We start from the raw sequence: 57,671 nt of genomic DNA, 5'->3' as shown, positions 1-57,671 counted from the left end.
GTAATACTCCACGACGACCACGATGGATCCGACGGAAATCTCCTCATCGGGAAGGGTCGGGTGTGCGTAGAACGCCTCGACGCCGCCGCGGACCGACACCATGACTTCCCCGACCAGGCCGGGGCCAATCTTTCCTGTGACCCTGCCCTGCTTGCCGACCACCGAATCTCCCCATCGCCCCACCCAACGAAAACGAATATTACCCTCTTTGGTACTACTCCACCACCTTCATCAGGGCGGCATAGGCGTTGTCGGTTTGATTGCTCAATTCCCTTCTACTGAGCTTTGACCCGACAACGAGCAGGTTCATCACGACGTTACCCTTCTGCAACGCCACCGATCCGATCTGGAGATCGAGCCCCGCGCCGTCCGCCGAGGTCAGGAAGGCGCGGAGCCGGTCGCCACGACTCGGGAGGGCGACCTCCCTCGTGTGATACGTCGTCGAGGCCCCGTCGACCGTCACCGTGTACACCTCGCATTCCGGCCGGAGCGCCCTCGGGAAGCGCCTGACGGCCTCCCTCCCCCGGAGCTTGATGAGCGCGTGCGTCACCGAGCGCTGCGGCGACGAGAAGGCCACGACCGCCGCCGGCGCGTCCCGTACGGCGGGAGCCCGCACATCCAACTGCCCCACCGCGGCACAGCCCGGCTTGTCCATGGTGGCCTTGGCCATCGCCTCGGCTCCGCGCCGTGTCGCGGTGAGATTGCCGTAGGCGCCGGTTTCCGGGCCGTATGCCTTGTTCATCCCGTCCACCGTGGACAGCAGGCCGGACCCGAGCCTGGTGGCCGCCTGGGTGACGGCGGGAGTGACGGGGTGGAGGCTCTCGGACACGCCGGCGGTGGTCTGGGTCGGGGCGGGGGTCGAGGCGGGGGTGGATTGCGGGGTTTGCGACTGGTTCCCGGCCTGGGGGGCCGCAGGGGTGTCGGAGGAGGAGCATGACGTGGCGGCGACGAGGAGCATGGACATGGCGGCGATGGTCTTATATGCGGGCTTATATGCGTTGATTGGCATGGGTTACCTTTCCCGGCTGGATGTGGCGCCGTTTTCTTGTTTTCTCGAAGGCACGGTAAGGCCTGGGGAGAGAACCGGGAGAGGGGAGAGGGAAAATGCTCCACATGGATGCGTGGGTTGTCATGATATTTGGCGGTATCTGGTAATCGCGACTATCGGTGGATTGAGGGGAGGCGTTTTTAGGGGCACGGAAGAGTTTTGCGGCCAATTTGGGGATGGCTGTGTTTTTGGGCGGGGTTGGGGAGATGTGGGGTGGGCGGGGGAACTCGGGCCATGTAGACGGCGGAGGCCGCCGGGAGATGGGGGTGGGGCCGGGGGAAGGAAGGACGCGAAGCGGGAGGGCCCAAAACGGGAGGCCCGAACGGGGCCAAATTGGGCCAAATGGGGCCCAATGGGGAAGGCGGGAGGGTGTACGGGGCGAAGGTTGGGCTGGTGGCGGCCTGGAGGACAGTAGAGGACGGTCGAGGACGGTCGAGAACACCTGGGCGGCAGAGCGGTGCCCCGGGGGAGGCGGACAGGTGTGGCCGGGCGGCCGGGAGGAGTGAACACGAGCCCGTCCGAGGGGGCGGCGGACGACGACGGGATGGGGACGGGGCTGGCCAGAGGCTCAGGCGGCCGAAATGACGGCTGTGCCGTACAGGGTGGCGCGCGGGAGTGGACCGCACGGCGGCGCGCGGCGGGGGCGACGGGATGGGGCGGGATGGGGATGAGCACTTCACCGGGATTACGGCTGGCCGCAACAGGCGGGTAGCACCCGAACCGAGTTCCAGATGTGACCTGCAAACATCCCGACAAGGCTTGTCAAGCGGGTCGTCTCCCCCACAGGAAACACATTGTCCCAGCTCAGGGGTATAACCGTGCGCGATCCGGCCCTATACGCGGACCGTTCCGGCCGGCCGAGATCGGGTCACGGGGAGCTGCCACACGATCCCGGACAGTACTCGAAGGATCACAAGAAATCCCGACAATTTGGACGTAATCCCACTACGGCGCTACTTGACCAATGCGCTAGAACCTTAATTGATGCTAGTCTCCTGTGCGATCTTCCGGAGGTGCATTTACACGCATATGTGAGATGCGACGTGATCCTCCACGCACTCATAGGTTGGGACGAGTGGGCATGGGTTCTCGAGACCGGTCGATTCGGTTCAAGATCTTCTTACTGCTGCTCCTGCCCCTTCTCTCGCTGAGCGCCCTGTGGGGATTCGTCCTGAATCTCACGGTGGGGGATGGAGAGGCGCTCTCCCGCTCCGACACGCTTCACACCACGATCGGCGTGGCGTCCTCGAACCTCGTCCACGAACTCCAGGCCGAACGCACCCAGTCCGCCATCGAGATCAGCTCCCGTGAGCTCACCACCGGACTCGGCGCACAGCGCGAACGCACCGACCAGGCCGTCAAATCCTTCCTCGAAGTGACGCTGGCCCCGGAGACCACCGAGGTCATGAACACCCAGACGAGGACCGCGCTCCAGGCCGTCGAGGACGACCTCAGGCGCCTCGACGACATTCGCGACAGCATGGATGACGGCAAGAGCAGCAGGCTCGACATGCTCGTCGATTACAACCGGATCCACGACGCGCTTTTCCGGCTCACCGACCAACTCGTCGTCGTCCCCGATCTCGCGATCTTCCAGCAGGTCGGCGCGCTGCAGTCGATGAACAACGCCCGAGAGATCATTTCCAGGGAGAAAGCCCTCATCTCCGGCGTCCTTGTCGATCAACAAATGCTGCCGACCGAGCATGACGCCTTCACCGAGTACGTCTCCACGCGCACTTTCCTCCACGCACGAGGAATGTCCGGACTGGATGGAGAACTAGGAAGGCCATACCAGGACACCCTGAACTCTCCAACTTTCAAGGAATTCATAGAGTTGGAGCAGAAGATCTCCGCCATCTCGGGCACGGGCGCCCTGCCCAGTGACTCCGAGCTGTGGCCCGCGACGATCGACAACGTCCTGCGCACCCTCGACGAACTCTCCACCTCCTCCGCCGAGGTCATCAGCCACCGCTCGGACGACGTCGCGGGCGGCATCGTCACCCGCATCACCCTCGCCGGCGGACTCGGTTTCCTCGCCGTCGTCGCCTCGATCCTGATCTCCGTACGCTTCGGCCGCCGCCTCGCCCGCGAACTCGCCGGACTCCAGAAGTCCGCCGTCGAACTCGCCGACGTCAGGCTTCCCGCGCTCGTCGAACGGCTCCGCAGCGGCGAGGAGGTCGACATCGAAACCGAGGCGCCGCCGATCACAGCCGGAGGCTCCTCGGAGATCGCCGACGTCGCCGCCGCGTTCAGCTCCGTCCAGCGCACCGCCGTAGAGGCCGCTGTCGGCCAGGCGAACCTGCGGCGCGGCATCGGCCAGGTCTTCCTCAACCTCGCCCGCCGCAAGCAGGCCCTGCTCCACCGGCAGCTCGGGCTGCTGGACGGCATGCAGCGCCGTACGCACACCCCCGACGGCCTTGAGGACCTCTTCCGCCTCGACCACCTGACCACCCGCATGCGCCGCAACGCGGAGGGCCTGATCATCCTGTCCGGCGCCGCCCCCGGCCGGGCGTGGCGCCAACCGGTGCCCGTGATCGACGTGCTGCGCGCCGCCCTCGCCGAGGTCGAGGACTACACCCGGATCAACATCGCGCCGATGCCCCGCATCGCCTTCGACGGCGCCGTCGTGGCCGACACGATCCACCTGATCGCCGAACTCATCGAGAACGCCACGATCTACTCCCCGCCGAAGAGCCCCGTCGATGTACGCGGCGACACCGTCGCCAACGGCTTCGCCATCGAAGTCGAGGACCGGGGGCTCGGCCTCGCCCTGGAGGCGTACGAGGCGATCAACGCGCGCCTCGCCGACCCCCCCGAGTTCGACCTCGCCGACAGCGACCGGCTCGGCCTGTTCGTCGTCGGCAGACTGGCCGCGCGCCACGGCATCCGGGTGATGCTGCGGTCCTCGCCGTACGGTGGCACCGTCGCGATCGTGCTCATCCCCCGCCCACTCGTCACCGACGTCGCCGAACCCGAACCCGAAGACGAGCCCGAGGTCACCGAACTCACCGCCCGCCGGCGCCCCGCCCTCGCCGGCGCGAGCTCCCCGTCGGGCCCAGGCAAGATCGCTCTTCCCGGTGCGGACTCCCCCCGCGAGGCCACCCCCAAGACGTCCAGACGCGGCGGAGCCTCCCTCGCCATCGTCAACGGCGACCGCGCCGCCCCGAACGGCACCCACGCCGGATTGCCCCGCCGCGTACGGCAGGCCAACCTGGCCCCACAACTTCGCCAGTCCACCGAAACCCACGCACCATCGGCGGGAACGACAGGACCGGTAGAAACGTCGGGAGAACCCACCCCTGAGCGTTCCCCCGATGAAGTCCGCGCCCTGTTCTCCGCCTTCCAACAGGGAGCGCGGCGCGGACGCGAAGCCGCAGACTACGCACACAACACCACAAGGGAGAAGGGGGAGGAATGACCGGGCACTCGTCGACGAACACCGGCGAACTCAACTGGCTGCTGGACGACCTCGCCACCCGGGTGGGGGCGGTACGGCAGGCGGTGATCCTTTCCACGGATGGGCTGGCCGTCGGGTTCTCCAAAGGTCTCAGCCGTGAAGACGCCGAACACCTGTCGGCCGTCGCCGCCGGGTTCCAAAGCCTCGCCAGGGGCGCGGGACGCCACTTCAACGGGGGTGAAGTCCGCCAGACCATCGTTGAAATGGAGTCCGCTTTCCTGTTCGTCACCGCGGCGGGCCAAGGCACCTGCCTTGCCGTACTCGCCGACTCGGACGCCGACGTAGGCCACATCGCCTACGAAATGGCCATGCTCGTGAAGCGCGTCGGACAGCACATATCCACCAATCCGCGGACGTCTCCGTGACCTTCGAGTGGCTCGACGAGGACGCCGGACCGGTGGTCCGGCCGTACGCGGTCACACGCGGACGCACCAGGTCCTCAGCCGACGACCTTGACCTCATCGCCATGGTCAGCACCATCCGGGTCGAGCCACACGCCGGGACCTCCCTCGGCCCCGAACAGGAGCGCATCCTGCGCCTGGCGAGAACCACGACCTCCGTCGCCGACCTCGCCGCCTCCCTGGCCCTCCCAGTAGGCGTAGTGCGCGTCCTCCTCGGCGACCTCCGAGATCACGGACTCATCCGAGTGGCCCCGCCGGCCGCGGCGGGGCCACGCCCAAGCGAGCGCATTCTCAAGGAAGTGATCAATGGACTTCGGGCTCTCTGACGAACCCGTAGCGCTCAAGATCCTCATAGCTGGGGGTTTCGGCGTCGGGAAGACCACACTGGTCGGCGCTATCAGTGAGATCCGGCCCCTGCGCACCGAGGAGGTCTTGTCCGACCGAAGCATCGGCATCGACGACGTCGACGGCGTCGAAGGCAAGACCACCACCACGGTCGCCATGGACTTCGGCCGCATCACCATCCGCGACGGCCTCGTCGTCTACCTCTTCGGCACCCCAGGCCAGGAACGCTTCTGGTTCATGTGGGACGAACTCTCCTACGGCGCCCTCGGCGCCGTCGTCCTCGCCGACACCCGTCGGCTCACCGACTGCTTCCCCTCCATCGACTACTTCGAACAGCGCGGCACCCCCTTCGTCGTCGCCGTCAACTGCTTCGAAGGCGCCGACCAATACGACGCCGACGACGTCCGCATAGCCCTCGACCTCGACCCCGGAGTCCCCGTCCTCCTCTGCGACGTACGGCAGCGCGCCTCCGCCAAATCCGTCCTCGTCATGCTCGTCGAGCACGCCCTCCGCCAACTCACCGCCAGCCGCTGACCCCCAAGACCGGCCCAAAAGCCGGTCCTGGGGACCCACCCGCCCAACGTTCAGCCTTGCCCCAAGGGGGCTAGTGGGCTGGTATCCTAAACCCGGTCGTAGCAACCGCTCCCGACCATGCCGCCTTAGCTCAGTCGGCCAGAGCACTTCACTCGTAATGAAGGGGTCAAGGGTTCGATTCCCTTAGGCGGCTCCAGGTCAGACGCCGTTTCTCCTATCCGGAGAGACGGCGTCTCTCGTTTTTGGGAGAGAATTGGGAGACGATCATGGGTGCTAGGCCCTCCCGGTAGGGCTTCAGCGCCGAGTCGAGAACGCGCACCGGGGACCGGCGCGTAGGTAGCGCTTGTTTATAAATGCTTGTTCATTTATGATTGAGGAATGACGACCTTCCATGCTTTCCTCGGTTGCAGTCTCGACGGTTTCATCGCAGGACCGGCGGGTGAGCTGGACTGGCTGACGGTGTTCGAGAACACCGGATATGACGCGTTCTTCGAATCAGTCGATGCGATGGCGATGGGGCGCTCGTCCTACGACACGATGCGCGACATGGCTCCCGACTACTACCGAGGAATGCCGATCCACGTTCTCTCTGCCACGTTGCCGGCCGGTGTCCAGCCGAACATGGGCGACTCGGCCGTGACGGTTCACCCGGACATTCCCTCTCTTCGAGCGGCGCTGACCAAGGCAGGAGTGAAGCGGGCGTACGCCGACGGCGGACGTACCGTTCAGTCGCTGCTCGCTGCCGGCCTGCTCTCCGACATCACGGTGACCCGCGTTCCCGTGCTCATCGGCTCGGGAATCCCCCTTTTCGGCCTCCTGCCCAACCCCGTGCAGGCGGAGCTAGTCGCGTCGATCACGACGAGCCAAGGAGCCGTTCAGTCCGTCTACCGCCTCCCGACCGAGTCCTGATCGCCAGCCGACCCCGACCCCGGAGGCCCCCATCCGATGCCTCGAACCAAGACCGTCAGCGACGAGACTATTCTGGCGAGCGTTATCAGGCTCGTTCAGCGCATCGGACCAGCCAAGCTGACCCTCGCTTCCGCAGCCGCCGAGGTCGGACTGTCCGCATCGACCCTGGTGCAGCGTTTCGGCTCCAAACGGGCGTTGCTGCTCGCTGCAGATCAGTGGGCGGTCGAGCGATGGGTCGGCGGCATGGACAGCATCCCGCCGGGCGGCTCGGCCCTTGACCGGCTGATCGCCGGGCTCGTGTACACGGTGGACCCAGCGACATCCGGCGAAGAGATGGCCAACTCCGTCTCCCTGCTCCAGATATCGCTGGCCGACCCTGAGTTCCATGAGTCCACCCGCGATGGCTCCGTCCGACTCCGAGCGAAGATCGCCGAACGCCTCGATGAGGCAGTAGCGAGCCACGAGCTTGCACCCCACGCGAACATCACGGCCCTAGCGGAGCTGATCGAGGTCACCTATCACGGCGCGATGATCCGCTGGGCCATTCACCGGGACGGGGCCTTGATCGACTCTATGAAAGCACGGTTCGATCAACTGCTCCGGCCGTACCTGCTCTAGCCTCATGCGGTCGTTCTCGTTACGTGGAAGATGCGAGCAACAGCGATGAACCCTGTTCAGTGCGCTGTGGCTAGCACTTCGTCAAGTCGGCGTGTTCGCGAGTCTGCTTGCCGAGAAGTGCGTCAACGCACCACCCGCCATCAATCCAGTTGGGGACACTCTCGGCGGCGAGTCGCTGTAGATCGCGAGGGCTACGTCGGCGTTCACGTGCGCAGCGTAGTGGGCCACGCCAACCTGGGCTTGGACCCTGGGAGACTTCGAGGGCCGCGCTAGACCCCGCGCTGTCACCCGCCGGAATCTGCTGGGCACCTGCATCAGCGGAAGGCTGCGGCGTTGCGCTTGGCCCAGTCGGCGAAGGTGCCGGGGGCGCGACCGAGGATCTTCTCGACATCGGGGCTGACGGTCTGCTCTCGCACGGTTGGAGTGCCGAGAATATCGAGGGTGGTGTCGGCCACCGGGGCAGGCATGAAGGTGAGCATCTGGGCGCGGGCCTCCTCTCGAGTCTGGTCGATGAAGGTGACATGCTCGCCGATGGCCTCGCCGATGGCGGCGGCGCGCTGGCGTGGCGTGATGAGCGCGGGGCCGGTCAGTTCGTAGATTGCTTTCGCGTGGCCCGGCTGAGTCAGGGTGGCGGCGGCCACGGCGGCGATGTCGTCAGGATCGATGACGGGGAGTCCGACTTCGCCGAAGGGCGCGGCGGTCGTGCGGGTCGCCTTGATGGGGGACGCCCAGGCGTAGGCGTTGGAGGCGAAGCCGCCGGGCCGCAAGATGGTCCACTCGACGTCGGAATCCATGACGGCCTGTTCGAAGGCGGCGAAGGCCTGGCCGTGTGACAAGGAGTCCGGGCGGGTGGCCACCGCTTGGGAGGAGAGCAGGACGATCTTGCCCGCGCCTGAGAAGGAGGCGACGACCTGGGCGGGGTCGCCGGTCATCATCAGGTCTCCGCCGACCAGCAGGAAGACCGCGTCAACCTCGGAGGGTACGCCGACGGACGGCTGCGAGAGGTCGGCGGCGACCGTGCGAACACCGAGGGGCACGTCGGCCTGGGTGATGCGGCGGGAGACGGCGGTCACCTCGCGGCCCTGCTCGACGAGGATACGGACCAGCGCGCGGCCGACATTCCCGGTGGCGCCTGTGACAACGATCATTAGAGCCTTCTCCACACTGTTAGTTGGTTGACTGACTCAGAAGGACCCTAGCACGGGGTGAGGTCCTATAGTTAGTGAGGTGACTGACTTGAAAGAGTCCGCCAGGGGCAGAGCGGCCGGCGCCAAGCGGCAGCGGCTCATGAGGGCCGCCGCCGACGTCGTGTACCGACAGGGCGCCGAGCGCACCACCATCGCCGACATAGCGCGCGTAGCCGATGTTCCCGTAGGCAACGTGTACTACTACTTCAAGACCAAGGACGAGCTCGTCACCGCCGCGCTATCCGAGCACGCGCGGCAACTGGACCTGCTTACCAGCGGCCTGGACCGGCTCCCCGACCCCCGTGAGCGCCTCAAGGGTTTGATCAATGCCTGGGTAAGCCAGCGTGACCTCGCCGCCCGGTACGGCTGCCCGACCGGCACACTCGCTGTTGAGCTGGATAAGCGCGACGAGGGTGGCCTGGACGTCGAGGCGGGCAGGGTCATCCGGTTGCTGCTCGCCTGGGTGGAGCGGCAGTTCCACGAACTGGACCAGCCGGAACCCGACGGCCTGGCCCTGACGCTGGTAAGTGCCTACCAGGGCATGTCCCTGCTGGCCAACGCCCTGCGGGACCCGGGCGTCATGGATCGAGAGGGCGCCCGTCTGCTCGCCTGGCTCGACTCCTTGAAAGCCACCTGAGGCCGGCGCGCCGTACCTCAAAGGCGTGCGACGTGCTTCAACCCCCACGACAACTGCCGCCTCCGGCAGATCACGCCCACGGGCCGCTCGACCGGCGTCGCGTTCTGTTGCCGAGGTTGTTCAGGGAGTCGGCGAGTCGGGGTGGCGCGCGGCCGGCTCGCGGTGGATGTCGTCCGCTTCTTGGGCGGCACGTAGAGCTTCGGCTTTGAGGCCCTTCTCCGCCAGGAAGACGCCGAGGTTGTTCAGGGACATGGCGAGATCGAGGCGGTAGCGGTCGGGGTAGCGCTCGGCCAGCCCCCGGCGGATGTCGACGGCCTCCCGGGCGGCATCCAAGGCTTCGGCCAGAAGGCCCGCCTCCGACAGATGGTTGCCGAGGTTGTTCAGAGAGCTGGCGAGGCCGGGGCGGTAGCGGTCGGGGTAGCACTCGGCCAACCCCCGGCGGATGTCGACGGCCTCCCGGGTGACATTGAGGGCTTCGGCCAGGAGACCCGTCTCCGACAAGCGGATGCCGAGGTTGTTCAGGGACATAGCGAGATCGGGACGGTAGCGGTCCGGGTAGTGCCCGGCCAACTCCCGGTAGATGTCGACGGCCTCCCGGGTGACGTTCAGGGCTTCGGCCAGAAGGCCCATCTCCGACAGGAAGACGCCGAGGTTGTTCAGGGACATGGCGAGATCGGGACGGTAGCGGTCGGGGTAGCACGCGGCCAACTCCCGGCGGATGTCGACGGCCTCCCGGGTGACATTCAGGGCTTCGGTCAGAAGGCCCGTTGCCCGCAAATGGTTGCCAAGGTTGCTCAGGGAGTTGGCGAGGCCGGGGCGGTAGCGGTCGGGGTAGCGCCCGGCCAACTCCCGGCGGATGTCCACGGCTTCCAGGGCGGCGCGAACGGCTTCGGCCGGGCGGCCCGTCTCCCACAAATGGTTGCCGAGGTTGTCCAGGGAGTCGGCGAGGCCGGGGTGGAAGTGGTCAGGGTAGTGCCCGGCCAACTCCCGGCGGATGTCGACGGCCTCTTGGGCGGCACGCAAAGCTTCGACTAGGAGGCCCAAGCCCGACAAGCGGTTGCCGAGGTTGTCCAGGGAGTCGGCGAGATCGGGGCGGTAGCGGTCGGGGTAGTGCCCGGCCAACTCCCGGTAGATGTCGACCGCTTCTTGAGTGGCACGCAGGGCTTCGGCCGGGCGGCCTAAGCGCGAAACATGTTGGCCGAACGCGGTCAGCCAGCGGGCCCGCTCCCCGTCATCGCCATCCGGGACGCTGATGAGCAGCCGCTTCGCCAACAGCGCTTGTGCCTCGGCCAAGACCGCAGAAGGGAAGGGGAGCGCCTCATACAGAGCCACCAAGGTCTCCCGTGGCGCGACGAGCCCGCCTACCTCACCGGCCACCCGCGGAAGCAGCCGCTGCAAGATTTCCCCCGCCTCGTCCAACTCGTGGGCCGCCCGCGCCAGCATCACCAGCGCCCGCCGCCCCTGATGGGCGTCCAGCCCTTCAAGACAGGCCTCCAGAAGCTCCGGAGAGCCGCTGAACTGGCGCGTAACGTGCAGCTCTGCCAGCCTGTCCGGCCGCAGCCGCCCTAACCATTCCCGGTCGTCAGCCGTACCGGGGGGATACAACTCCCGGAGCCAGTCGGCCACCGCCACCGACGCCGTCCCGTCGGGAACCCTCCCCACCACCTCGGCCGCCTGAGCCCGGCTCCGGGCCCCCAGCAGTGTCCCCGCCGCCACCGTCTGCTCCAGCGCCGCCGTACTCAGCCCGTCGGTACCCGAGGTGAACCCGCGCGCCTGGGCGGTTCGCAACCAGAACCGCCGCTCATGCCCCAGCAGCTCCTCCAGCACATCCTCCGCCCCCACCCGAGCCGGACCCGCACCGCTTCCGTGCGGCATGGAGCGCAGCACCGCCACCAGCGCCACCGCATGCAGGTCCAGCACCCGGTGAGGCCCTCGGCCCAGCTCCACTTCCATCCCCTCCGGCACCTCCGCCCCCAACGCCCGCGCGAAATGCGGGACCGCCCGCATCACCACCTCTTGATCGGAAAGACCGCCGGCGACCTGCTCGGCCAGCTCCATGCCCTCACCGGCCTGGGACACCATCCGGCGTACCCTCGCCGACTGCCCGCCGAGCTGACGCCACCACTCCCCGGCACTGCGCGCCAGTAGCAGGACCCGCAGTCGGCTCCCCTCGTCGGCCGCCGCCTCGTTCAGCAGCCCGGCAAGCCCGGTCCGCGTCTCCGCATAGTCGACGACCACCAGTAGCCGCCCGCCGCTCACCTCCCGCAACCGTGACAGCGCGTCGGCCTCGGCCTCGTCGGCGATCTCCAGATAGCCCCATGAGCGGTCCAGCCGCTCGTACAGCTCCGCCGCCAGCCTCGACTTGCCGACTCCGCCGGGCCCCACCAGCAGCCGCAACCGTCCCGCGTCCGGGTCTGAGCACCAGGCCAGCAGCTCGGCCAGCTCCCTCTCCCGCCCGGTGAACGGCACCACCGCTTCGGAGTGGCGCAAAAGCAGTGCCGGCGCGCTGTCCGGGCCCAGCTCCGCGGCCCGCGCGGCGGTGGCGTGTGCAATCCGCCGGGTTCGCCACCGCTCCAGCAGCGACGGCGCGAACGATGTGCCCACTGCTCCCAGAAAGGCACCGGCCACCGGCCACCACGTCTTACCGTCGGCCGCTGCCGCGATAGCCGCCGCCACGCCCGCACCGGCCAGCGCGCCCAGAAACCGAAGCGCCCACCACCACATGCCCACACAACGTGTATAGATCACATCAGCCGACCGGACGCGCCCGGTTATCCAATCGCAAATCACCTGGCATAGGTCTAGGTGCCCGTCAGCCAGTCCGGAGGGTTCCGTCCACGGACGTGGTGCACGAGTTTTCGCTGGTGACAAGCGTGGCGCGCCGAAGGCGGCTGCTCGTCGCGCCGCCCTTAGCCGCCGCCGGGGCTGCGAGGGCGTCGCCGTCGGGACGGACATCTGATCGCCAGCCCGGGAAACCGTCCGACGGTTCGCGCGTCCGATCGAATGAGCTTGATGGCCGATGCCCACCCCACTGCCAGACCGCCACCTGGCTCAACTCAGCCGGGCACATCCATGCGCTGCGTGCCGATCACCGACAGCAGCCGCAACGCCTCCTCCGACGGTGAGCCGGGATCGGCCGTGTAGATCACGACCCGCTGGTCCCTGTCGGTGATGTCGAGCACGTCGCAGTTGACGGTGATAGGGCCGACCAACGGGTGGTTGATGGTCTTGCGCAGGGTCGGCTCAGTGTGTACGTCGTGGGAGGCCCACAGTTGGGCGAACTCCTCGCTGCCGGAGAGGAGTTCGGCCACCAGCCCGACCACTTCGGGATCGTCGGGGTAGCGGGCGGCTGCGGCGCGCAGGTGATGGGCCGCGGTGCGGGCGAACGCATCCGCGTCCGGCAGGCCGTACAGCCGCCGCTCCAGCGGGTGTGGTGGGAGGAAGACGCGGCGCACGAGGTTGCGCTCATGCCGCAACAGGGCGGAGAAATCCTCCAGCAGGGCAGCCGCCAGATCATTCCAAGCGATCACCTCGTACGTTGCGGACATGACGATCGCCGCGGCCTGCGGCAGCCGGTGCAGCAGGTCGAGGATGCTCTGGCGCACCTCTATGGAGGGCCCGGCGGGCGGTCCGGGCGGGGCGCCGGCGAGGTGGTGGAGGTGGTCGCGTTCGGCATCCGACAGGCGTAGGGCGCGGGCCAGCCCGGCCAGTACCTCGCGCGACGGGCGCGGGGCGCGGGCCTGCTCCAGCCGCGTGTAGTACTCGGTCGAGATGAACGCCAGTTGGGCCACTTCCTCACGGCGCAACCCGGGGGTGCGGCGGCGTGGCCCGGCGGGCAGCCCAACGTCGGCCGGGGTGATCCGCTCGCGCCTGCTGCGCAGGAAGTCGGCCAGTTCTCGCCTGTCCATGATCTCCATTGTGAGGGTGCTGCTGCCCCTATCCAGATACCGCCGGTGCCTGGATACGCTCGGTGGCCGGACGCAGGATCGCTGCCATGGACAACACACCGACTACCGACGAATCCACCTCCAGCGCCCTGGGCCTGCTGGCCGGCAAGGTCGCCTTCATCACCGGTGCAGGACGCGGTATCGGCGCCGCCGCCGCGCGACTGTTCGCCCGGGAGGGCGCCCACGTGCTGCTCGCGGCCAGAACGGAGGACCAGCTGAGGGCAGTGACCGAGGAGGTCCGAGCAGCGGGCGGCACCGCGGACTACGTGGTGTGCGACCTGGCCGACGCGACCAGCGTGCGCGCCGCCGTCGACCGCACCGTGGACCTGTACGGCCGGCTCGACGTCGCCTTCAACAACGCCGCGGCGAACGTGCCGCCCGGACCGATGGACCAAGTCCGGGAGACCGACTTCGACCACATCTACGCTGTGACCCTGAAGGGCACGTGGCTGGCCATGGTCGCCGAGGTCGCCGCCATCCGGGCCACCGCCGGGACCGGGGCCATCGTCAACAACTCCAGTGTCGGAAGCCTGACGGGCAACCCCGAATTGCCCGCCTACGGCGCGATGAAGCGGGCCGTCAACAGCCTCACCGAGTCAGCCGCCGTCACCTACGGCCCGGAAGGCATCCGCGTCAACGCCATTGCACCCGGCACCACGCTCACCGAAATGATCCGCGCGTGGGACGACGCCACCCCCGGCGTAGTCGAGCGCCTCAACGCACGGACCCCGCTGCGACGCGCCGCCGACCCCGACGAGATCGCTCAGGCCGCTGCCTGGCTCCTCAGCGACCGCTCCTCCTACGTGACCGGCACGGTCCTCCGGGTCGACGGCGGCATGCAGGCGTGAGCCGAGGACACCCGTTCCCGGGGCAGAGGTCAGAGCCTTTGAAGGCGGCGTCCTGCCGTGAGCGACTCGCGGCAGGACGTCCGATCCCAAGAGGTCAGGTTTCTTACTTCTGGGCCCTCACCGGGGCGCAGTAGGGGCAGGCGGGTGCGGGGTCGATGCAGACTTTGACGCCGTCGCTGTTGTTGGTGGGGTCGAGGTCGAGTTCGCTGCCGGTGGCGGTCGCGGTGTTGGTGGTTTCGGCGACCGAGGTGGCCTTGGCCTTGACGGTCAGGGTTGCCGTGGCTCCGGCGGGGAGTGAGCCCACTGTCCAGGTGTCGCCGGTGTAGGTGCCTGTGGAGGGCGTGGCCGACACGAGGGTGAGGCCGGCGGGGAGGGTGTCCTCGACGACGACGCCGGTGGCGTCGTTGGGCCCGGCGTTGCGGACGGACACGTGGTAGGTGACTGTCCCGCCGACGGTGACCCGTGTGTGTTCGGCGGATTTGACCACGCTCAGGTCCACGGCCGGGTTGACCTCGGTGGCGATGTCGCCGCTGGTGGAGGTCAAGGGCTCGGGCTCGGGGCCGAGCCGGTTCTCGTAGTTGACCGTGCCCTGGTTGGTGACCGTACGGCCTGCGGCGGCCCGGCCGACCTTGACCTGGAACTGCACGGTGGTGCCGTCGGCGAGGGCGTCGCTGTTGGGCACGCGGCCCCCGGCGCTGGCGGTGGCCCCGTTGCCCAGGGTGAAGGTGACCTTTCCGGTGGCGGGGTCGAACTGGGCCTGGTCGTCACCGCCCTGGTCGGTCTTGGCTCCGGCGTTCGGGCCGCTGACGACCTGGAGGGAGCCGGGCACGAATGTGGTCCCCGCCGGGATGGCGTCGGTCAGCCGTACGTTCTCAGCCGCGTCGCCGCCCTTGTTGACGGCCGTCAGCCGGTAGGTGATCACATCGCCGACGTTCACGGGGCCCGGCGGACTCGCGGCCTTGCTCAGGACGACGCAGGGCGCGGTGCCGAAGAAGACATCGTCGAGGAAGTTGCCGATGCCGGGGTTCCCGCCCGCCGCGGAGATGGAGCGGAAGGCGAACCGGGTCGTCGTCTGCCCCTCGGGCACGGTGTAGGTGCCCGTGTAGGTGCCCCACCTGGCGGCGCCGTCGGACATGGTGCCCTGCTGCACCGGGCTCCCTGGAGCGCCGATGTCGAGGGCCATGGTGTCGGTGCCGAGACGGCCCCGGTGGGACAGCCGCCAGTACAGCTTCTGCCCTGGGGTGGTCGCGTGGTCCTGGTAGAGGGTGGCGACCTCGGAGGCGTTCAGTTCGGCGAACTGGTTGCCTTCGATGGACGGAACGCCCATCCGCGGACTCCAGAGTTCGATCAGGTGACTGGGGGCAGTCGTCCGCCAGCCCGGCACCCCGTTCGGGCGGTTCTGTGAGGCGTCGGGGTAGAAACCCCACGGCACACCCGTCACGACGGGGGTCTCGAAGCCGCCGTTGATCAACGCCACTCGCCCCGGGCAATCGGCAGGATTCGGTGCGGTCTGCGCGACCATACGGGTCAGGTCGGCCTGTGCCCGTCCTGGCGCGGTGCCGGCCACCGCCGCGTCGGACAGGGCCGCTGGCAAGGCCGCTGTCGCCAGAGCGATGACCGGGTAACACATCCGGAGGACGCGTTTCATATTGCTGTTTCCTCTCGTCGGGCGGAATCAGACTCCGTCCGCCAGCGCCGTAGGAGCGGCACTGGCACCGCACGGAGACTCGCCCGAAGAGATCATCGAGAGGGAGGCGACACGGCCCACCCTGCCAACTATTGGCGCGATCTTGCTCTCTGCGGAATGTCGGCAGTGACGACATCGGACGTGCTGGGTGTGGATTTCAGCTTTTAGCCGTAGGGTCACCGCGGGGGCACCATGGCGGCGGTGCGGATTCGGCTGACCTGGGTTTCCAGCGCCGCGACGTCGAAAGGTACGGCGAATGCCGCCACTTCGGCGCCGAGCGCGTGGAGCATTTCGACGCCGTCCCAGCTAGCGGCGAACTCCTCGTCGATCGGCTGCACCAGGTCGCCGAGTGCGTCTTCGGCTTTGTGCCGCATGACGAGGATGCGCCATTGGCCGAGGAAGCGGCGGAATTCGCTCAGCCGTTCTCCGGCTTCGGCGAAGCCGGAGACGACATCACGCATAGCCTGGCTGACCTGTTGGGCTTTCGCCGACATTTCCAGCACGTTTTCGTGTACGGCGTCGCACAGCAAGGGCACCTCGTCCAGAGAGGTGGCCGGTGCTATGCCGTCGACGACTTCGGCGGCGAAGGCGGCGACCATGTCGTTGTGCAGGCCGGCGAGGGCGATACGGAATCGCAGGTCTGTGACGTCGGCGCGGAGGGCGGCGAGTGCGGGCGCGAGGCGTTCGAGGGCGAGGACGGCGGTATGGGTGGGTGTGGCCATGACGCGGGCGACGTTGTGCAGGACGGGTGCGTTGTCGGCGACCATTTCGGAGGCGGTTTGGGCGGCGTCCACGGCGCGGTCGAGGCGTCGGGCGACCGCGAGCACTCGGCTGGACGACCAGGTGAGCCGTTCGCAGAGCGTGCGGTAGCCGTCCAGTCGTTCCACGAGGCCGGCGAGTCGTGTCTCCAGGGATCCGGCTCCGGCCAGCACTTCGGCGATGGGGCCTTGCGCCCAGGGGCGGCCGTAGGTCGCGGAGGCCAGGAGGCCTCGGGCGGCGACCTCGGTGGTGAGTGCGGTGGTGAGGAAGGCGTCGTGTGAGTCGAACCCAATCTCGCTCAGCAGGCTTTCGAGGCGTTCCTTGCCGATGAGCGCCACCTCGCGCCTGTTCGCGCCGTGGCGTTGAGCGGCGTCGCGTTCGGCGGAGGCCACACGTTCGTATGCCTGTTTGACGGCTTCGAACAGTTCGCCGCGCGGGGCCATACGCACCGACAGGAAGCCTTCAGCCAGCGGGGTCATGGTGGCGAAAACCCAGTAGCGGCTTCCGTCTTTGGCGAGGTTCTGCACGTAGGCGCCTGCGGGACGCCCGCTGAGCAGGCGGTCCCACATGAGCCGGAAGACACCGGCGGGCATGTCGGGGTGGCGGACGATGTTGTGGGGGGCGCCTGTGAGCTCGTGCAGGGAGAAGCGAGAGGTCCGGACGAAGACGGAATTTCCCGTACGGATTAGTCCGTGTCTGTCGGTGGTGGAGAAGAAAAGCTCGTGCGCGCCGATGGCCTGTTCCACTCCCGTGGGCACAATCAATTCGCCGACACTCATCTTCAACCTCCCGAACTGCCGAGAAACCACTCGGCGGGCGCACCAGCAATTGGTGCCGCTGCCTGTAGTAGACCTCCAGTCCGGGGTGTGCGCAATCGCAAGTCGCGCAGTGTGATGTTCGCCATCGCCATCGCGGCCGGGCCTGCGGGGCATAATGGCGCTCGCCCGGTAGCTTTAGGGACCTTGGCCTCTGGCCGACGACGCGGGAATACGATAGCCGCGCGGGAAACGGTAAAAGGAAACCCGAAAAATGGACCAAGAACTACTTCAGGAAAAACTGTCCGACGCCAGGGTGGCGAGGCTGGCCACGGTGGCGGCGAGCGGCGTGCCCCACATCGTGCCCATCACTTTCGTCGCGGCGGGCGACTCGGTCGTCACCGCGGTGGACCACAAGCCCAAGAAGACGTACGGCCTGCGCCGGCTCCACAACATCCAGGAGAACCCCAACGTGTCACTCCTGGTCGACCACTACGCCGACGACTGGACGCAGCTGTGGTGGATCCGGGGAGACGGCCACGCTGAGGTCCGCGACGGCGCAGGACGGGAGCCCGCCCTACGCCGACTCGCCGAGAAGTACCCGCAATACAGGGAGCGGGCGCCCCAAGGCCCGCTCATCTTCATCACCGTGAGCCACTGGACCCACTGGTCTTATTCGTGATGGTGAGCCTGGCGTCGAGCGGCGCCGGAAGCTCCACCTGGGCGGCTCACTCCCAGCGCCAGCCGAAAACGACCTGCCCCTTTTCGGTCGCGGCGCCGACGCTGCTGTAGGTGGCGACGGCCGCGGCGTTGTCCTCGCCTGTCGCGGTCCACATGCCGTGGCAGCCGCGCGAGTGGCCGAGGGCGCCGAGCGCCGAGACCAGGGCCTTGGCGATGCCCCGCTTCTGGAAGGGCTCTTCGACGCCGAGTTCGTAGACGAACATCTCGGTGCCCTTGTCGGGGTGCGTCATCTCGACGCCGGTGACCATGCCCACAGGTTGATCGTCCACGTAGGCTATGAGCAGATGGTGGCGCTCGTCGTCGAGGAACCGCTGGGTGGCTTCGGCCAGGGGCGTGGAGTCGAAGAGGTGACCTGCGGCGACGACGTCGTCCAGGTCTGTGATACGGCGGATCTTCATGCCTGGAAGTATGGCATCGAGACGCGATAGACGAATCGTTAATCATCAGATGGGCGGCGCCGCGCGTCGCGACGCGCGGCGAAGCGTGAATGGGAGTCGCTCACCATGCCGGAGCAGGGCAAGAATATTCCTCGGACTTCTATGAGGGAGGAAGAGATCGAGGCGGCCCACATCGAAGGACCACCCCGGATCGACGGGAATGTATTCATCGCGGATTACGATTTAGAATGGCCGGCTCATTACGAGCGGGAAGCCGCACGTGTGCGCTCCGCTCTGGGAATCGATGTGCTGCGGCTCGAACACGTCGGCTCGACGTCGGTGCCGGGTCTCCCGGCCAAACCTGTGATCGACATGCTGTTGGTCCTCCGGGATTCGGCCGACGAGCCGGCGTATGTTCCATCCATGGAGCGGGCGGGCTTCGTTCTCGCGATCCGCGAGCCTGACTGGTACGAGCATCGGGTTTTCCGCCGGCCGGGCGCCGATCCCGCCGTGACGCTGCATGTGCTGTCGGCGGGGTGCCCGGAGATCGAGCGGATGCTGGGGTTTCGGGACCACCTGCGCCGCCACGAGGCCGACCGCGACCTGTATGCGCGGGTGAAGCGAGACCTGGCCGGCCGCGAGTGGAAGTATCTGCAGAACTACGCCGACGCCAAGACCGAGGTGGTCGAAGAGATTCTTAGGCGGGCGTTGGGCGGTCAGGCACTGTAGACCGTTGAATTCTGGGGCCTCGCAGCCTGTCCCCAGGCCCGGCGCAGGGTTTCGATCTCTTCGGGAGTGCTTTCCCGGGCGATGTAGGGGATGTCCAGCACGTGGCGTGTCCGCGCCTCCCCCATGCGTTCACGCACGACCGATGCGTCTTTGAGGATCTGCCCGTACAGCGCTTCTCCGTCCATGCAGAAGACGTCGATGACCACGGGGTGGCCGTCGTGGCGTTGCCGTACGTTGTTCTCGTTGAGGTCGATGCCGTCCCACCATGGGGTGTGGGTGCGGTATTCCCCGTCGATCGCCTGGGCGGCACGGCGGACGGCGTCGAGTTCTTCCGGGGCGCCGTCTTCGGCGTTCCATTGCCGGGCGAGTTCGGCAGCCTGGGGTTCTTTTGCGGGTGCGAGGTGGTCGAGCACGGCGATGGTGGCTCCGCCGTCGAGGACCGCGCTGTAGGCGACGTCCGGGAGGTAGGGGTTTCCGGGGCAGCGCCGGCAGAGTTCCAGGAACGCCTCGTAGGCGGGGTCGAACGGGCAGACCCGCGCCGCCAGTCGCCCGTCCGGGGAGCGTACGGCGACGGCCCAGTCTCCGATACCGCAGGGAATCCAGCCGAGGCGAACGAGGTCGGCGAGCGCTTCACGATGGTTAAGACGCTGCCACGGCCGGTTGGCGAATTGAGCCAGGTCTGGAATGATCTGCCTGTCAGATTTTTCCATGGGAGCCATTTCGGTGTGATCCTGTGACGTCCGCGCAGCCTATTCACCCCAGCCGCTTTCTCTCAACAGATTTTCGCGCTTCAGAGCGGTAGGCCCCCGGTGCCCTTTCCCCGCGTCGCCTTCTGGTGGAACCTTGCCAAATGCCGGGCGTTGCCCGCCGCGCCTCCGGCCGTACTCGCTCTCCTGCTGCTCTTAGCGGGGGATGCCACGAGAAGTCTAGATCCGCCTGTGCCGTTACTCTCCCCGGGCAGCGACGCCGCGACCAAGGCATCCCCTTGCAACCCCTCGCCACCCCACCCGTCTCTCCGTCTCCCGGACATATCGGCGACCCGCCGGGTTGAGGCGGCGTGGATACGGCTTGAGCGGTGGTTGGCGAGCAATGCACCGAGGACATATAGCGACTTGGCCCCTCCGGCCGCGCCGCGGGAGCTTGCCCGGTTCGAGCGGTCCATGGGTCTGCGTCTGCCCGATGATCTTAAGGCGTCGCTGATGCGGCACAACGGCGTCATCCAAGGAAGCGGATCCCTGTTCGGCATGATGTATGCGCCGATGTCCGCCCAGGAGATCTACGACGCCTGGCACGCCCTCTGCGAGAACGGCGAGGCCGAGGCAGGCTACCCGGACGCCAACGACACCGACATCGCCCCCGAAGCCTACTGGTGGCACCCCAGTGTCATCCCTTTCGCCCAGGACACAGGCGGTGACCACCTCGTCCTCGACCGGGAAGGCCACGTGGGCGAGTTCTTCAATGACGAGGGCCTCATCTTCGCCGACAACGCCGGACACTCGTCCTATGTATCGCTCCTCGAACGTGTGGCGAAATCCCTGGAAAGCGGCAGGCCATTGAACTTGTGGAGACCTATCGTGACTCCGAACGGCGTCCTGGAATGGGCGTATTAACGCGCATCAAGTATTAACGCGTATTGACCGCTCAGCCGACCTTCGGGCACACCGTACCCGGCGCCGGTGGTTTGAGGGAGATGAGGTAACGGTCAACGGCGTCATCCACACACGACGACCCCGTGTAGTAAGCGGTATGCCCGTCGCCGTCATAGCTGAGCAGTACGCCAGAGGACAGCTGCTTCGCGAGGGACTGCGCCCAGGAGTACGGCGTGGCGGGATCGCGGTAGGTTCCGATGACCAGGATGGGCGGAGCGCCTTTGGCGCTGAGATGGGCGATGCGCTTATCGGCCGGCACAGGCCAGAACGCGCACGGCAGCGACCCCCACATCACCTGAGGACCGAAGTGGGGAGCCGCTTTCGCGGCTTCCCCGGCAGCCTTGGTGAATGCCGACAAGGACGTGGGATAGGGGCTGTCGACGCAGTTGACCGCCATGTTGGACTCGGTCTGGTTGGAGTATGTCCCGTCGCGACGCCGGTCGACCAGCACATCGGCCATGCGCAGCAGCGTCGTGCCGTCACCGCGCAGCGCGTCGGAGAGGGCCTGCCGCAGCGTGGGCCATGAGCGGCGGTCGTACAGCGGCGTGAGGATGCCGAGGGTGACCCACGGCTCGGTGATGTGGCGGCCGTCGCCGCTGCTGTTGCGCAGCGGCGTGGTGTCCGTACGGCGCAGCAGCTCGGTGAGCTCTTTCATGGCCTCGTCGACGGTGCGCCCCCGGAACGGGCAGTCGGCATGCCCCAGGCAGTCCTGCAAAAACGCGCGATAGGCGGTTTCGAACCCCTTGGCCTGCGTCAGGTTGACGTCCATGGACGACAGCGACGGATCAACCGCGCCGTCAAGCACCAGGGCGCGCACCTTCGTGGGGAACAGATCCGCGTAAACCGCGCCGATCATCGTGCCATACGACTTGCCCAGATAGGTCAGCCCCTTGTCCCCCAGGGCCTCCCGAAGCCGATCCATGTCCCGGGCGACGTTGACGGTGCCCACGTACGGCAGAAGCCTGGCCGACTCGCTCTCACAGCCCGCCGCGAACCGCTTCGCCCCCTCCTCATACGCCTTGACCTCCTCCGGTTTGTCAGGCGTGTTGTCCAGGGACAGATAGGCGTCGAGTTCGCGCGGCGACAGACACCGCACCGGAGCCGACTCGCCCACCCCTCGCGGGTCGAAGCCCACGACATCGAACCGCTGACGAACCTCGTCGCTCAGGACGGAGCGGGCCGCCCGCGCATATTGCACCCCGGAACCGCCCGGACCGCCGGGGTTGACGACGATCGATCCGATGCGGTTGGGTCCCGATGCCGGCAGGCGGATCACGGCGATCTGGATCTTCTCGCCGTTCGGCTTGCCGTAGTCGATCGGCACCTGAAGCTTGGCGCACTCGAACTCGCCCCCGCAGGGGCGCCACGCGAGCTTCTGCGCGGAGGGCGGCTCGGCCGCCGGGCTCGTCGTTGTCCTGCCTACTCCCTGCGTGCAGCCCGTACCGCTCACGAAAAGGCCCGCCGCGGCCAGCGCGGCGAGAGCCGGGCGAACGAATCTCATCACGTCTCGCCCGCCCCGGCACTGGGGGACCCGTTGGTCCCGCCGCTCGACGTGGCGGTGCCGTACGCCGCGTCGTGTGCCTTGCGAGGCGCGCAGACGGAGGCCTTGGAGCAGGCGCACCGGCGCCCGCCGTCGTTGAGGCGCACGATGACCGAGTCGGACGGCACGTTGTGGCCGACCACGGTGCCCGCGCCTTCGGGTGTGTCGACCGCGACCCCGACTCGCGGGGTTGAGGCGCGAAACTCCTGATACAGGGGGTGCTCGAACTTGAGACAGCACATCAGCCGCCCGCAGGCGCCGGCGATGCGCAGGGGGTTGACGGGAAGGTCCTGATCTTTGGCCATGCGGACGGAGACGGGCTCGAAGTCCTTGAGGAAGGTGGCGCAGCACAGATCGCGACCGCATGGGCCGATACCGCCTTGGAGGCGAGCTTCGTCACGGGGCCCGATCTGCCGGAGTTCGACCCGGGCACGAAGATTGCGGGCCAGGTCGCGGACGAGAGCCCGGAAGTCGACCCGGTGCGGGGCCGAGAAGTAGACGGTGTAGATGTTGTCCTTGTCGAGGTAGTCGACTCCGACGACCTTCATCGGCAGGGTGTGGCGTTTGATGAGCCGCTTGGACACGCTGCGGGCCTCGGCCCGCCGCCTCCGGTTGCCCTCGTCGCGCTGAAGGTGCTCGTCCTTCGCCGGTCCGGCGCATACGGGAAGGCCGTCGATATCCTCACTCACCCATTGGGGCGCCCACACGCATTCAGCAACCTCTGGCCCCGAATCCGTGGGAACCAGGACTTTGTCCCCCACCTTCGGCGTGTGCCCACCCGGATCGAGGTAGTAAAGCCGCCCGTACCTAGTGAAGCTCACCGCCATGATCATGCCCATGGGCTCGTGCTCGCCTCCTCGGGGCCGTCCGTGGCCTACCCGACTCAAGCCACCATACGCGGATGAGGGCGAGGATCGGCAGAGGCGCACGATCACTCCGGGAAACCCCGATGTGATCATGCGCCCAAGCAGCCGCCAAGCGTCGACAACCCGCCGCGGGGAGCGGTCAGTGAAGCCGCGGCAGGAGCACGGTCACCACGTGATGGGTGACCTCGACGTCCCCGGTGCGGTGCCGGTCTCGTCAGGCCGCCGAAATTCATGGCCGCCGCAGGGACAGCGTCATCGCCTCCACGGCCATTTGCGGGTTGACGTTGGCCGCGAGCCGCTCGCGGCACAGCATGATCGCGTCGACGCGGCGGAGGGTGCCCTCCGGGGTGGACGCCCGGGCGAGCGCCGTGAGGTCGTGGTGCAGGTCGGCGTTGGCCAGTTCGACCCGCGCCCCGAGCTGCACGGCCAGCACGTCGCGGTAGAACGCCACGAGGTCGAGCAGCGCGCTGTCGATGACGTCGCGCTTGAGGCGGGTCGCCCGCGACTTCTGACGCTCCTCAAGCTCCTTGAGCGCCCCCGCGCCACCGCGCACGAGCCCCTTGTTGAGCCCCTTGCCGCTGGACCCCTCGCCGTAGATCTTGCGCAGTTCGGTGGTCTCGGCCTCGTTGAGCACGGAGGAGACCGCGGCGGCCTCCTCCTCCGCCGTCTTGACGAGTTTCTCCGCGGCGGCGACGCAGTCTCCGACGCCGGTCAGCGTGCGGGGGATCGACAGGACGGCTTCGCGGCGGCGCCGTACGTCGTTGTCGAGGGCGAGCCTGCGGGCCCGCTCGATGTGGCCGCCCGAGGCTCTGGCGGCGAACTCGGCGAGGTCGGGGGCGATGCCGTCTCTGGTGGCCAGGACGTGGGCGACGGCGGCCGTCGTCGGGGTGCGCAGGGTCACGACGCGGCAGCGCGACCTGATGGTGATCATCATGTCGTCGGGGGCCGGGGAGCAGAGCAGCCAGACGGTGCGCGGCGGCGGCTCCTCGATGGCCTTGAGCAGCGCGTTGGAGGCGCCCTCCGTGGCGCGGTCGGCGTCTTCGAAGAGCACGACGCGCCAGCGCCCGAGCGTCGGCGCCCCCGCGGCGCGGAGGATGAGCCGGCGGGTGTCCTTGACCCCGTAGGAGAGGCCCTGCGGGCGGACGGTCTCCAGGTCGGGGTGCGAGCCGATCAGCACCTGGTGGCACAGGTCGCAGTGCCCGCACCCGCCGTCGGGGCACAGGAGCGCCGCGGCGAAGGCGCGGGCCGCCTCCTCCCTGCCGGACCCGGGCGGCCCGGTGAACAGCCAGGCGTGGGTCATGCCGGCCCCGCGCCCGCCGGTCAGCACCTCGGCCGCGGCGGAGGCGGCGCGGGAGAGCACGGCGACCGCCTGCTCCTGACCCACCAAATCGTCGAAGAGACCCACCTTCAGAAGGGTAGGCCCTCTCCCCGAGATCCTTTGCCGAATGCCGGACGACCAGTCCCGGATGGGGGACGACCAGTCGCGGATGGGGGACGACTAGTCGCGGATGGCGGGCATGGTGCCGGTGGAGTCCTCGGACTCCTGCGGGACGGGGTCGGGCAGGATCTCCCTCACGTGGTCCTGGATGATCCGGGAGACCTCCTCTTGGGGCAGGGTGCCGTCGACGACGAGGTAGCGGTCGGGGGCCGCGGCGGCGAGCGCGCGGAATTCCCGGCGCACGCGCTCGTGGAACTCCAGCGGCTCGGCCTCGATGCGGTCGGCGGGCGAGGCGAAGCGGGTGAGCCCGATCGACGGCGGCACATCGATGAGCACGGTCAGGTCGGGCAGGAGGCCGCCGGTCGCCCACTCGTTGAGCTTGGCCACCTCCGAGGAGTCGAGCGCGCGGCCGGCCCCCTGGTAGGCGAGCGAGGAGTCGATGTAGCGGTCGGTCACGACCAGGGCACCGCGCTGGAGGGCGGGGCGGATGACCTTCTCGACGTGCTCGGCGCGGTCCGCGGAGTAGAGCAGCGCCTCCGATCTCGCGGAGAGCCCCTGGTGGGCGGCGTCGAGCAGGATGGCGCGCAGGCGCATGCCGACCTTGGTGGAGCCGGGTTCGCGGGTCTGCACCACGTCGAAGCCCTGGTCGCGCAGCCAGATGGCGAGCAGCCTCGATTGGGTGGTCTTGCCGGAGCCCTCCCCGCCTTCGAAGGCGATGAAAAGCCCGCCCGTGTCGTCGTCTTCACTGTGAGCCACCGGTTTCCTCCCCCGAAGAGCCTCGAACAGGTCGGTGGCCAGCGGCGCGCCCCCTCGGCCCTCCACGTGCCGCAGGGACACGATGCCCAGCACGACCGACAGGAGCCCGCAGACCAGCAGCACCAGGTTGGCCCCGTCGAAACGGTAGACCACGTCCGGCGCGATCCGGACGACGTGGTGGCCGAACAGCCCGGCGAGCGGGGCTGCCACCAGCACCGCGACGATCAGCGCGGCACGCGCCCCCGCCTGGAGGAACGACAGCGTACGGCCCCGGCCGAGGTCGCCCGCCTGCGCGTCGACCGCCGAAAGGCCGACGCTCCAGGCGATGCCCGCGCACGCGGCGAGGGCACCGGTCAGCAGCACCACGACGACCAGGTTGTGGATCAGCGCGGCGGCGGCCAGGAGGACGCCCACGGAGATGATCGACAGGCCGAACAGGCGCCCTCGCGACAGCTCGCGCAGCGTGCGCGGGCCGAGGGACAGGCCGAAGGCCATGCCGAGGAAGACCGCTCCGAGCAGCGTGCCGTAGGCCGCGTCGCCCCCGCCGAGGGCCCCGGGCCCGATGTGCGTCCGTGCCACGGAGACCACCGCGCCCACGGCGGCGACGGCGCCCAGCATGCCGACGATCAGGCCGCGGACCGGGCGGTCCGCCGCGAGGTGCCGCCACCCTGCGGTGATCTGCCGGAGGATCGACGGCACGGGGACGGCGGAGGCCTGCCCCGGCGGGATCTTGAGCGTGAGCAGGCAGGCGGCCGAGGCCAGGTAGATCGCCGCGTTGACCAGGAGGGCGACATCCGTGGGCCGCGCGGTGAACCCGGGTGAGAGGCTGCGCCCGAGATCGGTGGCGACCGCCACGACGACGAAGAGGGCGGCGGCGACGGGGGCGGTGCCGTACGCGGCGAGGAGGTTGAGGCTCCTCGCGGAGGTCAGGCGCTCCTTCGGCACGAGGCTCGCGACCGCCGAGTCTTTGGCCGGCGCCCAGAGCAGGGCGGCGAGTTCGAGGAGGACGACCGCGATGATCGTCCAGAGGTAGGTGCCGACCAGGGGGACGGACAGGACGAGCGCGAACATCGCGAGATTCGCGCCGGCCATCGTCAGCCGCCGGTCGAACCGGCCGGCGAGGGCCGCCGCAGGCGGGCCGAGCAGGACGGCGGGCAGCAGCTTCGCGAGGAGGACGCCCCCGACCGCCAGCGCCTGCGCCCGATAGCCGGACCCCGCGGTGAGGGTGCCCGCGACGGCGGTGAGCGCGACGAGGCTCAGCCAGTCGCCGAGACCGTGGATCGACATGGCCGTCCACAGCCTGCGGAATGGGCCGCTTGTCAGCGCGTGCGGAGGCTTTCGCCGCGCGGCGGACCGGCCAGGGGTGGTCATAATGTCAGCGTATCCAGGGGATTTGTCAGGCTTGAGGGAATGCGGAATGCGGACCGGGCAGCGTGCGCCCGATGCTCGACGCCTGAGGGTAGTGCCTTCGGGCAGTGCTTCGCAGGGCACATTCGCGTAATGCGTCCGCTTTGTGACGCATAGATTCCACAAGTCCAACGGGCTGCCGTCATGCCGCAGGGGCACGAGGGCGGCGAGGACGACCGTGAGCGCGGTCAGCCACCGGCGGATGCGCCCCGGCCGGGTGGTGGCCCTGACCAGGCGGTGCCACAGGTACAGGTGGGCCGCCACGGCGACGATCAACCCGTGACGAAGAACCCGGAGATCACTGAGTACCTCTTTCCCCGATACCCGCCCATGGTACGGAAGGCGGCATAAGTACCGAGGAAAGAGGCACCCTCCGACATCAGGCTGAATTCTTGCCGTATATCTGCTGCCAGGGCCGTACCGCCTCAAAAGCGGCACTGGCCGCGATGACGTCGCCGTCGTTGCGGCGCCGTCCGATGATCTGCATGCCGACGGGCAGCCCCTCGCGGGTCAAGCCCGCCGGAATGGACGCCGCCGGATGCCCGGTCAGGTTGATCAGATAGGTGAGGCACCAGCCGAACACCGGGCTGACCTTCTCCCCCTTGATCTCAGTCACCCCCCTGGTCAGTCCGTCGGTGGCGTTGGGGACGGCCGCGGTGGCCGCGGTCGGAGTGATGAGAAGGTCGTAGGTGCTGAACACCGACTGGATGGTGTCGAAGATCTGTGTGCGCATGCGCTGCTCGCGGGCCAGATCCAGCGCGGAGACACGGTATCCGGCCGCGATCAGCTCGTGGAGCTCCGGGGGGATCTGCTCCGGGTGGTCAGCGACGAGGTCGACGCCCTGGGCCTTGAAATTCTCCACGACCTCCGCGTTCCGCGTCGAGATCAGACGCGAGAACATGTCGGTCAGCTCGGTGTGACTGTAGGTGAAGTCGATGTCGACTTCTTCGACCGTCGCTCCCGCCTCTTCAAACGCGCGTACGGCTTCCGCCACCCGCTCGGCGACCTGGTCGTCGACGGGATAGGCGCCGAAATCGGGACTGTAGGCGATCCGCCATCCTCGGATGGACCGTTCCATGTCGGCGAGGAAATCGGTGGGCTGGTCGATGCTCATCGGATCGCGAGGGTCATAGCCTGACAGGACCTGAAGGCCCAGGGCCGCGTCCCGCACGCTCCGCGTCATCATGCCTTCGTGCAGGAACGGGTTGAACCCGCCGAACCCGTTGGGCCGAATGACGGTGGGCACCCGCCCGGCCGACGACTTGAACCCGTAAATCCCGCACCAGGCGGCCGGAATGCGGATCGAGCCGCCGGCGTCGCTCCCCTCGGCGAAGGGAACCAGGCCGTCCGCGACCGCGGCGGCGCTCCCGCCGGAGGAGCCACCCGCGTTCCTGGTGAGATCGAACGGATTCCTCGTCGGCCCGAATAGAGGATTGTCCGTGGTCGCCCGCATGCCCATCACCGGGCTGTTGGTCTTGCCCAGGATGATCGCGCCGGCCCGCTCCATCCGCTCGACCCACAGGCACGAAAAGTTGGCTACGAAGCGCGCGAAGGCGGGGATGCCGCCGTAGGTGGACACCCATCCCGGTTTGAAGTCGTAGAGGTCTTTCATGGCCGTCGGCACACCATGCAGAGGACCGACCTCCACACCCTTCATCACCGCGTCCTCGGCCTCCCGGGCGACGCGGCGCGCGTCGTCGTATCCCTTGAAGGTGAATGCGTTGAGCTCGGGATCGCGCCGCTCGATCAGATCAATGCACGCCTCGACCAGCTCGACGGGCGAGATCTTACGGTGCCGCACCAGCTCGGCCATCTGCGCTGCCGACATGAATGCGATTTCAGGACTGGTGTGATTCATTGCCGCTCCACAAGAGATGAGAAGGCACCGCGGCCGTGCACGACCCGGCCGCCGATGACCGTCGCCTGAACTTCGATGTCTTTGATGTCGTCCTCGGCGCACGTCACCGGGTCGTCGGAGAGAACGACGAGATCGGCGAGCTTCCCGGTTTCGATCGAGCCGAGTTCGTTCTCCATGAACAGCGCGTGCGCGCCGTTGTTGGTGAAGATGCGGATGGCCTCTTCCCGGGAGATCCGCTGATCGGGCCCGAGGACCTCCCCGGTCAGGCCGACCTTTCTCGCCAGTGACTGCCAGAGCGTGAACATCGCCTCGTGAGGCCCCCAGTCCGTGCTCTGCGCGACGGGCACCCCTTCGTCCAGCCACCAGCGCAGCGGAACGGCGTTGTCGGCGTAATCCGGCCCCATACGGTCGAGGAAGACCTCCGCCCCTTTCCCCCAGATGAAATTCGTGGTGGTCGTGGGAACGACGCCCAGCCGCCCGCACTCGGCGATCTGCGCCCGGGTGGCGAACTCGGCGTGTTCGAGCACCCAGCGCCGGTCTTTGAGGGCGAACTCCTTATCGATCTCGGACAGGGTGTCGAGAACGATCTGGACGGCTCCTCTGCCGCCGACGCAGGTGTGGAGGCGAAGCCCGTGGCGGGCCGCCAGCCGCGCGATCGAGAGGTAGATCTCCGGCGGCACCACAGGCCCCGGCATCACCATGCCTCCGTAGGGCCCGGGGTAAGGATTGTCCGCCACGCCTCTGCCGTGCCAGTGCGGGCCGTCGATGCCTATGCACACTCCGGCGATATGCAGCCGGTCATTGCCGAACCCTCCTCCCGCCGCGAAGGAGATGGTGCGCAGCATGTCCTCGATCTCGCCGAGTGGGCGCCGCCAGTCCACGGTGAACGCGAAGAAGACGCGCAGCGGGAGATCCAGTTCGGCGTACGCCCGCATCTCCTCCGGCAGGGTCAGATGATTTTCCAGCAGAGTCGTGGTGCCGCCCGCGAGGAAATCCGGGGCCATCTTCCTGATGCCCTCGCGGATGTATTCGTAGGTGTGCTTAGGGGCGAAGGCGGTGAGCCGCTCGAAGAATATGGACGGGTTGTACGCCGGTTGCATGTTGCGGAGTTCGCCGGTCGGGTCTCCGGTGACCGGATCGCGGACGACCTCGATCCCGTCCAGCCAATAGCAGTCCTCGGTGATACGCACCCGGTTGGCCCCGCCGCGCGGAATCTCACCGTCCGGGAGCCCGGCGAGCCGCAGCGCGAGACTGTTGAACAGCGCGCTGTTGGGCACCCGGTGCGTCGGAGCGGTGACGTAGACCGGATGCTCGGGGGCCGCCCTGTCGAGCTCCCACCGATTGGGGAAGCGGCCCTCCGCCAGCCCCTTCGGCATGTCGAAGAAGTACGGCGGATCGCCTATCGGCGTGGTGAGAATGGGCGTGCCTGGCGGTGTGGCCGCCGCCGCGGCGCGGATGGCGGCGCAGATGTCCTCCACCGATCGCGCCCCGGCGAGGTCGACGTAATGCTTTTCCCTGCCGAACATGCCAAGGTGCCCGTGGGTGTCGATAAAGCCGGGCAGCACCGTCGCGCCGGCCAGATCGAGCACGCGGGTTCGCGGCCCCGCCAGGGCCATCGCCTCGGCTTGCGTGCCGACGGCGCTGAAGCGGCCGTGGGTGACGGCGACGGCCTGTGCCGTACGGAACGCGGGGTCGGCCGTGATGACGTTGGCGTTGACCACGACCATGTCCGCACCGAATGCCGATGGGCCGAGTGCCGATGAACGGGTGTCGTTCACGTTTCTCCCTCAGATGCTCGTCTGTTCGCTGGGCCTCGTAACGCCGGGCCCTCCCTGGGAAAGGACGGCCGCTCCCGCGGTGAATATCGCGCACAACCCCGCGAGCACCGCGGCGATGGTGACCATGACGAAGACGGCCTCCGTCCCGCCGGCGACACCCAGGACCCAGCCCGCGGCGAGAGGTCCGAGGATTCCTCCGGCCCGGCCGATCCCCAGCATGTAGCCCTGGGCCGTGCCGCGGGCCTGCATGGGATAGATCGCGGCGCAGAGGTTGTTGAGGATGAACTGCCCGCCGATGATGAAGAATCCGGCTCCCGCGACGGCGATGATATTCGTCACCCGGGTGTTGATCAGGGCGAGCACCAGCGCCGAGACTGCCCCGAAAGCGCACCACAACATGAGGCCGCGGCGCGTGCCGACCCTGCCGTCGGCGACATAAGCACCCACCAGGCCGCCGATCGCGGAAACGCCGGGGAAGATCGCGCCGAAGGCGAATCCCAGGGTGAAGCCCTCCCCTCGCTCGATCATCAGGGTGGGCAGCCACCCGGTCAGCGCGTAAATACCGAGGAGCAGGAAGAACGACGCCCCCCACAGGGCGAGGCTGCGCCGGAGGAACGTCGCCTTGAGCGGAATCAGCCAGTCCTTTCCGGACCCCGTGCGGGCGGCCGCGACCAGGGTCGCGCGGGCGTAGACATCCGCGCGCTCAGGCCGAATGCGGGCCAGCAGGCGCGCGGCCTCCCGCTGCCGGCCATTGGCGACGAGGAACTCCACCGACTCGGGGAAGACCGCGATGTACACCGCCCCGACGATCAAGGCACCCGAGCCGATCCAGAACAGAATCTGCCATCCGAACGACGGCGTCAGAGTGAGGCCGATGAGCGAGGCGGCGACACCGCCGAGGGGAAAGCCCATCGCCGCCAGGACGGCGAGCCTGTTGCGTACTTTCCCCGGCGCGAACTCGTTCACGTAGATCGTGCCGAGCGGCATGATGATGCCCAGCCCCAGGCCGGTGAGGATCCGGAGAGTGATGAAACTCTCGAAGGAATTGGCGAGCAGCGCGGTGAGCAGGGTGAAGATTCCGGTGATGAGCAGTCCGGCGATGAGCACAGGACGGCGTCCCATGCGATCGGCGAGCACTCCGTGGAACAGGGAGCCCACGAGGAAGCCCATCAGTCCGGACGAGACGAGGAGCCCCGACTGCACGGTCGTCAGGCCCCACGGCTCCGCCACGAAGTGGATGACGTAGGCGGGGATCACGGTGTCATAACCGTCGAACAGGATCGCGATGAAGACGAGGAAGACAAGCCTCCAATGGAAGGGCTTGACGCTCGCCTCGTTCAACTCGGTACGTACATCCACGTCATCGGTTTGACCGGCCATAGCCGACCTCTTTCTCTGGTAAAGCCAGGTGGTTCGATCCCCCGATCGAGTCGTCAGCAGTGAGGTGGTCGCGGTCCCCGTGCCGGCGGAACGCCGGGCGGCGCGACCAGAAGTCAGATGGCGTCGAGGCCGAGAAGGCGGGCCGCGGTACCGCCGTCGATGGCCTTCCGTTGGGCGTCGGTGAGTTCAGGGCCGGCGTAGTAATTCGTGGCCGACACATACTGGGCTTCGGAGCAATACGGGAAGTCGGTGCCGAAGAGAAGCCGGTCGGCTCCGATGACGTCCGTGGTGCAGCGGAAGGCCGCCTGACTCCAGGAGACGGTGTCGTACCACACACGTCGGGCGAGATCACTGGGCTTGGCCGGCCAGTTGGTGTTGCCGGCGGCGGCGCTGTTGTCAAACCTCTGCATGAGGAAAGGAAGACCGCCACCGAGATGCGGAACGATGATGTTCATCCGCTCGTATCGCAGAGGCACACCCGATTTCAGGATGTGGGTGAGGGCCATGAGGTCCTCGATCGGCGCCCCCACCAGCCATTCGAGGCGCTGATCCGTGATCATATGCGAGTCGATGCCACACCCGGCCGGGTGGATGAAGAGCGTGGCGCCCCGGCGGTCAAGCTCCGCGTAGATCGGCTCCAACATCGGATCGGCGAGTGTGCGGCCGAGGACGCTCGTGGTGATGGACACTCCCACCATGCCGAGGCCGTCCATGGCCCGGTCGAGTTCCTCCAGCGCGGCCTCGGGGTGAGGAAGAGGCAGGCTGGCGAAGGCGCGAAAGCGCGACGGGTGGGCTTTGACCGCCTCGGCGTGCCGGTCGTTGACCAGCCGCGCGGCGGCCACGGCCGTTTCCGCATCGTCGAAGTACGGCTGGGAGGACGCCGGCGACAGGATCTGCAGGTCGACTTTGGCCTCGTCCATGAGCCTGAACCGCCGCGCCATGGATTCGTCGCTCCCGTCCGCGCCCAGGCCGCGGGTGACCGCGACGTCGACGCCGTGGGATTCCAGCAAGGCTATGTAGTCGTCGGGGTAGTAGTGGCAGTGGACGTCAATGCGCATGAGCCATCGCCCCTCAAGTCGATGAAGTGGTTTCGGCCGCCGGGAGGAACCCGGCGCGTTTCAGGACGGTCGGCGGTCCGTGGATGCCGAGGGTCCCGGAGGAATGGGATACGCGCCGCGGAAGACGTTCCGCGGGTCGTAGGCGCGTTTGATCTCCTGAAGCCGCCGATAGGTGGCGGCGGGCCAGACGCGCGCCACGTCGTCGGGCGTGTGCGCGTTTCCTTGGAAGTTCAGCAGGCCCGCGCCCGTGCTGTACGGCGACAACGCCTCGAACAAGCGTGTGACCCGCTCGTTCATGTCCCGCTCCCGGTGGGTGAGCAGGGAGCCGAAGATGGTGACGGAGAATTCTCCGTCCCTGCCGCCGACGGCGTTGGCGGGCTCAGGAGAGCGGCCGAGCGCTCCCCCCATGCGGCGGATGTCGATGAGGTTGAAGGGGCTGCCTGAATCGGCTCCGCCCAGGCTCACCAGGCTTTCCACCGCCTCCTCGGGCAATGCCCGCAGCAGGGTGGCCCGCTCCCAGAAGGGAAACGGATCCGGGGGGTCGTTGTAGACGGAGCCGACCTCGCTGTACGGCATGTCCCGCACGGTGTCGAGGACGACGGGAGCGGCTTTTCGCATGGGGGCGAGCAGCCGGTCGCCTTCCGCCGCCTCACCGAGATAGACCACCCGAAGATGGGCGACGAACTTCCCCCGCACCGGCGTGGGGACCCTGGGCAGGTCCGGCAGTTTGATCAACGCGACCGAGGCCGCGAAGTCCTCCGGCAAGGTCCAGACCCATTCTCGGAAAGCGTGGAGCACCGCGGGTGCGTCGACGCCATCGAAGTAGACACCGCCGCCGTGGATTCTCGGGACCGGGAAAAGATCCACCTGCATCGAGCTCACGATGCCGAAGTTGCCTTTTCCGCCGCGCGCGGCCCAGAACAGGTCGGGTTCGCGATCCTGATCGACGACGCGTACGCGACCGTCCGCGGTGACCATCTCCAACGTGCGCACGTTGTCGGCGGCGAAGCCGTACCGGCGTCCTAGCGGGCCGAGTCCGCCGCCCAAGGTGAATCCCACGGCGCCCACCGACGGCGACGAGCCGTTCAGCGGGGCGAGGCCGTACGGCGCCGCCGCCTCGATGACCTGTTTCCACCGGACTCCCGCTTGTATGCGCGCGGTGCGCGCGACGGGGTCGATCGTCATTCTCGTCATCCGGCGGGTGCTGAGGAGAACCGCGTCGTTCGCGGGGACAAAGGCGCCGTGCCCGGTGCACTGTACGGCCACCGCCAGGTCGCGGCCTGAGGCGTAGGTGACCGCGTCGGCGATGTCCTGGGTGTTCATCGCGCCCACCACCACGGCGGGACGATGAATACACGCCGTGTTGTAGGCGTCGGCCTCCGGCTCGTAGCCGCTGCCACCGGGAAGGAACACGGGGCCGGCGGTTCTTTCCCGTAGTTCGTCCGTGGTCATCGTTCGGCGTAAAGGAATCACTACCTCTTCCTCCTTGGTCAACGGGAAGACAGGAAGACGGAGAGTGGCGAATATGTCTGTCTGACGGCATGGGTCGTAAGCCGAGGAAGTTCAGCTTGGACGATGGCAGGAGAACGGTCGTTCACGCGGCCGGCGGCCGACATCTCGCTACGAGACGGAAGCGTTGGCCCGCATTGAAAGGACCTGCATTGAAGTACCTGCGTTGAAAAGAAAGAAAGACCGAACGGAAAAGAGGTGCGGGCTCGTGGCGGTCAGGCGCCGGCGTTTCCTGGCGAGACACGGTCGGGGTCGCGCCTCGGATGCGTCCTGGTCATGTCGGCCCGAGGGCTCCGGTCGAAACCCCGGGGACGGCGCTACCCGATGTTGATCTATGGACCACTTCTACTCTGAGACGGGCAAAGAGCGGAATCATTAGAGTTAATGGACCCTAACACGCCCGGATAAGAGCAGACAAGACGTCAAAAGCCCTGACATTCAGTCAATTGATTAGGGTGATTAGATTCGTCCCTGCGTCACGCCGGAAGACGGCGGGGCCGAGATGACAGCATCCACGTCCAGCGCCTGGTGTACGGCACGGCCGTGCCGTACACCAGCGGCAGGGCACATCTACTTGGCCGCGGCCTTCGTACGCGTGGTGCGCTTGGGGGCCGGCCCCTTGGCCCGGCGCTCGGCGAGCAGCTCGGCGGCCCTCTCGATCGTGATGTCCTCGACCGTGTCCCCCTTGCGGAGGGAGGCGTTGGTCTCGCCGTCGGTGACGTAGGGGCCGAAACGCCCCTCCTTCACGAGCACCGGCTTCTTGGAGGTGGGGTCGTCCCCCAGCTCGCGGAGCGGCGGAGCCGCTGCCGCCCGCCCGCGGCCACGCTGCTTCGGCTGCGCCAGCAGCTCCTTGGCCTGGTCGAGCGTGACGGTGAGAAGCTCCTCCTCCGAGGGCAGCGACCGCGACTCCTTGCCCTTCTTCACATAGGGCCCGAACTTCCCGTTGGAGGCGACCACCTCCTCACCGTCGAGCTCGCCGAGGCTCCTCGGCAGCGACAGCAGTTGGAGCGCCTGCTCCAGGGTGACGGTCGCGATGTCCATCGACTTGAACAGCGAGCTGGTGCGCGGCTTGACCACGTCCTTCTTCTTGGTCTTCTTCTCCGTGACCTCCTCCGGAAGGATCTCGGTCACGTAAGGCCCGTATCTCCCGGACTTGGCGACGATCTTGTGGCCGCTGACCGGGTCAAGGCCGAGCTCGCGGTCGCCGGACGGCTGCTTGAACAGCTCCTCGGCCCGCTCGGCGGTCAGCTCGTCAGGGGCGAGATCCTCGGGGACGTTGACCCGGGCGCCGTCTCTGTCGAGATAGGGCCCGTATCTCCCGACCCGGATGACGATGTCGGTGCCTCTGATCGGGAAGGAGCTGATCTCCTTGGCGTCGATCTCGCCGAGATCGGTGACCATGTCCTTCAGACCCTCGTCGTCGGCCTCGCCGAAGTAGAAGCGGCGCAGCCACAGCACCCGGTCGGCCTCGCCGCGGGCGATCGAGTCGAGGCAGTCCTCCATGCGCGCGGTGAACTCGTAGTCGACCAGGTTGCCGAAGTGCTGCTCCAGCAGGTTGACCACGGCGAACGCCAGGAAGGACGGCACCAGCGCGGTGCCCTTCTTGAACACGTATCCCCGGTCGAGGATCGTGCCGAGAATCGCCGGATAGGTGGACGGCCGACCGATCTCACGGTCTTCCAGTTCCTTGGTGAGCGACGCCTCGGTGTAACGCGCCGGCGGCTTGGTCGTGTGGCTGAGCGGCGTGATCCCACTGGCCGTGAGCGGGTCGCCCTCCACCAGGTTGGGCAGCCGCTTCTCCGAGTCGTCCCGATCCGTCGACGGGTCGTCGGCGCCCTCCACATAAGCCTTGAGGAAGCCGTAGAAGGTGATCGTCCGCCCGGTCGCGGTGAACTCGACCTTCTCCCCGGAGTTCGACGAACCGCCCACCTTCACGGTCACGGACTCGCCGGTGGCGTCCTTCATCTGGGAGGCGACCGTGCGCTGCCAGATCAGCTCGTAAAGCCGGAACATGTCGCCACTGAGGCCGGTCTCGCCGGGAGTGCGGAACTCCTCACCCGACGGGCGGATCGCCTCGTGCGCCTCCTGCGCGTTCTTCACCTTGCTGGTGTAGACGCGAGGCTTGTCCGGCACGTAGGCCTTGCCGTACAGCTTGACCGCCTGCGACCGCGCCGCGGTCACCGCGGTCTCCGACAGCGTGATGCTGTCGGTACGCATGTAGGTGATGTAGCCGTTCTCGTAGAGCCGCTGCGCCACCTGCATGGTGTATTTCGCGGAGAAGCCCAGCTTCCGGCTGGCCTCCTGCAGCATCGTGGTGGTGCGGAACGGCGGATACGGCTTGCGGGTGTACGGCTTGCGCTCAACAGACTTGACCTTGAACGCCGCGCCCGTGAGCCGCCCGGCGAGGGCACGCGCCGCCTCCTCGTCCAGGTGGAGCACGTCGGCGTTCTTCAGCCGGCCCGTGGAGGCGAAGTCGCGCCCCTGCGCCACCTTGCGCCCGTCCACCCCCGAGAGGGTGGCGGTGAAATCGTGCGGCTCTTCCTTCTTGCCGGTATCGAAGAGCGCGGAAAGGTCCCAGTAGTGCGCGGCGGTGAACTTCAGCCTCTCGCGCTCGCGCTCCACCACCAGCCGCGTCGCCACCGACTGCACCCGCCCGGCCGACAGGCGCGGCTTGACCTTCTTCCAGAGCACCGGGCTGACCTCGTAACCGTAGAGGCGGTCCAGGATGCGTCTGGTCTCCTGCGCGTCCACCAGCAGGAGGTTGAGGTCGCGCGGGTTCGCCACCGCCTCGCGGATGGCCTGAGGCGTGATCTCGTGGAAGACCATGCGGTGCACCGGCACCCTCGGCTGCAGGACCTCGCGCAGGTGCCAGGCGATCGCCTCCCCCTCGCGGTCCTCGTCGGTGGCGAGGTAGAGCTCGTCGGCCTCCCTCAGAAGGCGCTTGAGCTTGGCGACCTGGGATTCCTTGTCGGGGTTGACGACGTAGAGCGGCTCGAACTCATGTTCGACATTCACGCCCAGCCGGGCCCAGGACTCACCCTTGTACTCCTCGGGAATGTCGTCGGCCCGCTCCGGAAGATCACGGATATGACCGATGCTGGACTCCACCGTGAAGCCGCGCCCGAGGTACTCGGCGATCTTCTTCGCCTTGGTCGGCGACTCGACGATCACCAGGCGGGTTCCGCCGGCGCTGCCGTTCTTCGCTGGCACGCTGCTTCCTACCTCGCTCTTCGCTTCCGTTCCCCCTGTCGGGCAAGCCCCGCCGCGCTAGCGGACGACGGAGCCCGAGGGCCGACACCGATTCTGACGGTAACCCGTCGCCCGGGTTTCCCTTCCCCTCGGGTTACCCGGTCTCTTCCGGGTACACCCACAAGGACGCAGAATAAGGCCCAGCGACTCCTCACGTCCCCTAGCCCACCCTCGGAGACTAATAGCTGTGCTCAACTACTCCTACATGGATGTCCACATCCCGCGTGGCACCTCCCGGGAGGCGGCCCGCCAGATCCTCACCGACCACGCGGAACACGGGGACTGGGAACTCGACCGCCTGCGCCTGTATCCCGACGGTAGCCGCAAGGTGCGCCTCCGCCGGAAGATAATACGGGTTGTCCGCACTCTCTGACGCCCTGTCAAGCCTCTGACCCCGGAATTTCCCTCCCGTGGGGGAGGATCGACCAACTCGGCCTCACGCACTGGCGCCCGGGCCGTAAACGCCCCCAGAACCCTGCCATCGCGCCCCGGCGCCGGGCCGCCGAACACCGGCCTCAGACCGAGGCCCGCACATGGCTTTGCCCGCCCCGGACCATGCCGCCGGAACGGGCAAAAACTTTTCGGCTTTCCACGATGCGAGATCGCGGCAGACGCGCTGCTGTCTTCAGTTGTGGCGCCTTGTCTTTACTGACGGGCGCAGTGTGATCTTTAACGCTATGCGGGCCGAATATGGATGGCTTTTTCAGCCTGGGCCCGGCATCCGGTGACACCGGCCGAGCGAGACCTCCGTACGGCCCTTTCGACCTGCTCTGACCTGTCCGACCACGTGTTCGACCAACCCGCGGGCCGCTTGTTCCCCGGGGCCCGCGGGTGGAGACCCCCGCCCCGTGTGCGACAGGACGGGGGTGTCAACGTGGTCGAGAGAGGCTGTGTCGAGAGAGGCTGTGTCGAGTGAGGCTGTACGGCTTCAGCCGCCTCGCCGGGCCCTTCCGGGCCGCTTCCGCTTAGCGGCGGCCGAGGCGGAACCGGCGGGTCGCGGCGAACAGGCTGGCCGAGGCGGCGAACATGGCGCCCATCACCAGGGCGAACAGCGAGCCGCTGTTCATGCCGGTGAGGCCGGCGGGCTGCTCGGCGCTCATCAGGCCGATGTTGCCGAGGGGCAGAGCCGAGGTGGCCTGGCCGACGGCGCTGCCGGCCGGGGTCGAGCCGACGAGCTCGGTGATCGGGGAAGCGACGGACAGCGGGCTTCCGGCCGTACCGGGCTTGACGGTCTTGGTGCCCTTAGCTCCCTTGGCGCCCTTGCCGTCGTTCGAACGCATCGGCGTGGTGGGCATGCCCGGCGTGCTGGGGATCGCCGGGAGGCCGATGGTCTGGGCGACGTCGCCGACCACCGGCAGCTTGGCGCTCTGCGCCTGCTGGGTCAGGTTGCCGACGGCGGGAAGCGAGGACAGCGGGCTACCGGCCTTGCCGGTGGCCTTGCTGGTGGGCTGCGTGGAGGCGGTGGGGGTCGGGGTGGGCTTGGGACGCGGCGTGTGCTTGTGGTCGGGGGTGCCGACGTGGGCCCCGCCGAGGCAGCCGGCGGCGGCGTCACCAAGCACGGCCACCGCGTTGCCGCAGACGTTGACCGGGGCGGTGATCGGCGCGACCACCTGGTTGCCACCGCCGACCGAGGAGCGGCCCGACGTGGTGTTGCCACCAGCGGACGGAGCCCCCTTCTGCGAGACCGACGCGCCGCCCTTGCAGGACGACTTGCTGCTGCCGAGCACCGCGGCGGAGGTGCCGCACACGTTCACCGGGGCGGTGATCGGGGCGACGGCCTGGTTGCCGCCGAGGACGCTGCTGGAGCCGGAGGTCCGGTTGTTGCCGGAGCCCTTGCCCGCGCTCTGCTTCAGCGTGATGCCGCCCTTGCACTTCGCGAACGCCTGCCCGAGGACCGCGGCCGCGTTGCCGCAGACGTTGACCGGGGCGGTGATCGGCGCGACCACCTGGTTGCCACCGCCGACCGAGGACCGGCCCGACGTGGTGTTGCCACCAGCGCCGCCGCCCGCCTGGCCCTTGACGGAGCTGCCGCCCTCGCAGCCCGCCACCGCGTTGCCGACGGCGTTGCCGCACACGTTGACCGGGGCGGTGATCGGCGCGATCACCTGGTTGCCGCTGCCGACGCCGTACCGGCCGTCGGTGTCGTTGCCCTTCGAACCGCCGCCCGCGCGGTGGTAGGCGCTGTGCGGGGGCTTGTGCGGGGGCTTCTGGGTGACGGAGCTGCCGCCCTTGCAGGACGAGAACGCGTTGCCGAGGATGGCGATCGCGTTGCCGCAGATGTTGATCGGAGCGGTGATCGGCGCGACCACCTGGTTGCCGCCGCCGACCGAGGACCGGCCCGACGTGGTGTTGCCTCCCGCGCCGCCCCCGGAGCCGCCGCTGGTGACCGAGGAGCCTCCCGTGCAGCCCGCCGTCGCGTTGCCGAAGATGGCGATCGCGTTGCCGCAGACGTTGACCGGAGCGGTGATCGGGGCGTTGACCTGGTTGCCGCCGGCGACCGAGCTGCGGCCGTCGGTACGGTTGCCCGAAGCCTTGCCGCCGCCGCGGGACGAACCGGTGTCCTTGACCGACGAGCCGCCCTGGCAGCCAGCGTCGGAGTTGCCGACCAGCGAGATCGCGTTGCCGCAGGCGTTGACGGGGGCGGTGATCGGGGCGTTGACCTGGTTGCCGCCGAGGACACTGCTGGTGCCGGAGGTGGTGCCCGGGGCACCGCTGCTCCCGCTCTGCGGCGCGCTCTCCACGGAGGCGCCGCCCTTGGAGCCGGCGGTCGCGTCGCCCAGCACCCCGACCCCGTTGCCGCTGATGTCGATCGGAAGGGTGACGGGCAGGTTGATCTGGTTGCCGCCGCCGACCGAGCTGCGGCCGTCGGTGTCGGCGAAAGCCGTACCGCCCATGGACATGACGGCGACCGCGAGAAGAGCGGCGGGAGCCGATGCTTTAGTCCACGTACGCATGGTTGAACTCCTTGGTGGTTCTTTGGGGGTACCTGACGTGTCGTGAGCGGGATCGGGGCGTGCGGGAGCCGTACTTCGGCTCCGCGCACAGCGGAAGCCCCGGTGTTCACGAGGGAGAGAAGCTGACGATCGCCCGTATGCGGGGCTCTGTCCGGTGTTCGATGGCCGAGCTGGGCCTGGGCTGGAGCTGCGGGAGAGATTCACCGGCGTGTGAGTCGCTCCGGCTCGTGAACCCCTGGCCAGGTGGCGGAGAGGGCGTACGGGACGCCCCAGCGCCTTCCCTGGGGGACAGGCCGGCTTGGGGGTGGACGGATGTCCGGGAGGGTGTCGACGAAGCACAGGCGCCGCGTGCGATCCGGCGATCCGCCTGCTCTGTCACGCTCGGTCTCGGGGACCTCGGGAGCGTCGAAGGCTGAGCCCCACGACGGCTCCCGCAGGCGGGAACCCCGGCGACCAGGCCGAGCAGATCATCAGATCGCGTCACCCGGACGGGTCCGTCCGAACATCGTTCGAACGTCGTTCGAACACGGCCGCGGATGGGCCGCCGGACAGTGCGGCGGGGCTAGTCGGGGGAGTAAGAAGGCTCGTCCGCCGCTGTGCGGACGACTGGCCGGTCGGCGTTCGCCGGTGGCAGACGGCGCGCCGTGAGTTGCGGGTCGAAAACGGACCGCGCGGCGTCCCCCGGGCCGATGCCTTGACCACCTCCGGACTGCGGCACGAAACCATTCGCGCCGGAGCCGAGCTCGGTGGCCGCGGGGGTGGGGAAGCCGGGCTGCGACTGGCTTGTCAGCCCGTCGACATGCCGCCCGGCCATGGCCTCGGCGTTGTCAGGCGCCGAGACGTCATCACTCACCGTGGGGAGACCATCATCGGGTGATCCGGTGAGGCGATCCGCGGCCGATGTGTCCGAGGAGTCGGAGAGGGCCGCCCCCGTCGCCGCGGTGGAATCCGCGGCCGCCGGAGAGGCGCCGAGCGCTCCGAAGAGAACGGCGAGCAGCCAGCCGACGGCCACAAGGCCACCGAACGCACAGGCCCGCGTGAGCACGCGCCTGGCACCGACGGCGAACCGCTCGACCCACTCGGATCGCACGGCCGCTCCCACCGGGCCCTCCACGAACGCGCCACTCGCCGAGACGCCACGCTCACGGCCGGCCACGGGCACGCGCCGAGCGACAAAGGGCACTCTCGCCCCTCGGCGCCGGATCGGCATGCGTGCCACGTGAAACCTCCTGAGCGATGAGCCGACCCACCGGGTGGGACCAGCCCTGACCTCCTCAACGGAAAGTGACAGTACCACTACGGGAGGTCATCGCAACTGCTTTCCCGGAAAGGATTCAGGCGAGATCTAGGAACCGGTCAAGCACCCGCACCCCAAACTTCAACGAATCCACCGGAACCCGCTCATCTACCCCGTGGAACATGCCGGAGAAGTCCAAATCCGCAGGCAGACGCAACGGCGCGAACCCGAACCCGCGGATCCCGAGCCGGCTGAACGCCTTCAGATCCGTCCCCCCCGACAGCGTGTACGGCACAGCCCGCGCCCCCGGATCCTCCGCCGAAAGCGACGCCGCCATCGCCGCCACCAGCGGCCCGTCGAACGACGTCTCCACCGCTATGTCGTGATAGACGAACTCCCGCGTCACCTGCGGCCCGAGCAGCTCATCGACCGTCGCGAAGAACTCCTCCTCATAGCCCGGCAGGAACCGCCCGTCCACATGCGCCGTCGCCGTCTGCGGAATAACGTTCGCCTTGTAACCCGACGACAGCATCGTCGGATTGGCCGTGTTCCTGAGCACCGCCCCAATCATCCGGGCCAGCGGGCCCAGCTTCGCCACCGTGGCCTCCGCGTCACCCGCGTCGAACTCCACGTTCAACGCCGCCGACGCCTCCTCCAAGAACAGCCTCACCGTCGGCGTCAGCCGTACCGGCCACTCGTGACGCCCCAGCCGACCCACCGCCTCGGCCAACTCCGTCACCGCATTGTCCGAATTCAGCATCGACCCGTGCCCCGCCCGGCCCGTAGCCGTCAACTTCATCCACGCGATGCCCTTCTCCGCCGCCTCGATCAGATAGAGCCGCCGCGCCTCATCGATCGACACACTGAACCCGCCGACCTCCCCGATCGCCTCCGTGCACCCCTCGAACACATCCGGGTGCTTCTCAGTCAGGTATTGCGCGCCGTACGTCCCCCCGGCCTCCTCATCGGCCGTGAACACCAGCACCACATCCCTGGCCGGTCTACGCCCCTCTCTCAGCCTCTGCCGTACGACCGCCAGGACCATCGCGTCCATGTCCTTCATGTCGACCGCCCCGCGGCCCCACACGCACCCGTCCGCGACCTCCCCCGCCAGCGGATGATGCGTCCAGTCCGCCGCGTTGAACGGCACCACATCCAGATGCCCGTGCACCAGCAGCGCGTCCCGCCCCGGATCCGTCCCCTCGATCCGCGCCACCACGTTCGCCCGCCGCGCATCGCTCTCCAAGATCCGCGGCTCCAGCCCCACCTCGGCCAGCTTCCCCGCCACGTACTCCGCAGCCGCCCGCTCCCCAGGCCCCGCGTTGTCCCCGGCATTCGTCGAATCGATCCGGATCAGGTCGCGGCACAGCTCAACGACCTCGTCCTCACCCTTGAGTACGCCCATCCCCGGCTCCTTGCGCTCGTACGGCATCAGCCCCCATCCTGCCGCCGCCTCCCACCCCCGCGACACCTCCCCCAGCCACACACTCCCAGCCGCCGACCCCACAACCCCCAACACCCGCCTACGCCCCCACACCCCTGCCCACCCCCTGCTCGCACCCTGCTCGCACCCTGCTCGCACCCTGCTCACATGCTCCCCTGCCGCCGCTCGGATTTCAGGTATGAAGCACCCCCCAGAGTTTGCTAACCTTGGTTTCGCCGACGACGGAAGACGTTCCAACGTGCAGGCACCAAAGTCCGGGTGGCGGAATAGGCAGACGCGCTAGCTTGAGGTGCTAGTGCCCGTTAAGGGCATGGGGGTTCAAGTCCCCCCTCGGACACACACCGCACGCATATGTGGAGGCCAGGAACTACCTGAGCCTCCACAAGCCGTTTCTGAGGTCGATAGGGCAATTTGAGCCCGATCTTGGAGTAAAGGTCAGCCTTGTCAGCCACATCAGCTGCCCGCAGAACCGCCACAAGGTCCCCGAGCGCTGTTATCACCATGTTGATCTCCGCCTTGCTCATTCGCCGTCGCCCATGCGCCTGCCGCAGGTGCGCCTGCCCGGCCGCACGCTGTGTCTGAGTCTCCGCGATCCACTGAGCGACCAGAGCCGGGTCAACCCCCGCTTCAAGCTCGGCCCGGTGCTGGGCGAGCTTTCGGTCGCACTCGGCGAGCTTCCGACGGGCTGCCTCTGCCATGCTGGCGGACGCATCCGGCCCCTGATCGGCAAGAACCCTGACCGTCCTCTCGCGCTGCCCGGGCGCAAACACCCGCACCAGCCAGACGCCAAGGTGATCAAGCACTTCGGCCTCACGCAGATCACCACGCAGGCCTGGCACAAGCACAGCTGCGCCTGCTGCCCACTCCTCCGCGTGGACCCCGGGCAACCGGAGCCGAGTTCGAGCGGCAGGTTCTGCCAGGCGATTGCAGAGCACGTACAGGATGCCTTACAGGCACAAGCGGTCGGATACCGGTCTGGGGCCGGGCGGCCTGTCCGGTCAGGGAGGGAGAAGCGGCTCGACCACAGCCCACAGGTCGTCGTCCACGATCCACGGTCGAGTGGCCACGTCCGTTCAACGATCGATCCACCGAGCCGGTTACGCCGTGCAGTAGGGCGTCTACAAGATCGTGTTATGAGCTCATAGCATCGTCCGGCTGGCGGGTGGTCTAACGACCTATGGTTCGCCCCTCTTCTCTTCAATTGGAGGTGCATGCCTCGGCGCCGGCGGGATTCTTGTCGCTCTCGTCGCAGGCCAGGCCAGCGTGCACAGGCGTCAAGGTGGCGGGGCTGATCGACATGCGGATGATGGTCGAGATCGAGATTGAGGCGTTTCGGGGATGAGTCGCGGGTCGATTCAGCCCCTCTCTGAACGTGGACGCGCACCCAGACGCCTGCCGAGACCCGCAGGCAGACGAGGAATCCACGCCGAACCGGGAAGACCTACAAACGAGCGAGGACCAAGAGCGAGCGAGCCCACCCCCTTCGAGGGCGCGCTGACGATTGGAGTGCACATGAGCACAACATCGCGAACCACTCTAGTGATCTTGGACTGCTACACCGTTGAGCCCTCCGGATTGGGGGTTCCGCCGTACCTGTCCACCTACGCACGGGCGGCCTACGGCGCATTACGAACGGCGCACCCCCGCGCCCGGATCGCCTACCTCACGATCGACGATGTCCGTTGGTGCCTGAACGGCGGCCAGCCGCACGAGCAACCCCCGCTGTCCGACCGGCTCACCTACTCGGCCACCGCCAACCGGGAGCAAGCGCTGCAACTGCTCGGCGAAGCCGCTGTCACCGTGGTAATCGCTGGGGATGCCGTTCCTTCGGTGCATCTGCAGGCGCAGAACGGCTCCGTTGAGGAGATCGCCCGGGCGCTGGCGTGTACGCGCGGACGCCGGGTGCTGCTCGGCCCCCTCGCCAACTACGCGCTGGCCGACCCCGCGGCCTACGGCGGGATGTTCGACGCCGTCCACACCCACACGCTCACGTCGGCCGATCTCACCGAGGGGACCCGCCAGGCCGCGCCCTACGACCGGCTGGCCGCCGACCGTGGCGATTACCACGGCCTGATCGACCAGTTGAGTTGGACGCCGGTCGCCGAGATCGAACTGTACCGGGGCTGCACGCGGCGCCGATTCTGCGACTTCTGCAACGAGCCCGTCAAGGCTCCCGTGGTGAACTTCCGGACGGTCGAAGACGTCCTCGGGGAGGTGGCCCTCCTATACGGTGCCGGGTTACGGCACTTCAGGCTCGGGCAGCAGACCTGCTTCTTCTCGTACATGAACCGCGATGTCGCAACGATCGAGAAGCTGCTGGCCGAGATCCGGAATTCGGCGGCCCCCGACCTGATGGCGCTGCACATCGACAACGCCGATCCGCTCGCTGTGGCCTCACCCTCGGGCGCGAAGATCGCCCACCTGGTCGCCACGTACTGCACCGAGGGAAACTGCGCACCAATGGGCATCGAGTCCTTCGATCCCGCCGTCATCAAGCGCAACGTCCTCACCTGCACCCCGGACATTCTCCGCCGCGCCGTCGAGCACGTGAACCAGGCGGGCGCGCACGTCGGACCCGGCGGGCTGAGCATGCTGCTGCCTGGCCTCAACCTGATCTATGGCCTTCCCGGAGAAAGCCACCGCACCCACTACGAGAATCTGGCCGGGCTGGTCCGCATCCTCGACGCCGGGCTGCTGTGCCACCGGATCAACGTACGGCAAGCCCGCGCCTACCCCGGCACGCCACTGGCCGCCATGCAGGAGCGGGAGCCGCTACCTTCGGTCGAGCATTTCACGAGCTGGAAAGCGGACATTGACAACATCTTCGACCAGCCGATGAAACAGCGGGTCTACCCCATCGGGCGCAAGATCACCTCACTGCACTCCTTTTTCGTCACCAGCCGCGGCACCTGGCACCGAAGACTCGGGTCCTACCCCATCCAGGTCGTGGAGCGCGACACCGCCCGGCCGCTGTACGGCGCCGCGGACATGACCATCACCGACCATGCACCCCGCTACGTCTACGGAGAGCGGGATGACGCTTCAACAGGCACTTGATCTGTCGGTCACGAACCCGCGATCTCCTGAGCACATCGGCGTCCTTGTGCCCTGGGCCAACGTCGTCGTGGAGACCGAGCTGCCCCAATGGGGGCGCGGCCGGATGGTGTGGCACTACGCCCGGCTCGTACCCGCGCACGGCGGGACCGCTCTGGATGAGGACTTCCTGTCCGGGCTGGTCGAGGCAGTCCCCGAAACGCTTCACCAGCTCTCCCGGCTATCGCTCGATCGGGTGTACCTGGCGTGCACCTCGGCGGCCTTCACCCGGCTCGACCGCCTCGCCGAGGTCACGGCAGGCTCACCGGTGCGCGTGGTGAGCGCGTTCGAGGCGATCCTGGCGCAACTGCGCGCGTACGGCGTTCAGAAGATCGCGCTGGCTACGCCATACCCGCGCGAGGTCACCGAGGCCGAGGTCACCCAGTTCGCCGAGCGAGATGTCATCGTCACTGGCTCGGTAAGCCTTGGCCTTGCTGACAGGTACGCCGAGGTCTCCGTCCACGAGCAGGTTGCGTTGGTGGATCAATTGGGCAAGGAGGCGCTACAGCACGCGGACGCGGTCGTACTTTCGTGTACGGGCTGGCCCACCCGCGCCGCCATCAAGATGCTGCGGCGCCGACTGGGGCGGCTCGTGACCTCCTCAAACGCCGCCATCGCCCTGCACGCCCTTCAGGAGCGCCCGTGACCTCATCCGAACTTACCCCCCGCTTGTACAACCTTGTATCCGTCGCGAGCGCGCAGGAGGCGGTGAAGACGGCGGTGGAGGCCAACCACGACAACAACCAGTGGTGGCCGCTGCACGTGGACGACTGGCGGGTGCGGATGCTGGTGGCCGGGTGGAGCACTCGCGTGTCCTACGCCATGGTGGACATCTACGCCGAGGTGGTGAAGAAGGCCGACGCCTACGGCTGGGACGCCCTCACCAGCTTCAACGATCAGGAGATCATTGAGCTGGTCCGCCCTGTCGGCTTGGCCGACGCTCGCCTGCGCTACTTGCGGTCGCTGGAGAGCTTCGTGACCGCCTCAGCGGCGCGTGGCCGGCTTCCCCTTACCATGCCGGTCGATGACTTCATCGAGGCTTTCGCCGCCGAGGTGAGCGGCGCCTCGTACAAGGTTGCTCAATGCGCCGCCCTCTACGCCCGCGGCTACCACTGCGGAGTCATGCCCGTCGACTCCGGCATGCTCAGCAGACTTGCTCCGCTGCTCGGCATGGACGTGGGCAGAAGGCCGCTGGCCCACGAGCGGATGCGGCAGGCTCTGGAAAGCTGTGCCGCTGCCGACTCCTCCCGCTACCACGCCCTCATCACCGAACGAGGGCACCGGGTCACCATCCCCGCCCAGGCCGCGCCAACCTGGTGGCTGCACCTGGTCTTGATCTACTTCAAGCGGCTGTTCCTCAACCCTCCGGCCAGCCCGAAACTGTGCGGTCAACAACCCGTCTGCCCGGCCCTCCTCAACTGCGACCACTCTGGCGGAGGGTAAGGCGGTAGTGACCGGTCTTGGAGTCATCGGCAACATCTCCATCGACACCGCCCACTATCCGGATGGCCGCTCGCATGTCCTGCTCGGCGGCGCCGCGCTCTACGTCTCCCTGGCTGCCGCCCAAGCCGGTGCCCTCGTACGGCCGGTCGCAGCCGTGGGCGACGAACTCGCCCACTTACCTGCTGCCTCATGGCCCGAGACTCTCGACCTGACCCATGTGGCCAGGGTCGCTGGGCCGTCCTGCCGATTCGAGATCACCTACGGCGCGGATGGGCAGGTCGTGGGGATCACCACCGCTTATGGCGTCGCTGCGGGTGTCACCGCTCATGCGCTGGCCGCCCTCGGCCAGTCGGACTGCGACCGCTGGCACGTGTGCTGCCGCCGCCCTCTGGACGTCGGCCAGGTCCTGGGACGGCTCATGAGCGAAGGGCGGCCGTTCAGCCTCGACTTCCACCTTGCCTCCGCCTCTGAGCAGATCAGCGCCGCCAAGGCAGCTCTGCCGTATGCCGAAGTGGTCTTCGTCAACGCGGCCGAGTACCGGCTGCTGAGCGAGCTCGTGGCCGTTTCGGAGCTTGCGACCGTGGTCGTGTCCGATGGACCCCGCAAGGTGGCTCTGTTGCGCCACGGCCGATGCACCAGCACCCACATGCCGAGCCCCGGCCCCGTGGTCGAGGTGACAGGCGCCGGAGACACCCTGGCGGGCACATTCCTCGCCGAGACCCTCCACGGTGCATCCGAGTCCAACGCGCTGGCAGCGGCCGTGACTGCAGCCACCCAGCAGGCTCGTCACCCAGCTCTGCCCTATGACCCCCCATAAAACCGCAGGAAGGCCCCGCCTTGGCGCTCTACTACGTGGCCCATCGCCTGTTCGCCGCCCACGACCGCTCTCTGGGCGCCTACGTCGCTCACCACCTCGCCCGCCGCTTCGGACAAGACGCCGTGTTCCTGCCCTTCTGCGACACCGACGAGGAGAACCTCGACGATCCCCGCAAGGGGCAACGCCTGTTCGACCTGGACCGCGAACGCCTCACCCGGATCGACGCCATGGTAGCGATCCTGCACGGCCCGAGCCTTGACGACGGCGTCTGCATGGAGATCGGCTACGCCGCCAGCCGAGGCGTACCCGTTGTGGTGATCACCACCGACTTCCAGGTCTACGGCCCCACCGCCGACGCCGCACTGCACCTGCCGTTCCCCGACCCGCTTCTCCACCACGTGGCCAGCCAGATCATCGCCGTGCCACAGCTCGGCCCGCCCACCAGCATAGGCGACCGGTTCGAGCGCTTCCTCGGCCAGAATCTCCACGCCATCACTCAAGCAGCCACCGAAGCCGCGGACGCTCTCTCACGCCGGCCTACGCCCGGCCCCGCCCTACAGCCCGCCAACATTCACGGGCAGCGGCGGGCCTACCTGGAGCCCTCCCCGTACGGCGGCGACGGCTGGACCGCCAGAGTCTCTGATGCCCTCCACGCCCGTGGTTTCACCACCCACCGAGCCGGACGCCTCGCCACGGCCACCGATCCCACCCGGGCGGCCTTGACCGACTGGACCGCCTTGGGCCAGGCCAACCTAGCCGTGGTGGACCTCCGAGGCCCCGAGACGCCCCCAGGCGCGGCACTGATCGTCGGCGCCTGCGCGGCAACCGGCCGCCCTGTCTACGCACCAGAGCCCGGCTGCTGGTGGACCTTCGCCCACGGCCGCGAACCGAACTACCGCAACCTGATGATCCAGTACGGACTGACCGCCACCTTCAGCGACCTCGTCGAACTCGCCAAACACCTGGAGGGCTGATGACACCCGACCTCGCAACATGGGCCGACCGCTACGAGGTCATCGTCCTGGAAGGGGGCGACGGCGTCGGCAAGACCACCCATGCCACAGCGCTCGCCGCCACATACGGCTACCAGCGGATCCATGCCACCCGCACTCCCGAGGGAGTCGACCTCTTCGAGCGTCATCGAACCGTCCTGGCCTTACCCGGGCGCCTGGTCCTGGACCGCAGCTTCGTCAGCGAACTGGTCTACGGCCCCCTCCTGTACGGCCACGCGCGCCTGACGTCGTCCCAGGCGGCCGAGCTGGCGGGCATGGTGACAGCTCGCCGGGGCGTCCTCATCCACCTCACAGCCAGACCCGAACAGATCCGCGCCCGCCTCCTCGCCCGCGACGGGACAGCGCCCACCCTCGACCAGCTTCACAGGCTCACATCCCGCTATCTCACCGTCTTCGCCGACCTGGCCAGACACGCAACGGTTCTCACCGTGGCCAACGTCGAAGCTGCGTGAGGTGTCCTACTGGAGGAGGCATTCCCCTGACTCGAAGGCGCCTCGGCCGCTAGGCTCGCAGCCGTCCGTCATCCTCAGGGAGCACACGAGGCTCCAAGGCCACAGGAGTATCGGATGCACCTCCGAGAAGTCCAGAAGCGGGCCTGGGAGAACAAGCTGGCCAAGGGGTTCAACACCACCGACCTGCCCTTGGAGTTCGCCCTGACCCACGCCGAGCTGTCAGAGGCGTTCGAGGCCGCCCGCAAGCACCCCGACACACTCGGTGAGGAACTCGCCGATGTCCTGATCTTTCTGGCGAGCATTGCGGAAATGGCAGGCGTCGATCTGGATTCGGCGGTCGAGGCGAAAATGGCGAAGAACGTGACACGCCGCTACGAGCGCAGTGCCACCGGCACCCTGACCAAGGTGGTGGAGGGGCCTCACAGCTCAACTCAAGCCACTCCCTGAACCCGCCTATCGGGCCTATTCCCCAGGTCAGAGCCCACCTATGAGGATAGGCGGGGCGTCTACTGGGTAGACCCCCGCCTATGGCTAGACCTGGGTCAGACTTCTGGGCGCGTTCCAGACCGGAGCATTGAAGATCGAGGGCCCGTCAGCTAAGCCTGATGCGGTGTACTGCGCAAAGCGGATGGCTGGGGCCGCCATCCCATGTGCGCGCGGTGACATTCCCCCCTCGGACACCAGCAGATACCTCAGTTGATCTGGGGTTTTTCTGTTTCTCAGGCTGTGACGTGACCAACCACGTGACCAACAGCCGAGCGAACTTCCTGGTCAGACCAGGGATGACAGGCCGAGACGGCTGGCGCTGGAAGCGGCCAGCTTCTTGGCTCCCTCAGCGCGGCGCCTGCCGTACCGCGCCATGGTGTAGCCCGGCGAGTGGTGCCGGGCGTTGGCCGAGACCTCTACCGGGTTCTCGTGGTTGTCGAGATCGTTCGTGATCTTCGACGCCCGCCAGTCGTGCAGCCGGAAGTTGTCCGGCAGGTGCAGACGGTTGCGTGCCGTCCGCCAGCGGGCCGACACCTTCTCGGGGTCCTGCGGTCCGCCTGCCTCGCCCCGGTACAGCTTGAAGCCGTCACGGGCGAACACGAGGTCATGGTCCACCCAGAGATCCCCGAGCCGTTCCCGCTCCGCGTCCTGGCGTTCCTTCTGCCACTTGAGGACGTTCATCAGGGCTTGGTCCACGTGGATGATCGCGTTGTCGTCTCCGTCCTTGGTGAGCTTGCGCAGCCGGTAGGTGTTGCCTTCCTCGACCACGACCCAGGCCAGTTCGATGGCGCACTCATCCCAGTGGATGAGCGACCACTTCCACCCCAGCACTTCGCTACGGCGGCATGAGGTGGCCGCGTAGGCGGTCCACAGTGGGGCGCCCCGGAGGCAGTGGTGGGTCAGCCCGCCGTCGCATGCCCGGTTGCCGCACGGCTTCCATATCTCCTTGAGGAAGTGCGCCGTCTCGTGATCGTTGAGGGTCGGGAAGTCCGGCTGTGCCGCCTTGATCTGCCGTTCCGTGGGCGGGTTGGCAGTGTGGGCCGGGTTGACCGCGAGGAGCTTCCTCGGTCCGGTCACAGAGTCCAGCGCAGCCGAGATGATGTTGTGGATGTGGCGGACACTCTTGGGGCCGAGCGGCTTGTTGCCGTTGGCCTCGATGGGCGTGGCCTCCAAGAGCCGGTACAGCTCGTCGAGCCGCTCGTCCGTCACCTCCACCACCTTGACCTTGCCTATGTGCGGCTTGATGTGCAGCCGGATCTTCGGCTCGTACCCCTCCCTCGTGGTGTCCTCGCCCCGATGCTTGGCAAGCCACCCGTCCATAAGCTGCCCCATGGTCATGTCGGAGCGGGGCGTGAGCGTGCCCGCCTCGTGGTCGGTGTGCCACTTACACAGCGCCCGTTCCGCCTCGGTCTTGTTCTTGTACTCCCGGCCTATCCATTGACATCCTCTCCGCCCTAAAGGACGGAGATTCCCGCCTGCCGCGTGGGCTTCGGGTGGGTTACTGCTTCGCCGCGCTGCGCCGGAACAGGTTCCGGTCTTATCTGCTCCTCCAGGCATGCGACACGGGCGGGGAACAGGCGCGCGGCCCAGCGGACCGACCGGACTGCCAGACTGGCGTGCGCCCGGGTCGGGCGAGGGAGGTCGCGGCCCGCTTCCGCCAGCCGTACCAGGCGACCGAAGCGCGTGCGCCCTCGTCCCAGATGGCGCGTTGCGAGGGTGCCCGCGAGAAGCACGCTTGCCGCGATGCGCCATGACCATGGGGGCGGTTCCTGAGCGTCCAGCCGAGCGGATGACTCACTCGTCCCCCATGAGGTTTCCGAGGGACGGACTGTGAAGGGGGCTGGTGCTTCGCTGTGTTCCAGGCAGTCGAGCCAGCGCGAGAGGGAATCGCCGGTAAGGACCACGGTTGTTCCGGTCCGGTAGTTGACAACTACGCCCGCCGCTCCGGTCAGTGCGGTACGGGTGTGACGGCTCGGAGCGGGGACGTTCACGGCCTGTCCTCCCAGCGGACTCGTTCGGTCGCGGTGTCGCTGACACGTAGCCATAGCTCGGTGCCGAGCAGCGGTTCGAGTAGTCCCCAGGGAACGTCCACTCCGAGCACGGCGCGCCGGAGAAGCGAGCGGAGGACTGCCGGGCGTACAAGTCCGAGGTCCGCCAGGTGCCCGTCTGCCAGCTCCAGGACGTTCTCCTGGTTAGCGCGTAGGCCGTGGTGGTGGTCCACCGCGAACAGCCCTTTGGAGCCGCGCCGCACAACCTCCCCGGGCAGGAGGCCCACGACCGCATCGGTAAGCAGCGGCTTGTATCGGCGGGCCGACCATCGGTCCGAGGCGGGGACCGACATCACCGCTTCCAGAACCCTGGCATCCGTGTACGGGTTGTGCATCTCGATGCCGTACGCGGCGGCAAGCTGGTTCTCCGTCGCGGCGGTACGACCGACGTACCGTGCTTCGGCGAGAAGGTGACGGTCGGCGTAGCCCAAGCCGTCAACGCCCGTCTCCGGCGAGATGACCGACTCGGCCAGGGCGGTCGCCTGGCGGGTGAGCCAGGGCTTCGGGAGCGCTACGCCTGCCAGCCGATCGGGCGCGCTCCAGGCCGCCGCCACGGCAGGCCAGGGGCTCGAACGGTAGAGGCGGCCCCACGCGCGAGCATCACGCGCCAGACGGACAAGGCGGCCGGAGCGGGCAAGGTCTGCCAGGTGGACCGGAGGCGGCATGAACAGGGTGTCACCACCATCCCCGGTCAGGTGCACGAAAGCACCCTCCTCCGACAGTAGGGCGAACTCGTGGCAGAGCTGGGCGACGGTCACGGCGGACGGTGCCGGCTCGTCGGTCAGCACCAAGGCGTCCAGGTCGGTGAACGGAAGGTGTTCGCGACCCAGGGCCATGAATCGGTGGCGGATGGAGGGGAACGCACGGGCCACTGTGCGCGCGTGGTCCACATCTCCACCCGACTCCCGGCCCTTGGGGTGGAAGGTGACTCCCAGGACTGGCCCGCACTGCGCGGCATAGGCCGCGAGCGCCGCCGGGCGTCAGGCCCCGTAGGGCGAGCGCTTGTTCTCCACGCTGGAGTTGGTGTTGCCCTTCGTCAGGCGCGTCGCGTCCTCCAGGGTCACGACCTCCTCCTCCGGCTCGGTGTCGAGCTGAGAGCGGTTCTCCATGATGTTCACCTCCGTCCGAAATCCGTAGGGCGTGGAGGGGGGCGTCCCCGCCACGGTGGTACGACCTCCCGGTGCGAGTGGTGCGGCCCGGGAGGAGCGTGGGCCGGATCGCTTGATGATCCGCGCAGGTCCCCTCAGCCGGTCGTTTCCTGGTCCGGTACCGACCGGTCGGCCAGGGGCGACATGAGGTCTTCCAGTTCGCTGTGCTGGGTCACGGTGACGCCGAGGAGGAACAGAGCCAGGACGTGGCCCAACACCCAGGTGGCGGTCAGCGCCGATCCGATGGGGTCGTGCGGCTCCCCACGATGCCGACCCCTGGTCCCACCCGAACCAAGGTTCACGCCCTTCTCCGCTGCCATGTCCGCACCCCTCCGCGGGTTCACCACCGTGCCCGTTTGCGACAACCCCAAGAAAAGCGGAGGGAGTCCAAGCGCTCCACGGCATCAATGCGGCACTCTTGATGCACCTCCGTGCACGGGGACGCCGCAGGTTCAGGTCAGGGGAAGAGGCCTCATGGGACTGGCGGAACGACGCAAGGCCCTGGGCTACAGTCAGGAGAAGTTGGCCGAGTTACTCGGGGTGGACCGCACCACGGTCGGGCGCTGGGAGAGCGGCAGGATCAAACCCCAGCCACCGCAGCGACGGGGCTTGTCCATCGCCCTCGAAGTCACTCTCGCCGAGCTTGACGCCCTCCTGATGCAGCCACGAGCAGCCAGTCAGGAGGCCACAGGGCACCAGTCCAGTGACCATCCAGGCGCGGGAGACCCCGACGAAATGATCCGCCGCGAATTCCTCCGCATCCTCACCGTCAGCGGAGCCCTTACCGCCCTGCCGTTGGAGGAGGTGGAAGCCCTTACCGACGGAGTACGCAGGGGCGCACCCGCCGACTTCGCGAGGATGAACAGCCACCTGCGGCAGGTCTACCAGCTAGCCCGCTCCAAAGGCTCCGTCTACCCCATCGTTCGCGACCAGCTCTCGACACTGAACGAAGCCCTGGCCGACACCCGAGGCAACTCCCGCCCTCTCCTCAACGCGGCGGCCGACCTCTTCCAGCTCGCCGGAGAAGTCGCCTTCGATGCCAACCGATACTCCGACGCAGCGGCGTCCTACTCCCTGGCGGCATCCGTCAGCAAGGACGCCCGAGCCTTCGACCTGTGGGCATGTTCCCTCGTCCGGCACGCCTACGTGGACGTGTACGAGCACCGGTACGAGGAGGCGGCGCAGATCCTCGGAGCGGCGGAGAGACTGGCTCAGCGAGGAGACAGCAGCCTCGCCACCCGCCATTGGGTCGCCGCTGTCCAGGCCGAGGCGTACGCCGGCATGGGCGACCTGGCCTCGTGTGAGCGCGCACTGGACGAGGCCGAGCGGGTGTTGGAACTGGGCACGGACAGCACCAACGGGGGCTGGCTGCGCTTCGACGGCACGCGGTTGGCCGAGGAACGGGGAGCGCGCTACGTACAGCTTGGCCGCCTCGACCTGGCAGAAGAGACCTTGAAGCAGGCATTGGCCCAGACCGCCCTTGCCTCCGGGCAGTCGTACCGGCGCAGGGGCGCCGTGCTGGCCGACCTTGCCGCCGTCGGGGCGAAGCGGCGTGACCCCGAACAGGTCGTCGCGTACGGGCGGGAAGCCATCCAGTTGGCCCAAGCGTCGTCGTCCGGGTACGTCGCCCGTAGACTCCAAGCCCTGTGTGATGAGTTCGGCCCCCTGAGCAGGGACTGCCGGGTAGCGGAGCTGGGGGCGGATATCGCCACGCTGAGCACGCCGTGACGAGAGGGGTTGGCATTTCGCAGATCGAAGGCGCACGAGTGTTCCGGGAAGCCTGGATCGAAGGAGTGCACCGCCACTTCCCAGGGGAGCCCAAGCCCGGGTATGTCGCTCCGTGGGAGGACACGCCACAGTGGGAGCGTGAGGCCGCTGATGCGGTCTACGAACAGGTCCGCCAGTTCATCGAGCTCAGCGACGGCCATACGTCCAAGCTGTCTCGGGAGCAGAAGGGCCGGTTCGTGGCTGTGTGCTGGACAGCGCAGATGTTCAAGCACTTCGAGGACCCCAAGCCGGGGTACGTCGCCGACTGGCCCGACCTCCCGGCATGGCAGCAGGAGACCGACGCCGACATCTTCGAGGTCATCGAAAAGTCTTGATCAGGGCCAAGGTCGGATGGTTGGTCACGTGACCAACAGCGGCCCGAAAGGGCCTGAAACAGTGGGAAAGAACAGGGGAAACGCCCGCCGAAATCAAGCCTGTTGACGGGCGTTTCCCCAGGTTTGTGGGCTGGCGCGCGAGAGGAGAGTTCAAGTTCCCCCTCGGACACACACCGCACGCACATGTGGGGGCTCCGGTTCGATCCGGGCCTCCACATATTGCTTTTCGGGGTAATACGTGAGCGTCAACCCGAGCTGCGCGTAAAGATCGGCCTTGTCCTGCCCGTCTGCGGCATTGATCATTTCCACGAGATCCCCGGCATGCTCAAGCATCCCGCCGATCTCCTTCTCCGTGACCTGCCGAACGGCGGGAACCGCCCGCAGCTCCCCCTCCAGCCTCGCGCGTTCCCCCTTCGCCTCGTTGATCCAACCGCTCACCTCCACCGGATCGCCCCCGGCATCGAGGGCCGCGCGATACCGGTTGATCTTCCGATCGCACTGCGCCAAGCGCTTCCGCAGATCGACCCGCGCGGCCTCACCCGGATCACGCGCCTGCTCGGCCATCGCAGCGATCGTCCTCTCCAGCGACTCGGGCCGGAACACCTCCGCCAGCCAGCCGTCCACCTCGCTGATGATCTCCGCCTCTCGCAGGTAGACCACCTTCGGATGGTCGAGTTGGTTGACAAGGGCGTACTCCCTGGGGAACAGGCACCGGGAGTACGGCTGCTTGTTGTTCCAGTTGCCCTGCATGCGGCGCTGGCAGTAACCGCAGAACAGAATTCCCCGGAAGGCGTAGAGGTGCGGGCGCTGGCTGTATTCACCGTTCGCCCGTCTGCTCACGAAGCTCAAAGACCATTCGAACCGCACGGTCACGCAGTTCAGAGCTGTACTTCCTCGGTGGTGCCATAGCTCCTCACCCTTCCAGGTTCAGGAGCCTCCAACCAACCCGGGGTGATCCAGCCCGCCGGAGTCCCGGGGAGCGTGCCGACAGCGGCATTACGGACGATGGCTGCTCGTCACCGGCTTCCGTTCCAACACCGACATCGCCGTCTACCTCATCGACCACACCCACGTCATGACCACGACAACAGCCGACCAGCGCGATCGGCTTCAGGTCGGATAATGCACTAACGGTGGCCCTACGGGGGCGCCGGAGAGTTCCAGCAGTGAGATCCTGCCCCGCAGACCTCACCCCCAAGGCATCCCCCCGCACACCCTCCACGTACGAGCGGAAGGGTGGTCGCGTTACTGAACGGCAATGCCTATGCGCCCCCAAGGCTGAAGAGGGGTAGCGAGACCAAATCAGCCCACTCGGCATTCTTGCTGTCACCGCACCGCAGAAGCATCAAGCACCACGGGGCAACGCGAGACGATGGCGCAATTCCTCTGCTGGAACGAGTGTGCGTGGCACCAAAGCCAGGACGTCCCCAGCTCCTCCCCGGATATACGGGTTGGACAGCTCCGGCGCGGGCAGCGCCTTGACAACTTCCAGCGCCTGCTCCGCACCGTCCTGCACCTCGCCTTTGCTGACGGCGACTTGTGCCCGGGAAAGCTCCACAATGGCTACCTGCACCGTGAGCCGAGCACCTACCGGCGACTTCGGCAACTCGTTGAGCAGGTCACGTCCAGCGGAGTGGTGTAAGAGCTGATCTCCGCGTGATCCTTCCAGCAGGTTAAGCGGTAAGCGTCTGCGGGAGCGGATACTGAGCGGCCGTGTCGCCGCCGACAACCCGCAGGCGGGCCTTGGCCAGGATGTCCAGCCCCATGTAGCGCCGCCCCTCGATCCACTCGTCGGTCTGCTCGGCCAGAACCGCACCCACCAGACGCACGACCGCAGCACGGTCCGGGAAGATGCCCACCACATCGGTGCGGCGCCTGATCTCCTTGTTCAGCCGCTCCTGAGGATTGTTGGACCAGATCTGCCGCCAGGTCTCACGGGGAAAAGCGGCGAACGCCAACAGCTCCTC

Annotated in this window: 50 protein-coding genes, 2 tRNA genes and 1 pseudogene (1 of these 53 running past the window's edge); 23 read left to right on the top strand and 30 right to left on the bottom strand. The window is 67.7% G+C overall.

Features of this window, described 5'->3' with window-relative positions; translation table 11 throughout:
• On the bottom strand, positions 1–162 hold the 5' portion of the coding sequence (locus tag BLQ73_RS24045) for a hypothetical protein (RefSeq protein WP_093173616.1). The gene continues 39 nt to the left of window position 1, outside the view; 162 of the gene's 201 nt are visible here — the first part of the coding sequence; its start codon is at positions 160–162; the stop codon falls past the left edge of the window.
• Positions 163–214: 52 nt separating this feature from the next.
• On the bottom strand, positions 215–1,009 hold the full coding sequence (locus BLQ73_RS24040) for a hypothetical protein (RefSeq protein WP_093173614.1): 795 nt from the start codon (positions 1,007–1,009) through the stop codon (positions 215–217).
• A gap of 1,120 nt (positions 1,010–2,129) precedes the next feature.
• Between BLQ73_RS24040 and BLQ73_RS24035 the strand changes: the two genes are divergently transcribed.
• From BLQ73_RS24035 to BLQ73_RS24005, 7 genes are all read left to right on the top strand, one after another.
• On the top strand, positions 2,130–4,466 hold the full coding sequence (locus BLQ73_RS24035) for a sensor histidine kinase (RefSeq protein ID WP_176955636.1): 2,337 nt from the start codon (positions 2,130–2,132) through the stop codon (positions 4,464–4,466).
• Complete coding sequence (locus tag BLQ73_RS24030) at positions 4,463–4,870, top strand: roadblock/LC7 domain-containing protein (protein ID WP_093173610.1); 408 nt, start codon at positions 4,463–4,465, stop codon at positions 4,868–4,870. The genes BLQ73_RS24035 and BLQ73_RS24030 overlap by 4 nt, the downstream gene beginning before the upstream one ends.
• Positions 4,867–5,232, top strand: a complete 366-nt coding sequence (locus tag BLQ73_RS24025; protein ID WP_093173608.1) for a DUF742 domain-containing protein — start codon at positions 4,867–4,869, stop codon at positions 5,230–5,232. The genes BLQ73_RS24030 and BLQ73_RS24025 overlap by 4 nt, the downstream gene beginning before the upstream one ends.
• On the top strand, positions 5,213–5,785 hold the full coding sequence (locus BLQ73_RS24020; RefSeq protein ID WP_093173606.1) for a GTP-binding protein: 573 nt from the start codon (positions 5,213–5,215) through the stop codon (positions 5,783–5,785). Before BLQ73_RS24025 ends, BLQ73_RS24020 begins: the two co-directional genes overlap by 20 nt.
• A 119-nt stretch (positions 5,786–5,904) precedes the next feature.
• Positions 5,905–5,981, top strand: a tRNA-Thr gene (locus BLQ73_RS24015).
• Positions 5,982–6,163: 182 nt separating this feature from the next.
• Positions 6,164–6,694, top strand: a complete 531-nt coding sequence (locus BLQ73_RS24010; RefSeq protein ID WP_093173604.1) for a dihydrofolate reductase family protein — start codon at positions 6,164–6,166, stop codon at positions 6,692–6,694.
• 36 nt (positions 6,695–6,730) lie between these two features.
• Complete coding sequence (locus BLQ73_RS24005) at positions 6,731–7,312, top strand: TetR/AcrR family transcriptional regulator (protein WP_093173602.1); 582 nt, start codon at positions 6,731–6,733, stop codon at positions 7,310–7,312.
• A 70-nt stretch (positions 7,313–7,382) separates the two neighbouring features.
• On the opposite strand, the gene BLQ73_RS35110 is transcribed toward BLQ73_RS24005, so the two are convergent.
• Positions 7,383–7,703 carry a nucleotidyltransferase domain-containing protein gene (locus BLQ73_RS35110; protein WP_218125995.1) on the bottom strand — a complete coding sequence of 107 codons (321 nt, stop codon included), beginning with the start codon at positions 7,701–7,703 and terminating at the stop codon, positions 7,383–7,385.
• Positions 7,627–8,460, bottom strand: a complete 834-nt coding sequence (locus tag BLQ73_RS24000) for an SDR family oxidoreductase (protein WP_093173600.1) — start codon at positions 8,458–8,460, stop codon at positions 7,627–7,629. Before BLQ73_RS24000 ends, BLQ73_RS35110 begins: the two co-directional genes overlap by 77 nt.
• A gap of 79 nt (positions 8,461–8,539) precedes the next feature.
• On the opposite strand from BLQ73_RS24000, the gene BLQ73_RS23995 reads away from it, so the two are divergent.
• Entirely contained in the window at positions 8,540–9,136 is a 597-nt protein-coding gene (locus tag BLQ73_RS23995; RefSeq protein WP_245691332.1) for a TetR/AcrR family transcriptional regulator, read from the top strand.
• A 120-nt stretch (positions 9,137–9,256) separates the two neighbouring features.
• On the opposite strand, the gene BLQ73_RS34705 is transcribed toward BLQ73_RS23995, so the two are convergent.
• Positions 9,257–11,860: a tetratricopeptide repeat protein gene (locus BLQ73_RS34705; protein WP_093173596.1), complete on the bottom strand. Its 2,604-nt coding sequence runs from the start codon at positions 11,858–11,860 to the stop codon at positions 9,257–9,259.
• A 332-nt stretch (positions 11,861–12,192) separates the two neighbouring features.
• Positions 12,193–13,044 carry a helix-turn-helix transcriptional regulator gene (locus tag BLQ73_RS23985; protein ID WP_093173649.1) on the bottom strand — a complete coding sequence of 284 codons (852 nt, stop codon included), beginning with the start codon at positions 13,042–13,044 and terminating at the stop codon, positions 12,193–12,195.
• Between the two features lie 86 nt (positions 13,045–13,130).
• Here BLQ73_RS23985 and BLQ73_RS23980 point away from each other — a divergent pair, with 86 nt between their 5' ends.
• The gene (locus BLQ73_RS23980) at positions 13,131–13,931 is read left to right on the top strand and encodes an SDR family NAD(P)-dependent oxidoreductase (RefSeq protein WP_093173594.1); all 801 of its coding nucleotides are present in this window, start codon (positions 13,131–13,133) and stop codon (positions 13,929–13,931) included.
• 103 nt (positions 13,932–14,034) lie between these two features.
• On the opposite strand, the gene BLQ73_RS23975 is transcribed toward BLQ73_RS23980, so the two are convergent.
• Positions 14,035–15,579 carry an isopeptide-forming domain-containing fimbrial protein gene (locus tag BLQ73_RS23975; RefSeq protein WP_218125994.1) on the bottom strand — a complete coding sequence of 515 codons (1,545 nt, stop codon included), beginning with the start codon at positions 15,577–15,579 and terminating at the stop codon, positions 14,035–14,037.
• A gap of 215 nt (positions 15,580–15,794) precedes the next feature.
• Positions 15,795–17,156 (bottom strand): PAS domain-containing protein, encoded by a 1,362-nt coding sequence (locus tag BLQ73_RS23970; protein WP_093173592.1) that lies wholly within the window; start codon positions 17,154–17,156, stop codon positions 15,795–15,797.
• Positions 17,157–17,406: 250 nt separating this feature from the next.
• Here BLQ73_RS23970 and BLQ73_RS23965 point away from each other — a divergent pair, with 250 nt between their 5' ends.
• The gene (locus BLQ73_RS23965) at positions 17,407–17,814 is read left to right on the top strand and encodes a TIGR03668 family PPOX class F420-dependent oxidoreductase (protein WP_093173590.1); all 408 of its coding nucleotides are present in this window, start codon (positions 17,407–17,409) and stop codon (positions 17,812–17,814) included.
• Positions 17,815–17,860: 46 nt separating this feature from the next.
• On the opposite strand, the gene BLQ73_RS23960 is transcribed toward BLQ73_RS23965, so the two are convergent.
• On the bottom strand, positions 17,861–18,271 hold the full coding sequence (locus BLQ73_RS23960; RefSeq protein ID WP_093173589.1) for a GNAT family N-acetyltransferase: 411 nt from the start codon (positions 18,269–18,271) through the stop codon (positions 17,861–17,863).
• Between the two features lie 105 nt (positions 18,272–18,376).
• Here BLQ73_RS23960 and BLQ73_RS23955 point away from each other — a divergent pair, with 105 nt between their 5' ends.
• Entirely contained in the window at positions 18,377–18,979 is a 603-nt protein-coding gene (locus tag BLQ73_RS23955; protein WP_093173587.1) for a GrpB family protein, read from the top strand.
• Here BLQ73_RS23955 and BLQ73_RS23950 read toward each other — a convergent pair.
• A complete protein-coding gene (locus BLQ73_RS23950) occupies positions 18,967–19,689 on the bottom strand; it encodes a hypothetical protein (protein WP_143020408.1) in 723 nt (240 codons plus the stop codon). The genes BLQ73_RS23955 and BLQ73_RS23950 overlap by 13 nt on opposite strands.
• A gap of 99 nt (positions 19,690–19,788) precedes the next feature.
• On the opposite strand from BLQ73_RS23950, the gene BLQ73_RS23945 reads away from it, so the two are divergent.
• On the top strand, positions 19,789–20,589 hold the full coding sequence (locus BLQ73_RS23945) for an SMI1/KNR4 family protein (RefSeq protein ID WP_338056649.1): 801 nt from the start codon (positions 19,789–19,791) through the stop codon (positions 20,587–20,589).
• 31 nt (positions 20,590–20,620) lie between these two features.
• Here the strand turns inward: BLQ73_RS23945 and BLQ73_RS23940 are convergent, their stop codons facing one another.
• From BLQ73_RS23940 to topA, 10 genes are all read right to left on the bottom strand, one after another.
• The gene (locus BLQ73_RS23940; RefSeq protein ID WP_093173581.1) at positions 20,621–22,129 is read right to left on the bottom strand and encodes an alpha/beta hydrolase; all 1,509 of its coding nucleotides are present in this window, start codon (positions 22,127–22,129) and stop codon (positions 20,621–20,623) included.
• A complete protein-coding gene (locus BLQ73_RS23935) occupies positions 22,129–23,001 on the bottom strand; it encodes a PSP1 domain-containing protein (RefSeq protein ID WP_093173645.1) in 873 nt (290 codons plus the stop codon). Before BLQ73_RS23935 ends, BLQ73_RS23940 begins: the two co-directional genes overlap by 1 nt.
• A gap of 262 nt (positions 23,002–23,263) precedes the next feature.
• Positions 23,264–24,439, bottom strand: a complete 1,176-nt coding sequence (locus BLQ73_RS23930) for a DNA polymerase III subunit delta' (RefSeq protein ID WP_093173579.1) — start codon at positions 24,437–24,439, stop codon at positions 23,264–23,266.
• Between the two features lie 93 nt (positions 24,440–24,532).
• Positions 24,533–26,599 carry a dTMP kinase gene (gene tmk / locus BLQ73_RS23925; protein ID WP_093173577.1) on the bottom strand — a complete coding sequence of 689 codons (2,067 nt, stop codon included), beginning with the start codon at positions 26,597–26,599 and terminating at the stop codon, positions 24,533–24,535.
• Positions 26,600–27,014: 415 nt separating this feature from the next.
• Positions 27,015–28,463 (bottom strand): amidase, encoded by a 1,449-nt coding sequence (locus tag BLQ73_RS23920; RefSeq protein ID WP_218125993.1) that lies wholly within the window; start codon positions 28,461–28,463, stop codon positions 27,015–27,017.
• Positions 28,464–28,489: 26 nt separating this feature from the next.
• Complete coding sequence (locus BLQ73_RS23915; protein WP_093173573.1) at positions 28,490–30,271, bottom strand: amidohydrolase; 1,782 nt, start codon at positions 30,269–30,271, stop codon at positions 28,490–28,492.
• A gap of 9 nt (positions 30,272–30,280) precedes the next feature.
• Positions 30,281–31,630 (bottom strand): MFS transporter, encoded by a 1,350-nt coding sequence (locus BLQ73_RS23910; RefSeq protein ID WP_176955634.1) that lies wholly within the window; start codon positions 31,628–31,630, stop codon positions 30,281–30,283.
• A 134-nt stretch (positions 31,631–31,764) separates the two neighbouring features.
• Positions 31,765–32,709: an amidohydrolase family protein gene (locus BLQ73_RS23905; protein WP_093173569.1), complete on the bottom strand. Its 945-nt coding sequence runs from the start codon at positions 32,707–32,709 to the stop codon at positions 31,765–31,767.
• 60 nt (positions 32,710–32,769) lie between these two features.
• Positions 32,770–34,122, bottom strand: coding sequence for an FAD-binding oxidoreductase (locus tag BLQ73_RS23900; protein WP_218125992.1), 1,353 nt, complete (start codon positions 34,120–34,122; stop codon positions 32,770–32,772).
• Between the two features lie 666 nt (positions 34,123–34,788).
• Entirely contained in the window at positions 34,789–37,428 is a 2,640-nt protein-coding gene (gene topA / locus BLQ73_RS23895) for a type I DNA topoisomerase (protein ID WP_093173565.1), read from the bottom strand.
• A gap of 226 nt (positions 37,429–37,654) precedes the next feature.
• On the opposite strand from topA, the gene BLQ73_RS23890 reads away from it, so the two are divergent.
• The gene (locus BLQ73_RS23890; RefSeq protein ID WP_143020406.1) at positions 37,655–37,840 is read left to right on the top strand and encodes a DUF5703 family protein; all 186 of its coding nucleotides are present in this window, start codon (positions 37,655–37,657) and stop codon (positions 37,838–37,840) included.
• A 592-nt stretch (positions 37,841–38,432) separates the two neighbouring features.
• On the opposite strand, the gene BLQ73_RS23885 is transcribed toward BLQ73_RS23890, so the two are convergent.
• The 3 genes from BLQ73_RS23885 to BLQ73_RS23875 all read right to left on the bottom strand — a co-directional run bounded on the left by BLQ73_RS23885 (position 38,433) and on the right by BLQ73_RS23875 (position 43,063).
• A complete protein-coding gene (locus tag BLQ73_RS23885) occupies positions 38,433–40,421 on the bottom strand; it encodes a chaplin (protein WP_093173563.1) in 1,989 nt (662 codons plus the stop codon).
• A 562-nt stretch (positions 40,422–40,983) separates the two neighbouring features.
• Positions 40,984–41,511, bottom strand: a complete 528-nt coding sequence (locus tag BLQ73_RS23880) for a hypothetical protein (RefSeq protein WP_245691331.1) — start codon at positions 41,509–41,511, stop codon at positions 40,984–40,986.
• 244 nt (positions 41,512–41,755) lie between these two features.
• Positions 41,756–43,063, bottom strand: coding sequence for a M20/M25/M40 family metallo-hydrolase (locus BLQ73_RS23875; RefSeq protein ID WP_093173641.1), 1,308 nt, complete (start codon positions 43,061–43,063; stop codon positions 41,756–41,758).
• A gap of 291 nt (positions 43,064–43,354) precedes the next feature.
• Between BLQ73_RS23875 and BLQ73_RS23870 the strand changes: the two genes are divergently transcribed.
• The 8 genes from BLQ73_RS23870 (at position 43,355) to BLQ73_RS23830 (ending at position 50,367) form a co-directional block, all read left to right on the top strand.
• Positions 43,355–43,439, top strand: a tRNA-Leu gene (locus tag BLQ73_RS23870).
• Between the two features lie 1,175 nt (positions 43,440–44,614).
• Positions 44,615–46,159, top strand: coding sequence for a radical SAM protein (locus tag BLQ73_RS23860; RefSeq protein ID WP_093173557.1), 1,545 nt, complete (start codon positions 44,615–44,617; stop codon positions 46,157–46,159).
• On the top strand, positions 46,137–46,841 hold the full coding sequence (locus BLQ73_RS23855) for an aspartate racemase/maleate isomerase family protein (RefSeq protein ID WP_093173555.1): 705 nt from the start codon (positions 46,137–46,139) through the stop codon (positions 46,839–46,841). Before BLQ73_RS23860 ends, BLQ73_RS23855 begins: the two co-directional genes overlap by 23 nt.
• Positions 46,838–47,638 (top strand): hypothetical protein, encoded by an 801-nt coding sequence (locus BLQ73_RS23850; RefSeq protein ID WP_093173553.1) that lies wholly within the window; start codon positions 46,838–46,840, stop codon positions 47,636–47,638. The genes BLQ73_RS23855 and BLQ73_RS23850 overlap by 4 nt, the downstream gene beginning before the upstream one ends.
• Positions 47,639–47,645: 7 nt before the next feature.
• Positions 47,646–48,455 (top strand): carbohydrate kinase family protein, encoded by an 810-nt coding sequence (locus tag BLQ73_RS23845; RefSeq protein WP_176955633.1) that lies wholly within the window; start codon positions 47,646–47,648, stop codon positions 48,453–48,455.
• Between the two features lie 20 nt (positions 48,456–48,475).
• Entirely contained in the window at positions 48,476–49,429 is a 954-nt protein-coding gene (locus BLQ73_RS23840; RefSeq protein ID WP_093173548.1) for a nucleoside 2-deoxyribosyltransferase, read from the top strand.
• Positions 49,429–49,920 (top strand): hypothetical protein, encoded by a 492-nt coding sequence (locus BLQ73_RS23835; protein WP_093173546.1) that lies wholly within the window; start codon positions 49,429–49,431, stop codon positions 49,918–49,920. Before BLQ73_RS23840 ends, BLQ73_RS23835 begins: the two co-directional genes overlap by 1 nt.
• A gap of 114 nt (positions 49,921–50,034) precedes the next feature.
• Positions 50,035–50,367 carry a MazG nucleotide pyrophosphohydrolase domain-containing protein gene (locus BLQ73_RS23830; RefSeq protein WP_093173544.1) on the top strand — a complete coding sequence of 111 codons (333 nt, stop codon included), beginning with the start codon at positions 50,035–50,037 and terminating at the stop codon, positions 50,365–50,367.
• Between the two features lie 324 nt (positions 50,368–50,691).
• On the opposite strand, the gene BLQ73_RS33555 is transcribed toward BLQ73_RS23830, so the two are convergent.
• The 4 genes and pseudogenes from BLQ73_RS33555 to BLQ73_RS32715 all read right to left on the bottom strand — a co-directional run bounded on the left by BLQ73_RS33555 (position 50,692) and on the right by BLQ73_RS32715 (position 53,922).
• The gene (locus BLQ73_RS33555; protein ID WP_218125991.1) at positions 50,692–51,726 is read right to left on the bottom strand and encodes a site-specific integrase; all 1,035 of its coding nucleotides are present in this window, start codon (positions 51,724–51,726) and stop codon (positions 50,692–50,694) included.
• 667 nt (positions 51,727–52,393) lie between these two features.
• Positions 52,394–53,413 (bottom strand): annotated as a pseudogene (locus tag BLQ73_RS23820) (albusnodin/ikarugamycin family macrolactam cyclase); the annotation flags it as partial.
• Between the two features lie 21 nt (positions 53,414–53,434).
• Positions 53,435–53,563, bottom strand: coding sequence for an albusnodin family lasso peptide (locus tag BLQ73_RS32720; RefSeq protein WP_107408137.1), 129 nt, complete (start codon positions 53,561–53,563; stop codon positions 53,435–53,437).
• Between the two features lie 134 nt (positions 53,564–53,697).
• Positions 53,698–53,922, bottom strand: a complete 225-nt coding sequence (locus BLQ73_RS32715) for a hypothetical protein (RefSeq protein ID WP_093173540.1) — start codon at positions 53,920–53,922, stop codon at positions 53,698–53,700.
• Between the two features lie 154 nt (positions 53,923–54,076).
• Here BLQ73_RS32715 and BLQ73_RS23810 point away from each other — a divergent pair, with 154 nt between their 5' ends.
• Entirely contained in the window at positions 54,077–55,330 is a 1,254-nt protein-coding gene (locus BLQ73_RS23810) for a helix-turn-helix transcriptional regulator (RefSeq protein WP_093173538.1), read from the top strand.
• A complete protein-coding gene (locus BLQ73_RS23805) occupies positions 55,327–55,704 on the top strand; it encodes a hypothetical protein (RefSeq protein ID WP_245691329.1) in 378 nt (125 codons plus the stop codon). The genes BLQ73_RS23810 and BLQ73_RS23805 overlap by 4 nt, the downstream gene beginning before the upstream one ends.
• A gap of 150 nt (positions 55,705–55,854) precedes the next feature.
• On the opposite strand, the gene BLQ73_RS23800 is transcribed toward BLQ73_RS23805, so the two are convergent.
• The 3 genes from BLQ73_RS23800 to BLQ73_RS23790 form a co-directional block, all read right to left on the bottom strand.
• Positions 55,855–56,544, bottom strand: a complete 690-nt coding sequence (locus BLQ73_RS23800) for a recombinase zinc ribbon domain-containing protein (RefSeq protein ID WP_143020404.1) — start codon at positions 56,542–56,544, stop codon at positions 55,855–55,857.
• 505 nt (positions 56,545–57,049) lie between these two features.
• Positions 57,050–57,277, bottom strand: coding sequence for a hypothetical protein (locus BLQ73_RS31645; protein ID WP_143020403.1), 228 nt, complete (start codon positions 57,275–57,277; stop codon positions 57,050–57,052).
• A gap of 100 nt (positions 57,278–57,377) precedes the next feature.
• A partial coding sequence (locus BLQ73_RS23790) for a transposase (protein ID WP_176955632.1) occupies positions 57,378–57,671 on the bottom strand: 294 nt, incomplete at its 5' end.

The sequence above is a fragment of the Sinosporangium album genome, assembly GCF_900100605.1.
GTDB lineage: Bacteria > Actinomycetota > Actinomycetes > Streptosporangiales > Streptosporangiaceae > Sinosporangium > Sinosporangium album.
The sequence above is the reverse complement of the archived record's forward strand: the minus strand, read 5'-3'. Positions and strand labels throughout refer to the sequence as shown.

Bases quoted from the DNA above. Each gene is read 5' to 3' on its own strand.
- BLQ73_RS24035 (WP_176955636.1), top strand. From the start codon at position 2,130: ATGGGTTCTCGAGACCGGTCGATTCGGTTCAAGATCTTCTTACTGCTG.
- BLQ73_RS23950 (WP_143020408.1), bottom strand. From the start codon at position 19,689: ATGGAAAAATCTGACAGGCAGATCATTCCAGACCTGGCTCAATTCGCC.
- BLQ73_RS23965 (WP_093173590.1), top strand. From the start codon at position 17,407: ATGGACCAAGAACTACTTCAGGAAAAACTGTCCGACGCCAGGGTGGCG.
- BLQ73_RS23975 (WP_218125994.1), bottom strand. From the start codon at position 15,579: ATGAAACGCGTCCTCCGGATGTGTTACCCGGTCATCGCTCTGGCGACA.
- tmk (WP_093173577.1), bottom strand. From the start codon at position 26,599: ATGACCACCCCTGGCCGGTCCGCCGCGCGGCGAAAGCCTCCGCACGCG.
- BLQ73_RS23860 (WP_093173557.1), top strand. From the start codon at position 44,615: ATGAGCACAACATCGCGAACCACTCTAGTGATCTTGGACTGCTACACC.
- BLQ73_RS34705 (WP_093173596.1), bottom strand. From the start codon at position 11,860: ATGTGGTGGTGGGCGCTTCGGTTTCTGGGCGCGCTGGCCGGTGCGGGC.
- BLQ73_RS23955 (WP_093173587.1), top strand. From the start codon at position 18,377: ATGCCGGAGCAGGGCAAGAATATTCCTCGGACTTCTATGAGGGAGGAA.
- BLQ73_RS23855 (WP_093173555.1), top strand. From the start codon at position 46,137: ATGACGCTTCAACAGGCACTTGATCTGTCGGTCACGAACCCGCGATCT.
- BLQ73_RS23885 (WP_093173563.1), bottom strand. From the start codon at position 40,421: ATGCGTACGTGGACTAAAGCATCGGCTCCCGCCGCTCTTCTCGCGGTC.
- BLQ73_RS35110 (WP_218125995.1), bottom strand. From the start codon at position 7,703: ATGTCGAGAAGATCCTCGGTCGCGCCCCCGGCACCTTCGCCGACTGGG.
- BLQ73_RS23980 (WP_093173594.1), top strand. From the start codon at position 13,131: ATGGACAACACACCGACTACCGACGAATCCACCTCCAGCGCCCTGGGC.
- BLQ73_RS24020 (WP_093173606.1), top strand. From the start codon at position 5,213: ATGGACTTCGGGCTCTCTGACGAACCCGTAGCGCTCAAGATCCTCATA.
- BLQ73_RS23935 (WP_093173645.1), bottom strand. From the start codon at position 23,001: ATGATCATGGCGGTGAGCTTCACTAGGTACGGGCGGCTTTACTACCTC.
- BLQ73_RS23835 (WP_093173546.1), top strand. From the start codon at position 49,429: ATGACACCCGACCTCGCAACATGGGCCGACCGCTACGAGGTCATCGTC.
- BLQ73_RS24030 (WP_093173610.1), top strand. From the start codon at position 4,463: ATGACCGGGCACTCGTCGACGAACACCGGCGAACTCAACTGGCTGCTG.
- BLQ73_RS23960 (WP_093173589.1), bottom strand. From the start codon at position 18,271: ATGAAGATCCGCCGTATCACAGACCTGGACGACGTCGTCGCCGCAGGT.
- BLQ73_RS24040 (WP_093173614.1), bottom strand. From the start codon at position 1,009: ATGCCAATCAACGCATATAAGCCCGCATATAAGACCATCGCCGCCATG.
- BLQ73_RS32720 (WP_107408137.1), bottom strand. From the start codon at position 53,563: ATGGAGAACCGCTCTCAGCTCGACACCGAGCCGGAGGAGGAGGTCGTG.
- BLQ73_RS23920 (WP_218125993.1), bottom strand. From the start codon at position 28,463: ATGTCGGCAGCGCAGATGGCCGAGCTGGTGCGGCACCGTAAGATCTCG.
- BLQ73_RS23905 (WP_093173569.1), bottom strand. From the start codon at position 32,709: ATGCGCATTGACGTCCACTGCCACTACTACCCCGACGACTACATAGCC.
- BLQ73_RS23875 (WP_093173641.1), bottom strand. From the start codon at position 43,063: ATGGGCGTACTCAAGGGTGAGGACGAGGTCGTTGAGCTGTGCCGCGAC.
- BLQ73_RS23970 (WP_093173592.1), bottom strand. From the start codon at position 17,156: ATGAGTGTCGGCGAATTGATTGTGCCCACGGGAGTGGAACAGGCCATC.
- BLQ73_RS32715 (WP_093173540.1), bottom strand. From the start codon at position 53,922: ATGGCAGCGGAGAAGGGCGTGAACCTTGGTTCGGGTGGGACCAGGGGT.
- BLQ73_RS24000 (WP_093173600.1), bottom strand. From the start codon at position 8,460: ATGATCGTTGTCACAGGCGCCACCGGGAATGTCGGCCGCGCGCTGGTC.
- BLQ73_RS23830 (WP_093173544.1), top strand. From the start codon at position 50,035: ATGCACCTCCGAGAAGTCCAGAAGCGGGCCTGGGAGAACAAGCTGGCC.
- BLQ73_RS23940 (WP_093173581.1), bottom strand. From the start codon at position 22,129: ATGAGATTCGTTCGCCCGGCTCTCGCCGCGCTGGCCGCGGCGGGCCTT.
- BLQ73_RS24005 (WP_093173602.1), top strand. From the start codon at position 6,731: ATGCCTCGAACCAAGACCGTCAGCGACGAGACTATTCTGGCGAGCGTT.
- BLQ73_RS23985 (WP_093173649.1), bottom strand. From the start codon at position 13,044: ATGGACAGGCGAGAACTGGCCGACTTCCTGCGCAGCAGGCGCGAGCGG.
- BLQ73_RS23810 (WP_093173538.1), top strand. From the start codon at position 54,077: ATGGGACTGGCGGAACGACGCAAGGCCCTGGGCTACAGTCAGGAGAAG.
- BLQ73_RS33555 (WP_218125991.1), bottom strand. From the start codon at position 51,726: ATGGACGGGTGGCTTGCCAAGCATCGGGGCGAGGACACCACGAGGGAG.
- BLQ73_RS24010 (WP_093173604.1), top strand. From the start codon at position 6,164: ATGACGACCTTCCATGCTTTCCTCGGTTGCAGTCTCGACGGTTTCATC.